Here is a 56,488-nt window from a genome sequence, read left to right on the forward strand (position 1 = left end):
ACGAGTTTCCGTGGACGTGGACCGCGGCGATGGTCGAGGAATTCTTTAGCGACCTGCGCGCGATATCGCGCCGCAGGCAGTCCACGATCCGCGGCTATCAGAACGCGCTGCGGATGTTCTGCTCGTATGTCAGTCATCCCGACTATGGCTGGGATCGAGTGTGCGAGCAGAGATTCGGCACCCACCCCGCCCAGGTCTTCTTCGAGTGGAACACCGCCGCACACGTGCAGGACAACGAACAGTCCCCAGCCAAGCGAGCGTTCACCAAGAACGAGCTGCAAGACTTCTTCGACCACGCCGACGACCAGGTCGCGGTGATTGCCGCATCCGGACGCAAGGGCTGGCTGCCGGCCTATCGCGATACCGTGATGTTCAAGCTGGCCTACTCCTATGGGTTGCGGTTCAACGAACTTCGCCATCTGCAAACCGTCGACTTCGCCCGTAACCCGCACGGTCGTGAGTTCGGACGCTACGGGGTCGTTCACGTCCGGTACGGCAAGGCGAAACGAGGGTCGCCGCACAAACGCCGCAGTGTGCTGACCGTCTTCGATTGGACTCCGGAGATAATCGCCGACTGGTTAGCGCACGGACAGCGTTACATGGATGACGGCATCGACCTATTCCCCAGCGAGCGTGCAACGCTGGTGTCTGAAGACACCCTGCTGCGCCGGTTCCGCCGCTATTGCAACCACCTCGGGCTGTCGGCCGGGCTGGACCTGCATTCGCTGCGCCGCTCCTACGCCACCCACCTCATCGAAGATGGTTGGGACGCCAAATTCGTCCAAGACCAGTTGGGCCACGAACACGCGAGTACCACAGCGCTGTACACCTGCGTATCCAGCGATTTCCGCATCCGCACGTTGCGCCGGGTGCTGGACTCCACCATTGACGACGCACTGTCGTCCAGCGACCAGGAGGACACGTGAAACGGCAAGTCGACTATGCGTGGCGGCTGGCCGAAATCATGGCCGCCCACGGCATGCACAACACCACCGACCTGATGCCGCGGCTCGCCGAACGCGGTATCGAGCTGTCCCGACCCCAGGTGTATCGCATCGTCCACCAACGGCCCGAACGGATGTCACTGCAACTGCTGGCTGCTCTGTGCGACATCTTCAGCTGCGGCCTCGAGGACCTTCTCACCGTCACCGCGACCAACGTTCGCCGCAAGAAGGCCGCCTCGTCGACAACGCCTGCGCCCCCGAACGTGGTCGCACTGAACAAGTCGGTGCGGCCGCGCCGGGCGCGGGTGATCCGCAATGACGACTGATCCCCACCGGCGACCAGCGCGCCGAGGACGCCCCCCAACTCGCAACGGCGACCTGCGCTGCACCAGATGCCACCGCATGGCCAACCAACTGCGTGTGAACTGGCCCGCTGATCGGCTGTGCCACAGCTGCTTCTACACCGCGATGCGCACCCACGGCATCTGCCCCAGCTGTGGGCACGACGGCGTGCTACCCGGTCGCACCCAGGAAACCGATCCCCGACCCGTATGCCTGTCATGCGCCGGAATCTCCGGCAATTACCAATGCGCAACCTGCAAGACCGAAGGTCAGCTGTATCGGGGCGGGCAATGCGCTCGCTGCGCGCTTCACGACGACCTCACCGCATTGATAGTCGACGGCGCCGCCGACCCGGAGACCATGGGCACCATCGTGACCATCCTCTGCGGCGTTGAACGGCCCGAGAGCATCCTCTCGTGGAAACGCTCCCCCACCGTTCGGGCACTTTTGTCCGGCTTGGCCGGCGGGCACATTCCGCTCAGCCACGACGGTCTCGATGCCGCCGGGCACAGCGGACAAGTCTCACATCTGCGCAGCCTCCTCGAGCACAACGGTCTACTCCCGCCGCGGGATGAGCCTCTCGCGCGTTTTCAGACGTGGCTGGACTACAAACTCGACGCCACCTCGGAACCAGCCGTTCGAACCCCCGTCGAGCAGTTCGCCACCTGGCATCACCTAAACCGGCTCCGCCGAAAGTCGAAATCGGGCCAAACCTCCCACGGACCAACACATTCGGCCCGACAAGAGATCAACGAGACACTCAAGTTCCTCAGCTGGCTGCATGAAACCCATCACCGCACAGCGGCGACTTGCCGACAGCAAGACATTGACGAGTGGCTAGCCACCGGGCCGACAACCCGCACCAAGATCCGCACCTTCGTCGTGTGGGCCAACAAGAGCAAGATCAACACCGGCCTGCACCTCGATGCCTCCCAGGCCAAGGGCACCCGCCTGCTCACCCAAGACCAGCGGCTGGCATGGATCAAGGAACTCCTCAACGGCGACGCGGAATCACTGCACTATCGCGTCGCCGGCACACTACTGCTGCTCTACGCCCAACCCCTTGTGAAAATCGTCGCACTGCCGACAGCGGCGGTCGTCGTCGACGCAGATCAGACACTCATATCGCTTGGCGCTGAACCTATCCCAGTGCCCGAGCCCTTCGCCGATCTGCTCAAAGGCCACCTGCACAACCGCCCCAACCTTCGAACCGGCGCAGGCACGAACGCAAACCCGTGGCTATTCCCCGGCCGCCGTGCCGGCAAGCACCTCGAACACCACACCATGATGCTGAAGCTGCGCACGCTGGGAATCGACTTGCTCGGAGCACGCAACTCCGCACTGCAGAACCTCGTCACCGAGATACCCCCTCCCGTAGTAGCCCACCTGTTGGGCTACAGCCACAACTGCACCCAGCGACACGCCCGATCGGCCGCTCAACCATGGTCGCGTTACGTCACATAGCGAGAGCATCGCCTCACGCGGCCCGAAGTGTCGTGACTTCGTTCTGCGGCAGCCCTCCGAGACGCGCCGCTCACTCCCTCATCGCCCCACCGGCGCGGTATACGACGGCCTGGAACACGCAGGCTTACCGGTAAATACCTGGCGCTTCTTCCGCCGGATGCGCACTAATGTCGCTCGGTATTTTCGTGCGGGAATCCACGGCATTAAATCACTGCACGTTCGGACGCAACCTGGGGGCGCGAGACGTTGCGAGAAGCCGGCGGCCGTTCTCAGGACCTGTGGACGCGGCTTCGTCCAGCGCCTGTCCTGATTGCGGTTGGGTTTGTGAGTATCGCTCCACTTTTGATGCATACTGCGCCTAGGGGGGCGCCCTGCGATGGATCGATCTCACCGTCGGGTCGGAGCCAGGCTCGGTATTCCCTGCCGGTCGACGTGCGGCTGACGATGAGAAGGTTGGTGTCGATGCCCGCGTTGTTGGCGTCGGTCCGGAGCTTGCGGGCATTGGCGGCGCATTTTGAGACGCGGCGCTGCCGGCTGTAGAAGCCTTCGAGGGCGGCCTGCGCGATGAATCGGCCGCCGAGCTCCACGTGGTCCACAGTTCGTCCTGCTTCTCGCGCGGCCCACCAGCGGTGTGTGGACTGCTCGACCGCGAGCGTGAAGGGCACTTCGACGTCGATAATCGTCAGTCGCTCGTAGTCGTCGGAGGCAAAGTCGGTGACATAGCTGTCTATGAGCGGCGTCCAGGAGAGGGTTCCCTCCATGACGAAGTTCTCCCCCCGGTGCAGTGACACTGCACGGACACGGTTGGCGGCTTCGGTAGAGGCATCATGGACCCATGTCGCCAGTTCGCTGGGATGGACAGGTTTGCCATCTGCGAGAACGTGGTTGTGCCGGATGTCGAGTAGGCCGGCCTGGTCCAGTCGCATCAGGATGAGGTCTTTGATGCCGTCTGGGTCAATGCGACGGTGGTCGGTGGCCAAAATGTCAATCGCGACCGATTTGCCGGCACCAGGCACGCCGGCGGTGATGATTGCGGCGCGACCATGCGCCGGCGCGTTGGGACTTTGACTTCGATACTCGTCGGCGATCTCGTCGATCAGCTGATCACTTAGATAACGCACCACTGAGCGTGGAACAGCGAACTCCCCCTCTTGGTGGAGGGCGGTCAGCTGAGAATGGACCCTATTGCGCAGTCGGCGGTTGGACTGCGGAGCTGACACTCTCGTATTCCTCGTCGCTGAGTAGTCCGAGTTGATGCGCGGTGCTCACCTGGGTCCAGGTCCCAGGTACGGATCCCTCATGGGGGTAGGGCGCGAACTGGGCGAAAGTGTAGTCCAGGCCTTGAAGCTGTTTCACCAGCGCGTCTCGGGGGGCCCCGTCGACTGTAGCGCGCAGGATGATTTCCTCAGGGCTCGGTGCATCTCCGAGCGCGCTGGCTCCGCGCAGCAGCCGACCTACTCGCGGCTGCGTGGTAGACAAGACGTCAGCGATTTCTCGTTGGTTCATACCTGACCGCTTAAGCTGGCACGCAGCACGCATGTCATCGAGGCGCAGCAAGCGTTCGTGTGCCCGGCGAACCTGCGCTTCGCAGGCGATCGCTTCAACTTTGCGTTCGATCGTTGTAGGCATGATTCCTCCGTCTGATACGGAGTGTATCAGCGTTTGAAACGGTGCGTATCAAGGACTTCAAAGGGACGCTGACCAAGATTGGGCGCGGCGTGGTCAGAAACTGGCCGCCAAGGTCAAAGAACGTGTGAATACAGACGTGTCGAGCACCCACGAGCGTTACGACGTGCGCCGGCTGCCCGTGGCGTCGACGAGTTCATCACGATTGAACGTCCTGGATTCTGCGATTCACAACCACGACTCCATACCCCTGCGGGGTATTAATAACGCTGCCGACTATGCTGGCCATCGTGATGAACGTGCGTGGTGTGGCAGCGTTGCCCACCGTCGCGCGACTCCTCCTCTTGGTGGCCCTGATGGGTGGAATCGTCACCATGCACGCCGTGACGTTCACGCTCGGCCACGACCACGGCGCGCAACCCGCGATGGCAGCGACGAGCCAGCACCACACCACAGGTGGGCATGCCGCCCCCGCCTCCCCGCCCTGCGATGGCGACGACTGCGGCCAGCAGCACACCGGGCTGCATGGATGCGTCTTCGTCATGACTGCCGTGGCGATCGTCGCCGGTCTGGCGATGCTGTGCTGGATCGGAACCCGAAACGCGGTGCTCGTCGCGCCGAAGACCCGGCGCGGCCATCGCCGCCGTCAGCGTGCACCGCCCTGGACCGTGCTCACCCTTCACCAACTGTCGATTCTGCGGGTCTGACAGGCAGTCCCGCGTGGCCGCTCACGACGAGCAGGTCACCCATCGACGCCTGTCTTCGTTCACCCCAATCATCGACAATTCGTAAAGGAAACAACCATGTTCAGTTCCACCATCGCCGTCAAGTCCACCGTCCTCGCGACCGCCGTTGCGGCAACCTTGGCGGTCGCCGGCTGCAGCGGCACCACCACCGACACTTCGACACCCCCAACCGTCTCGAGCTCGACCGGGATGAGCGGATCGATGCCCGGCATGGATCACGGCGGCTCGTCTGCGTCAGCAGCGCCGAGTGCTACCCGCACCGACTTCAACGACGCCGACGTGATGTTCCTGCAGATGATGTACCCCCACCACTCGCAGGCCGTCGACATGGCCAAGCTCGTGCCGAGCCGATCCCAGAACCAGCAGGTCATCACGCTGGCCCAGAACATCGAGAAGGCTCAGGGACCCGAGATGACTCAGATGACCGGCCTGCTCACGAGTTTCGGCAAGCCCGCGCCGTCAGCAGAGATGTCCGGCCATGACATGCCCGGGATGGGTGCCATGCCGGGCATGATGTCCGCCGAGCAGATGACCAACCTCACCGGGTTGTCGGGCAAGGCGTTCGACCAGGTGTGGCTGCAGATGATGATCGACCATCACAGCGGCGCCATCGACATGTCCAACACGGAGCTTCGCGACGGCACCAACCAGGATGCGAAGAAGCTGGCCCAAGCCATCATCGCCAACCAGCAGGCCGAAATCACCCAGATGCGGGGCATGCTCGGCCAGGGCTAAGCCTCGGCCGACGACGAGGGTGCTCGGCGGGCGACCGTCCGTCGAGCACCTTGCGGCCAGCGGTCTTGCCCGGCTCTCATAGTGCGTAGGTGGCCATTCATCGATCGGCCACCCGAGGAGACGACAACGCGTCCGGCTCGACTCAGCGAATCTCGCCCTACCGGTTCAGCGCACTGGAGACCGACCCGCGTTCGTGAGCTGTCCCGGCGCGTTCGCGAGCACCGATCGCCGCCCGTAGCAAGCGGATGGTCGACATACTTGACTTCTCGATACCCCCAGGGGGTATAGTGGTGACGTACCCCCTGGGGGTACACGACGAGAACGGACCACCGCATGGAACACGCCGCACCCGGTTATCTCCAGTCCAAGGACGCCCACCTCAAACGCCTCAGCCGCATCGAGGGGCAGGTGCGCGGTTTGGCGCGGATGGTGGAGAACGACAGCTACTGCATCGACGTACTCACCCAGATCTCTGCCGCCACCAAGGCCCTGGAGTCCGTCGCACTCGCGCTGCTCGACGAGCACCTCACCCACTGCGTCAGCGCCGCCATCCAGCAAGGCGGCGACATCGCCGACCAGAAGATCAGCGAAGCATCGGCGGCTATCGCCCGCCTCGTCCGCTCCTGATCGAAGATGCTGTCCCGCAAGAGATTTCACCCACTGAAAGGCATCACATGAACACCCTCGACCTACGCACATCGCTGCCGTTGCTACAAACCCCCGACAGCGGTTGCGCATGCTGCGGGCCACGCACCACGTCCGAACCGACCGCGCCAACCCGAGCCACGGAGAACGAGATCAGCACCGCCAACGCGTTTCCCGTCACCGGAATGACCTGCGGCCACTGCGTGGCCGCCGTCACCGAGGAAGTCTCCGCGATCCCCGGCGTCACCGACGTGACCGTCGACCTCAAACCGGGCGCCACATCGACGCTGCGCGTCACCAGCGAGCATGGCGTCACCCGCGATCAGATCGCCGCCGCCCTCGACGAAGCCGGCGACTACCACCTCACCACCGACTGACTACTCCAGCCGGCACCCGCGTCTCACAGGAAGGGACAAGACATGATCACCACCGATCACATTGCGGCTCCGTCTCATCCGCGCAGCATCGAGCTGTCGATCGGCGGCATGACCTGCGCCTCGTGTGCACGCCGAGCGTCCGTTCGACGTGGCGGGCCAGGTCCACCCATCCGGTCCATCCGGAAACGCGGCCCGGATCGAGAAGAAACTCAACAAGCTCGACGGCGTCAGCGCCAGCGTCAACTACGCCACCGAGAAGGCCAAGATCAGCTACCCGGACGCGGTGGAGACCGCCGAATTGATCGCGACCGTCGAGGCCACCGGGTACACGGCCACGGCGCCCACGACGACTGCCCCCGACGACACCGACGCCGCCCAAGCCGCACCCGACGAGGCCACCGCGTGGCGGACCCGTCTACTCGTCTCGCTGGTACTGACCGTCCCCGTCGTCGTTCTGTCGATGATCCCGGCATGGCAATTCACCAACTGGCAATGGCTAGCCCTGACGCTCGCCTCACCCGTAGTCGTGTGGGGAGCGCTGCCGTTCCACCGCGCCGCCTGGGCCAACGCCCGCCACGGCGCCGCCACCATGGACACCCTGATCTCCCTGGGCGTCGGCGCCGCCTACCTGTGGTCACTGTGGGCGCTGTTCTTCGGACACGCCGGCATGCCCGGCATGCGCATGTCATTCAGCCTGCTGCCCGACGCGGCGTCCGGCGCCGAACACATCTACCTCGAAGTCGCTGCCGCCGTCACCGTCTTCATCCTGACGGGCCGCTACTTCGAATCGCGCGCCAAATCGCAGTCCGGCGCCGCCCTGCGCGCGCTACTCGACATGGGCGCCAAGGACGTCGCGGTGCTGCGCGACGGCAGCGAAACCCGAATTCCCACAACGCAACTGGCAGTTGGTGACCTGTTCGTCGTGCGACCCGGCGAGAAGATCGCCACCGACGGGGTCATCACCGACGGCGCCTCCGCCGTCGACGCCTCCATGCTCACCGGTGAGCCGGTGCCCGTCGAAGTTCGCCCCGGCGACCACGTCACCGGAGCCACCGTCAACGCGGGCGGTCGACTCGTCGTGCAGGCCACCCGCATCGGCTCCGATACCCAACTGGCCCAGATGGCACGCCTCGTCGAGGACGCCCAGAACGGAAAGGCCTCCGTCCAACGCCTCGCCGACCGGGTCTCGGCCATCTTCGTCCCCATCGTCATCGCCCTCTCGATGCTGACGCTGACCGTCTGGCTGAGCACCGGCCATCCCGCGACCGCGGCATTCACCGCCGCAGTCGCGGTCCTGATCATCGCCTGCCCCTGCGCCCTGGGCCTGGCCACACCGACCGCCCTGCTCGTCGGCACCGGCCGCGGCGCCCAACTCGGCATCCTGATCAAGGGACCGCAGATCCTGGAATCCACCCGCCGCGTCGACACCGTCGTGCTCGACAAGACCGGCACCGTCACCACCGGGCAGATGAGCCTGATCGGCGTGCACCCCGCCGACGGAGAAACCGACACACACGCCCTCACACTGGCCGGAGCTCTCGAGGACGCTTCCCAGCACCCCATCGCCCACGCGATCGCCGCGGCTGCCGCACCCACCGACGGGACGCCGCTTCCCCCGGTCGAAAGCTTCACCGCTCACGACGGCTACGGCGTCAGCGGTGTTGTGGACGGGCACGCCGTCCTCGTCGGACGGCGCAGCTGGCTGACCGAGGACTGGTCGCTGGCCACCCCCCGACGCCCTGCTCGACTACGCCGAGACCGCCGAAGCCTTGGGCCACACCCCGGTGTGGGTGGCCTGGGACGGAGCGATGCGCGCGGTGATCGTCGTCGCGGACACCGTGAAAGACACCTCCGCCGAGGCGATCTCACAATTCCGCCAGCTCGGTCTGCGACCCGTCCTGTTGACCGGAGACAACCGGCGTGCCGCAGGAGCGGTCGCCGCGCAGGTCGGTATAGACCCCGACGACGTCATCGCCGAGGTCCTTCCGGCTGACAAGGTCAACGCCGTCAAGGAATTGCCGGCCGGGGGACGCGTGGTGGCCATGGTCGGCGACGGCGTCAACGACGCCGCAGCACTGGTCCAAGCCGATCTGGGACTGGCCATGGGTACCGGTACCGACGTCGCCATCGAGTCGTCGGACATCACGCTCGTCCGCGGTGATCTGCGCGCTGCCGCCGATGCCATCCGCCTGTCCCGGGCCACGCTGAAAACCATCAAGGGCAACCTCTTCTGGGCGTTCGCCTACAACGTCGCCGCACTGCCGCTGGCAGCGCTGGGACTGCTCAACCCACTCATCGCCGGCGCCGCCATGGCGTTCAGTTCAGTCTTCGTGGTCACCAACAGCCTCCGACTTCGAAGCTTCGCCACCACCGCCACCCCAACCGACACCGGCAGCCGCGGACCCGTCCCGCCGTAGCTCCACGAAATTGGGGCGGCCGCTGACCGGGTGCAGGTGTACACGCATTACACGTGTCGGGCTCGACCAAAGCCAAAAACATACTTAGTGGATAGTACGTTTCGTCTAAGTAGGAGGTGGGTGGAGAAGCCAACCATCAGGAGTTTTTGCCGATCAGGTCGGCGCGGCTATTCGGTCGCGTTTGTCAAGGTTTGAGCGCAACCGGCATTTTTTCAAGGGGGCACGGGACCGCTCGTCCGGAATGTGGCACGAGGTTTTCGCGGAGGGAGCGTGAATGTACATCGGTGCAGTGTCGATGTTGTTGACTGCGCTCGCGGGCCTCCTCGGCCTGTACGGTTTGCATCGATTGACCGCCGTGATCGCAACCCCATTGGTCTCGCTGCCGTTTCAATCCGGTTGGCTGCCGGAGGAGCATGCCATGTCGCGCTTTCACGTCCGGTGGTACCCGGCCACCGTGTTGTTTCTGGCGTTCGACGTCGAAATGCTCTTCATGTATCCGTGGGCGATCGTGGTTGCCGACGTGGGAGTCTCTGCAATCGTCGAGATGTTCGCGTTCCTGCTCGCGCTGTTGGTCGCCGTGGTGTGGGCGTGGCGCGAGGGGGCGTTGCGATGGGTCTGACGACAGCGCTGGCCCGCTTCGCCGCACGCCACCCGCACGTCCTCGTCGTGGAGGCACCCGGCGCCTGGGAGCAGCGCGCGACCCTCGAACACCAGGCATTGCGGCGCGGTTGGCGCCTAGCCGACAGCCCGGCCGACGCCGACGTGCTGGCCATCTGCGGGCCTCCCGGGCCCGAGCTGACCGAGGCGATCGACCGGGTCTGGGAGCAATTGCCCGGGCCGCGGGTACGCCTCGATCTGGGCCGAGACGAGATCGACGTCGACGAGGCCCTAGACCGGGCGAGCGCCGAGCTCACCGACACCGGACGGCATCGCACCGACGCCCGACAACGAACGGCCGAGCCCGAGGTCGACACGGGCGACGACATGGACATGGGCGAGATGGACCACGACGACATGGACATGCACATGTCTCCGTCGGGAATTGCGCTCGCCGAGGGCGGCGACGACCGCGACGGACTCGAGATGGACGTGCTGCACGTACATCTGGGACCAGTACTGCGGCATTGGCCTGCAGGTCTAGTGGTGCGCTGCTCACTGCAGGGCGACCTGATCGTCGACGCCGAAGCATGGGCGGTCGACGCCGAGCAATCACCCTCCCCTACACCACCGTTCGATGCCCGGATCGAGGCGGCCCGGGAATGCGATCGGCTGGTGTCGCTGATCGCGTTGGCCGGCTGGCCGCATGGCGCCACGCAGGCCCGACGGGTTCGGGATCTGCTGCTCGTCGGTGACGCGCCGGCAGACGCTCAGTTGCACGCACTGCGCCGCACGGTGACGCGTTCACGCACCCTTCAATGGTCGTTGCGCGGGGTGACGGACGGTCACCTCCGGATGCTGGACCGCGCCCAAGCCCTACTTGCCGATTCCGTGCCGCCCGGCACCATCGCAACCACCGCGCTTTCCGATGTGCCGCAACGGATCATCGGACGCGAACTGGCCACGGCCCGGCTGGTCATCGCTGGTCTGGAGACTCTCGAGCCGTCCAGCACGACTGCGCGCCGGGGCGGTACGCATGGCTGACGGCGTGCTCACCACCGTCTCGGGAGGCTGGGCCATCGGTGCCGCAGCCCTGCTGGCTCTGCTGATGGTGTTCGCGGCGACGGTCAACGGGGTCCTGGCCGCACGCGCGGAGGGACAACTCGGTGGCGGTTTCATTCGGCCGCTGGCGGAGACGGCGCGGCTGATGCGGCAGCGCCGTCGCACCACGCTGGAGGCCGACCGCCCGCTGTGGCGGGTCGGCGGCGCGGGCCTGGTGGTGGCGGCGCTGATGATGACCGCGGTGGTGCCACTCGGGACGTGGACGCTGCTCGATTTGGACGTCGGCGTCGTGTGGTTCAACGCGATGGACGTGCTGGTCTGGTCGTTCGTGTGGCTCGTCGGGTGGGGTCCGAACTCGGTGCATTCGATGGTCGGCGGATACCGCTTCCTCGCCCACGGTCTCGCCTACGAACTCCCGCTGATGTTCGCATTGGTGGCACCCGCGATCGCGGCCGGCAGTTTGCGCGTCGGGGACATCGGCGCCGCGCAGCACGGCCTGTGGTTCGCCGTGTGGATGCCGGTCGCGTTCGCCGGGTACTGCCTGGGCGTAATCGCATTCTCGGTGTGGGGTCCGTTCTCGCCGGCGCTGGGACCCGACATCGCGGGTGGTGTCGCCGCCGAACTGTCCGGAGTGGACCGGTTGGTGTTCGAGGCCGGACGCTACGGTCTGCTGGCCGCGGGCGCGGCGTTCGCGGTGCCGATGTTCCTCGGCGGCGGCAGCGGGCCGCTACTGCCCGATTGGTGTTGGGTGCTCGTCAAGACGATGGCGCTACTGGCGGCCTTCGTGTGGCTGCGGCGCCGCCTGCCCGCTCTGCGTCCGGACAAGTTCATGGAGGTGGGCTGGCTGGTGCTGCTGCCCGCGGTCGTGCTCCAGGACTTCGTCGTCGCCGTCATCGCGGTCTGGAGTAACTGACAGCATGGTTGTCGACATCGCGTTCTGGACCGTCGCCGTCGTCGCGGTCCTGTCCGGCGCGGCAGTCTTCTGGGTCGATTCGATGGCCCGCGCCACCTACGCGCTGGCGCTTTCCTTCATCGCCGTCGGCGTGAACGTGCTTCTGCTGCATCAGAACTACGTCGGCGTCATCACCATCCTGATGATGGTCATGGAGATGGCCGTCATGGTGGTCTACATGATCATGTTCATGGGGATGAACCCCGCGTTGATGCCGATGAGCATGGTGCACGACAACCGGCGTGCGGTCGGCGCCGCCGTGGTGACCTTCGCCCTGCTGGCTGCGGGCATCCTCCTCGTCGACTGGCCCGCCCGGCGCGGCGTTCCGTCCGGTGACGTCACCCGCGCACTCGGCGAGGCGCTGATGGGTTCGAAGATGCTGGTGATGACGGTGATGAGCCCGGTGATGGTGGCCACGATCGTGGCCGGCATCGTCTTGGCCGTCCGCCGCACCCGCTACGACCGCTTCGGTGACGACCTGCAGCGTCGAACTCCCGACGATCCCCAGCCGGGCGGAGTGGGCCGATGACGCTTCAGACCGTGCTTCTGGTCGCGGCCGCGCTCTTCAGCGTCGGCCTCTACGGCGCGTTGTCCCAGCAGGTCGTGGTGATGGTGATGATGGGCCTGGAGCTGATGATCAACGGCGTGATCCTGGCCGCGGCCGCGTTCTGGTGGTTCTTGGCGCCCAACCCGACCGGTCAGGTGCTGTTGATGGTCGTCATCGCGGCGATGACCGTCGAAATGGCCATGGGTTTCGCGGTCGCCACGCTGCTGCACCGCGATCACATGACCGACATGACCGACATGGCCGAGGACCTCTCCGGATGATTCTCGTGGGGCTGGATGCGGGTCAGGCGGCGCTGGTCGCGACGGTGCTGATGCCGGCGCTGGTGGGCACCGCGTTGACGCTGGGTGCGCGCGCCGACCGCCTCGCCGGACCGATCTCGGTGGCGGCGGCCGCGGTGACGTGCGCGCTGTCGGTGGTCGCAGCCGTCAGCCGGCCCACCGTGGGGACACCGTTCATGGCGGGTAGCGAACTCGCGCTGGGCGTCGACGAGCTGTCGGGCCTGGTGCTGCCCACCGTCACCGCGGTCACCCTGTTGGTCCTGGTGTTCGCGGCGGGCGACATCACCGAATCACGACGTCGCTTCCACGGACTGATGCTGTTGTTCGCGGCAGCAGTGAACATCACCGTGACCGCCGCGACCCTGCCCGCGTTGCTGCTCGGTTGGGAGGTGATGGGAGCTACGTCATACGCGCTCATCGGATTTCGATGGCGGGAGCCGAAGCGGGTGGACGGCGGGCTTACCGCCTTTCTGACCACCCGGTCGGCCGACCTCGGGCTCTACCTCGCTGCTGCGACGGCGCTGGCGGGCGGCGCCGGATTGGCCATCGCCGATCTGCCCGCGGCGTCGCCGGGCTGGCGACACGTAATCGCCGCAGGCATTCTGGTGGCCGCCCTCGGCAAGGCCGCGCAGTTGCCGTTCTCGTTCTGGCTGTCCCGTGCGATGGAAGGCCCCAGCCCGGTCAGCGCGCTGTTGCACTCCGCGGCGATGGTGGCCATGGGCGGATATCTGCTGCTGCGCAACGCCCCGCTGCTGGCATCCACCGGGTGGGCTGACTCCGCGGCGGCGTGGATCGGCGCGTTGACGGCCGTCGCGCTGGGCGTGATCGCGGTCGCCCAACGGGATCTCAAGCAACTGTTAGCAGCGTCCACGGCCTCGCAGTTGGGATTCGTGGTGATGGCAGCCGGGCTCGGCGCGGTCAGCGGTGGTGCGGCGCAACTGGTGGCGCACGCGGCGACCAAGGCACTGCTGTTCCTCACCGCCGGTGCCTGGTTGAGCGCGCTGGGCACCAAGCACCTCGACGGTCTCCGTGGTGTCGCAAGACGATGGCCGACGGTGGGATGGACGGCGACGGTCGGCGCACTCTCCCTGGCCGGTATCGCACCGCTGTCGCTATGGCTCACCAAGGACGCCGTCCTGGCCGCAGCGCTCGAGACGTCGCCGTGGCTCTACGCGGTCGGGCTGCTGGGCGCTGCCGTCTCGGCTGCCTACGCGGGCAAGATCGTCGTCGTCATCTGGCGGCGCCCCGACCGCGAACTCGCCGCGCGACATCTCGACGAGGAGGAGCCGGGCACCCGCACGGTCGGACTGCTGGAGGCGACGCCGCTGGTGGTGTTGGCGGCCGGAGCCGCGGTGCTCGGCGTGCTGGCACCCGCCGCTCCGGCCACCGAGCTCACCGTGTCTGCGGTCATCGCGATCGTGATACTCCTCGCCGTCACCTATCTGGTCCCGCGCGGCCGACTCCCCGAATTGCCATGGGCGCTGCCCTGGTTCGGGATGGAGAGCGCGATGCGTGCAGTGATCGTGGTGCCCACGGTGCGCCTGGCCCACGCCCTGGCGGTGTTCGACGATCGCGTCGTCGATCGTGGCGTGCACGAGCTCGCCGCACGCACGATTCAGCTGGCGCGGGGGGCGGCCCATGCCGATGACCATGCGGTCGACGGGGTCGTGCGGAAGCTGGCTGCCGGCACCACGACGGTCGCGCAGCGCGCGGCACGCGTCGACGACCACGACGTGGACGGCGTCGTGAACGCCGTCGCGGCCGCGACCCGAAAACTCGGACGCCTGGCCCGCAAACCGCAGACCGGCATGGTGCATGACTACTACTTCCAGGCCGCCGCGATGCTCGCGATCGGTATCGCCCTTCTCTACGTCGTATCGAGGTGAATGTGCTCAGCCTGATCGTGTTCCTGCCACTGGCGGCCGCGCTGGTCCTGGTTGCGGTCCCGCGCATCGGGGACGCGGCGGCCCGCTGGATCTGGGTCGCCGCGGCCACCGTCGAACTGGTTCTGGTGCTGCTGTGCTGGGCCCGCTATCGAACGCCGGGGCCGGGTGCCTTCGCGTTCGAGGAACGGGCCCCGTGGATCCCCGGCGTCAACAGCAGCTACCACCTCGGCGTGGACGGCTTGTCGCTGCCGCTGGTGGCGATGACCGCGGTGATCTTCCTCGCGTGCGCCGTCTACGGGCTTCGGGAGGACAAGCGTCCACGGTTGCAGGCCGCGCTGATGCTGTTCCTGCAGAGCGTGGGCCTCGGGGTGTTCGTGTCACTCGATCTGATCCTGTTCTTCGTGTTCTTCGACCTGTCGATCGTCGCCATGTACTTCGCGATCGCAGGATGGGGGCACGGCCAGGAAGCAGCCCGGTCTGCACTGAAGTTCTTCCTGTACACGTTCTTCGGTTCGTTGGCGCTGCTGATCGGGTTCATCGGGCTCTACGTCGCCGCCGATCCGCACACCTTCGACATGCCGGAACTGATCGATGCCATGCCACTGTCCGGCCGACCGGTGGCGGGCGGGTTGGTGCTCGCGGCGATTCTGCTGGGGCTGGCCGTGAAGACTCCGACCGTCCCGTTCCACACCTGGTTGCCGCCCGCGCACACCGACGCCTCGGCGATCGGGTCGGCGGTGCTGGCCGCGGTGCTGCTCAAACTGGGGACGTACGGCTTCGTGCGGATCGCGATGCCGATGCTCCCCCAGGCGTGGCAGTCGTGGGCCTGGGTGATCGTCGCCGTCGGCGTGGTGTCGGTGCTCTACGGGGCGTTGGTGGCGCTGGCCCAGACCAACGTCAAGCGCATGATTGCCTACACGTCGGTCAACCACATGGGCTACGTCGTCCTGGCCGTCGGCGTCGCGGGTCTGCTGGCGCCGAATTCCGACGCGGCGCGCAGCATCGCGGTGACCGGTGCGGTCACTCAGATGGTCAGCCACGGCCTGATCACCGGTGCGCTGTTCCTGCTGGCCGGTGTGCTGGCCAACCGCACCGGTACCTACGAGATGGATTCCTTCGGCGGCCTCGCCGGTCCGGCGCCCAAGTTCGCGACGCTGTTCGCGGTCGGCGCGTTCGCCTCGCTGGGACTGCCCGCCTTCTCCGGCTTCATCGCCGAGTTCCAAATCTTCACCGGCAGCATCGCCGTCGCTCCGGTCACCGCCGTCGCCCTGGTCGGCATTCTGATCACATCGGCGCTGTTCCTGCGCGCGCTGCAGCGGGTGTTCACCGGCGAAACCCGGGGGCAGTCAACGGGATTCCTCGACCTGCGGCCCAGCGAGATGTGGGCGGTCGCCCCGCTGCTGGTGCTTTCGCTGGCCATCGGGGTCTTCCCGCGGCCGCTGCTCGCCCTCATCGAACCGGCGGCGCGGACACTGGTAGAGCTGGTCGGACGGTAGCCCGGCGTGAACCCGCTGCTGCTGCTCCCGGAGATGCTGCTGTTCGGCGGCGGGCTCGGCGTGCTGATCGGCGGGTCCTTCCTGCCGCGCCGACGGTTGTGGATCACCCGCGCGGCGGCTGCGACGGCGTTGGTGGCCGCGATCGCCGTCGCCGCGGTGGCGCTGGCCGGTCCGGGCGGTGAGGCGTTCGAGGGCACGTTCCGCGTCGATACGAGCACCGGCGTCGCCCGCATCGTCGCCGCGTTCGCGGTGCTGCTGGTGCTGGCGCTGGCCTCCGACGAGATCGCCGGATCACCGCGCGAGAGCGAGACCTACGCCCTGGCCCTGTTCGCCACGACGGGCACGCTTCTGCTGGCCGGCGCCAACGATCTGCTGGTCGTGGCTCCGGCATTCCTGCTGGCCAGCATTCCGATCTACGGGCTGATCGGTCTGGCGCGCACCTCGACGGGCGCGGAGGCCACCATGAAGGCCTACCTGTTGGGCGCGCTGTTCGGCATCGTTCTGTTGCTGGGCATCACGCTGGTCTATGGCGTGGCGGGCAGCACCCGCTACGCCGATCTCGCCACCCGGCTGGCGGAGGTGGCGCCCGGCGCGGTCGCCGCGGGCGTGTTCGCGATCCTGTGCGGTCTGATGTTCGAGGCCGGTGGCATCCCCGCGCATTTCTGGGTGCCCGACGCCGCCCAGGGTGCGAGCGGGACCGTCGCGGCATTCCTGACGACCGTTCCCAAGATCGGCGCGCTGTTGGCGGTCTACCGGTTGGTGCTAGCCCTCCCCGGGACCCTGAACTGGCCACTGCTGATCGCCGTCCTGGCTGCGGCCAGCATGACATTGGGCAATCTCGCCGCCTACTGGCAGACGGATCCGCGCCGGCTGCTGGGCTGGTCGACGGTGGCGCAGGTCGGATTTCTGCTGGTGCCCCTGGTCGCCGCGGGCCGCTCCGATCTGGCATCCCCGTCGCTGCTGTTCTATCTGGCCGGCTACACGGTGACGAATCTCGCGGCCTTCGCCGTCACCACCGCGCTCCCAACCTTGCGAGACCTTTCGTCCTATCGCGGGCTCGGATGGCGCCATCCCTGGCTGGGAGTCGCCCTCGTTGTGGCACTCCTGGGCCTGGTCGGCACCCCGCCGACGGCTGTGTTCGTCGGCAAGCTCACCACCGCATCCGCCGCGTGGGACGGCGGCTACGCCTGGCTGGCGGTTCTGGTCGTCCTCAACTCACTCATCAGCCTCTTCTACTACCTGCGCTGGATCGTTCCCACCATGTCGCGCCCGCAGGCAGATACCGTCGACGTCGTGCCGACCCGCTGGGCCGCCGTGACCGCGATCTCGGCTGCTGCGCTCAGCGTCGCACTGGGGGTTGGCGCGGGCGCCGTGTGGGCGGCGATCGGCGGAGGGTAAGGGCCTCACCGCACCCGATTCATCGCCTACCAAGCGCAACGCGCGCGCCCGAATGGCCATTGGCACAACGAATTACATTGCTGTTGTTTGTGACCACTGTTACCAACGGTGCCAAAGTGATGTAACTTACGAATACACAGTGCGTCTACGTACTGCGTTAGTACGTAGATATCCGGACGCACTCCGACCCGACTACCCGCGGCAACAATGCCATGACCGCGCCAGAAGGAGTTACGAGACGTGACGGTTCCTTTTTCTGGCACCAACCGCGGTGGACGAAACCTGTCTTCGTCTCCGAAGGCCGCGGACGCGGACCGACACCCCCCGTGGAGCAGGCGGTCAGTTCTGTTCGGCTTCGCGCTCACGGTGACAGTGCTCGTCGCCCCAGCGCCGGACGCCTACGCGGAGCCCAACAACGGCCAGTGGGACCCGACTCTGCCCGGCGTGCTCAGCGCTGGCGCTCCTGGTGACCCGCTAGCAATCGCCAACGCCTCACTACAAGCTAGCGCCAACGCGGCCCAAACCACCATGGACCTGGGACGCAAATTCCTTGGAAGTCTGGGCATTGGAAACCCCGCAGGCAGTCCCACTTCTAGCCTCAGCGGCAACCGCGTCTACGGAAAACAGGCCATCGAATACGTGATCAGGCGAGCCGGAACACAAATCGGCGTTCCCTACTCATGGGGCGGCGGCAGCCTCACCGGACCGAGCCGTGGAATCGACTCTGGCGCAGGCACTGTCGGCTTCGACTGCTCGGGCCTGACCCGCTATGCCTTCGCTGGTGTCGGGGTGCAGCTCCCTCGATTCTCCGGAGCTCAATACGATGCTGGCCGAAAAATACCACCGTCACAAGCCAAACGGGGTGACCTGTTGTTCTGGGGGCCGGGAGGGGGTCAACACGAAGCCCTCTACCTCGGCGGCGGACAAATGCTCGAAGCGCAACAAACCGGTGTGCCCGTGAAGGTCTCACCCGTACGCACCGGCGGCATGACACCTTATGTAACCCGCATCATAGAGAGTTAGCAGGCCGCACGACGCTGTGCGTTTCGTCAAGTGATTTGGCCCCACCGTCGGCACGGATTTTGGCCCCACATGGTCTAGGTGGATCGTTTGGCGCGGATGGTGGTCTTGCTGGTGCGGAGTCGGTAGGACTTGGTGCCGGTCTCGATGATGTGGGCGTTGAAGGTGACGCGGTCGACGATGGCGGCGACCAGGCGGGGGTCGGGGAAGACGGTGCCCCATTCACTGAACGGCAGATTGGTGGCGATTGCGACTGAGGCCCGTTCTTCACGTTCGGTGATGATCTGGAACAGCAATTCCGCTCCGCGAGGGTCGATTTGGACGTATCCGAGTTCATCGAGGCAGAGCAGGTCCAGGCGCCCGTAGCGGGCCACGACGCGAGACAGAACACGTTCGTCGGCGGCTTCGACGAGTTCGTTGACCAGTTGCGCGGTGGTGACATAGCGGACCCGGCGGCCCTGTTCACACGCCGCCAACCCCAACCCGATGAGCAGATGGGACTTGCCTGTGCCGGAGTCACCGAGCAGCACGACCGGTTCGCCGGCGTCCATGTAATGTCCTGCAGCGAGGTGACCCAGGGTCGCGGGCGCGATGCCGGGAACGGCGTCGATGTTGAACTCCGCCAACCGTTTCAGCCGTGGGAACTTCGCATCGTTGATGCGTCGAGCACGGCGGCGTTCGGTGCGGTCGTCGACCTCGGCGGCCAACACTTCGGCGAGGTAGCGCAGGTGGGTGTGGCGTTCCCGGTCGGCGATCTCAGCGAGGCGGGTCGCTTCGGTGCGCACTGTCGGCAGGTGCAACTCGCGGGCCGCGGCGCCGATCGAGGCCTGGGCAGCAGCATCGACGGTCGCCACCTTGCTGGCTGTGGTGGTCACGAGTCGCTTCCGGTGAGCAGATCGTCGTAATCTGCCAGCGAGGGTGGTGGGCGGTCGTAGCGGGCCAGTGCACCGATCGCGGCGACCGGTGCCATCGGGACCATGTCGCGGCGGGCATCGATCAGCACGGTCTCGGGATCCAGGCATCCCGAGGTGACGGCCCGGTCCATCGCGGTGATCAGTGCGGCGACGGGTATGCTGCGGTGCGCCAGCAGGATGGCGATCAGGTCGCGGGTGCCCTTGGCGTCACCGCGGGCGGATCGGGCTGCATCCCAATAGCTTTGGTGGGATGCGGTGAACACTCCACGGGCCTTGGCCTGTGCCAGTGCGGTCGCGCCGGGCAGTCCGCCGGGTTTGGTCTTGAGGACCTCGAGGTAGTGATCCAGGCACAGCACTTCGACGTAGCGGCCGACTGCTCGTTCATGGTCGGCGACGAGTCGGGGTCCGTCGTGGATTTCGACGGTTCTCGCGGACAGCCGCACCGGGAGGCGGCGCCCGGCGTAGCGGGCCGGCACGGAGTAGAAGCATTGCCGCACCGACACTCTGGCCCGATTGTCGACCCGCGCGTTCAGCAGTCGCGCGCAGTCGAACGGGTCGGCCGGCAATCCCATCAGCTCCGTGGCCTCGACGGCGAACGCCGCGCCGATGGTGATCGGGCGACCGGTGATCACCCGGTCATCGTCGGCCATGTCGGCGGCGGCGATCACCTCGTTGAGCTCGGCCAGGGAGGCGACCTTCGGGACTGGCACGAGGTGGCGGCGCCGGAAACGGCCGATCTCACCTTCCACACCTCCCTTCTCGTGCGCCCCGTCGAGCCGATAAGCCCTCATGACCCAGATTCACCCAGCCGTCGACGACGTCAGGCGCAGCGCACGACGCGTCTCCCGTGCTCATCGGATGACCCTGTCGATGGCGAGCCGTTGCCGCGAGCGCGGCGAAGCCGAGACGTTGTCAGTAGCGTCCGCGAGAGGGATCTAACGGCCCGACCCCATCATGCCGGGCCCCATCATGCCGGGCCCCATCATGCCTTGCATCATCGCCGGCATGCCCTCGACGACGAAGCCGGTGACTTCGCGGGCATGGGCACGGATGGCGTTGGTTAGGTCGGGATCGCTCGCGGTTTCCTCAGCGACCACGCCCTTGGCGGTGAAGGTGAGCTGGCGCTGATAGTCGGGAGCGCGGCGGAACAGCGTTGGCAGGCTTGAGCTCATACAGGTCACCTCGGCGCCCTGGTCGAGTTGGGAGTACATCGACGACACGTGCGCCTGAAGCTCGGCAACTAGGTCGGGAGAGTCGGATTCGGTGGTGGTGCGCACGCCTCCGGGAATGTCTTCGACGCTGCGCCTAAGTTCACCGTGTCGAATGAACATGTTCATGTACTTGCTCATGTCCATGCCGTTCACACCACCGAAGCCCGGTCCCGCGTGACTCATGGGTACCTCGACGATGCTGCGCAGGACATATCCCAGCCCAAGCAGGCCGGCCCCGCCGGCCAGCACGGACAGCGCCGCCCTCCTGGTCAATGTGGCCACACCCAATCATCTCCCGTCATTGGTTGGGCTGATTCGCTACGGCCGGGGCGTGCTCGGGACCGCCGGCATCGTTGTCGGGCCACCGGGACCCATCTGGCCGGGACCCATCATTCCGCCGGGACCCATTTGACCGCGCTGCCCCGATTGCCACTGATCCATCATTCCGCCGGGGCCCATGCGGTAATCACCATCTCTCATGTGGCCGCCGGAGGACGCGCCGACGAAGAACCCGGCGAAGAAGATCACCGCGACGACAAATACGACACCGGCGACGATGGCTACCCCGGCCGCAATCTGGTTGACCCTGCTGTGCCGCTCCCACCGCGCCGGCGGCTCCGCCGCTTGGCCCACCGCGGCCGCAGCCGTGGGTTCATTCCGAGATTCTGGAGTTTCGGTCATTTCCCTATGATGCCGTACACCGCTCTCCTCACGAACCTGCCACATGGCACCGGCTAGGAGGGCCAAAGGCCCCCGCACATTGCCAGGCCCAGCCTCCTATCGGCTCCGTGCACCGATGAGGCCGCGCGTTGCGTGAAGCTCGCTCAGCAACGAATCAAGAACAAGCGAGGCTCGGGACCGCCTGGCGTCGTTGTGGGGGCCGCCCGGGCCGACCGTTCCCCTGGACCCAGTGTTCCGCCCGGGTTCATTTGACTGCCCCGGACGTCCGCAGTAGGTCGCGCGAACGTTCCTTACATGACTAAACAACTCTGGCGCCGACAGAACGACAGGGAGGCTCAGGTCACGCGGCAGATGTGCAACCATTCCGAGTTCGGTAGGGGTAGATAACCGTGGCGCCGATCTGCAACGGCAGCACCAGGTTGGCGAAGCCGAACACGATCTGGGTGGCATAGAACAACAACATGATCGTGCCGTGCATGGTGAACAGCTGGTTGTACTGCTCGTTGGACAGGAACTGCAACCCCGGCAACGCGAGTTCGGCGCGCATGAGCAGCGCCATCAACCCGCCGGCGAAGAAGAACCCGAAACAGGCCACCACGTACATCATCCCGATCAGCTTGTGATCGGTGGTCGTCACCAGCTTGTAGACCAGGTTGCCCTTGGGACCCATCCGGGCAGGGAACGGGCGCCGTGCCTCGAGTTCACCGATCGGGGTGCGTCTGGGGTCATGAAGTCCTCTCCGCGTCCACCTGGGGACTTGCGGGCGGACGGGTCGCGGTGCAACTGCGGTATTGGCCAATCATTGAAATACTACACACTGTCGTAGTGTTGGCCGTCGATGACTTCGCGTAGGGCCGGTCAGGCGCGGGCGCTGCCTTGGAGCCATTGGTCCCAGGGCATGCTCCAGTCGCCGTTTTGCCACAGTTGCAGGGGTTCTCCGCCGGTGTTGCGGACTTCGACGACGTCGCCGGGTTGGGAGAAGCCGTAGAACCATTGCGCGTTGTCGGCGTTGAGGTTCAGACATCCGTGCGAGACGTTGGTGTTGCCTTGGGCCCACACCGTGCTCTCGAGTTGGTGCAGGTAGATGCCGTCGGTGCTGATGCGGGTGGCGTAGTTGATCGTTTCGCGGTAGCCCAGGCGGGAGTTGATCGGCAGCCCGTAGGTGGAGGAGTCCATGATGACCGGGTTGGACTTGTCCATCACGGTGTAGACGCCGGGCTGGGTCCAGAAGGTGAAGGTCTGCCCGCCGATCGTTTCGGTGCCGCCCATCCCCATCGAGGTGGGCATGGTGCGGACCAGGACGCCGTTGTCGTAGACGCTGACCTGTTTGGTGGCGTCGTCGGCGATCGAGACGTGCGCGTCGCCGATGGTGAAACCGACCCGGGTGTCCTCCTGGCCGTAGAGGTCCTCGCCCAGGGCGACGCCGTAGACGTTCGCCGCCACGGCGACTCTGGTTCCGGGGGCGAAGTAGCTCGGTGGTCGCCAGTGTGCGTTCTGATCATCGACCCAGTACCACGACCCCGTCACCGCGGGCGTGGTGGTGACGGTGAGCCGGCGCTGCGCTGCGGCGCGGTCGGTGATCGGCTCGTCGAAGTGGGCCACGACGACGGTGCCGACGCCGTAGCTGGCGCCTTCGCGCAGGGCTGCCCCCGAGGTGGTGGTCAGCGAGACCTTCGTCTGATTGCCGGGGGTCAGGGTGGAGAACGTGGACGTCTGGGTCGAGGGGGCACCGTCGCTACCGGCGGCGGTGATGGTCAGTGCGTAGTCCCGTGAGTAGCCGAGCGGGACGCCGGGCTTCCACACCAGGTTGTCCGGTGTCATCACCCCGGCGATGCGGGTGCCCTGCTCGTTGGTCATTGCCACGTCGCGCAGGGTGCCTGCCGTCGCCGTCACCGACACTGCGCCCAGCGGATCGACGTCGCGGGCACCAGCGCCCGGGGCGACGCTGACCGCGGCGGGCACCGGCGCTGCGACGGGGGCCGAAATGGATGCGGTGGCGGCGGTCGGTGCGCATTCGGCGCCGCAGCGCGCCAACGAGACGCGCACGGCAGCACCCGACAGCGCGGTGATCACCAGGACGGGGGCCAGTACCGTCACGCGGGCTCGGCGATCGAAGGTCACGGTTCATCTCCACTCTCGGTTGGGCGATCGTCATGTTCTCCACGGGGCCGCCGGCCGGGCCCTGGCGCTCGCCGGCCAACGTAGCCGAACCGCGCCGTGGACTCGGCTGGTCCGCAGGCTCCGCCCGCCCGGCGGATCAGCCGAAATGTCCTGCGCCGCAGATCGAATCACCATCGTAATGGTCATCCCGCGCGGGGCGGGTAGATGTCACCTTCTGTTCATTCCTCCTCACGGAACACCACCGTGGCCCGTGGCCATGATGCCCGGTGCCGGCGATCAGGGCGCACGGTGCGTCGGTCCGTGGGGTTCGACGCAATGGTCATCGCCGCGCTGGGGACCGGCGTGGTCGACTTGCAGTGTGGTGTGGTCGAGGTCGTAGTCGTCGTGCAGCGCCGCTTCGATCCGGTCTCGCACGGCGTGGCAGTCGATGCCCGGTGCTACCAGGACGTGCGCGGACAACGAGGACTGACCGGAGGTGATCTGCCAGACGTGCAGATCATGGATCTCGACCACGTCGGGGATGGTGGCCAACCGGGGTCCGATTACGGTGGGGTCCGCGTCGGCGGGGGCGGCTTCGAGGAAGATGCGTCCCGATTCGCGCACCAGACCCCAGCCGGCCCGCGCCATCAGCGCCGCCACGACCATGGCCGCGATCGCATCAGCGCGGGCGAAGCCGGTCAGCCAGATCACGGCGCCGGCGATCGCGGTGCCGATGAACGCATACAGGTCGTTGAGGATGTGCTGAAAGGCGCCCTCGACGTTGAGGCTGGTCCGGTTGGCGCGGCTGATACTCCATGTCGCGGCGATGTTGACCACGATCCCGACCAGGGCGGTGAACAGCACCAGCGGCCCAGACACCTGCGGGGGGTCGATCAGACGCCGGATCGATTCGTAGAGGAACCACACCGCCAGCAGCAGCAGGGTGATCCCGTTGGCTTGGGCCGAGAGGATCTCCACCCGTTTGAATCCGTAGGTGTAGGGGCCGCGGGCGGGCCGGGCGGCGAACCGGATCGCCACCAGCGCCATCAGGATCGACGCGGCGTCGGTCAGCATGTGACCGGCATCGGTGATCAACGCCAGCGACTGCGCCAGCACACCGACGACGACCTCGACGACCATGAAGCCGACGATCAGCCCCAGCGCGATCGTCAACCATCGCCGGTCCGCGCCCGGAGACACCCCATGGCCGTGCCCGTGGTCGCGGCCCGCGCCGTCACCCCCCTCGGGTGTCGGCCCGTCTTGGGGCACGGTCCTCGGTGCCCCACGCGCGCTGGCTGACTGGCGTCCCTCGTCCACTGCGCACCTCCGTTCGGAACTCTCGGTCCGTGCCTCTCAGGCAATCATGCGTATCTATGCATGTCAAAACCGCTGGAGTGATCTCTCCGAACCGGTGGCCCGCCCGCTCGGGCAGAGCGGCGACGCCCGAACCATTGATACATGCACATGTACGCATGTATGGTCGGGCTGAGACGACGAGGGAGGCGAGTGTTCGTGAAGGCCCACAGGCGACCGGACGAAGGCACTGGCGGTGACGACGAGGAGGTGGCGGTGACCTTCGTCGACATGTCGGGATTCACCGCTCTCACCGACGCTCGTGGCGATTATCTGGCCGCCGAGCCGGCCGAGGCGTTCGTGGCGCTGACCCGCGCCGCGCTCGGTGCCCGCGATCGCCTTCTCAAGACCATCGGTGATGCCGCGCTGTTCACCTCGCCCACACCGCACGACGCGCTCGCGGCATTGGGCCGGATCATCGCCGGCGCACACAGCGCAGGCTCGTTCCCGATCGTGCGTGCTGGCGTCGACGTCGGCCCGGTCGTGCCCATCGGTGAGGAGATCTACGGGTCCACCGTCAACGTGGCCGCGTGTCTCGCCGCGGCGGCCGGCCCCATCAGATCCTGGGTACCCGGCCCAGCCACCGACCGGGAAACCCCAGGCGCTGCGCAACATCCAGGAACCCGTCGCGCTATTCGCCATCGTGGACCCCCGCATGTCCTCGCGCTCAGATCGATCCGTCTGCCGCATGCGACTCGACGATCCCGCCGTCATCACCACCCAGGGCCACCGCGGCGTCGAGTACCGCTTCTGTTCCACGATCTGCGCCCGGCGCTTCAGGACGCGTCCCCAGGCAATTCGCTGCGGCCGCCCACTGCGCGCACCCGGTGCTGCCCTACCCAACCCAAGACACCCCGTGAGGAGATCGACAACGTGCCTCCACCAAGTGCCCCAGTGCTGATCAGCTCATCAACGAAGGAGAGGAAGAAATGTTTGAGTTCACCGAAGAGATCCTGATCGAGGCGCCGCCGACGACGGTGTGGGATGTCATGTACGACCTGGAGGGGTGGTGGCCAGCGTCCAATCCCGAGCATCTCAGCGTGGAACGCCTCGATGAGGGTGGCGAGATCGCGGTGGGCACACGACTGCGGATCCGGGAGAAGATCGCCGGAATCCCCGGCGAAGCGGTGGGCACGATCACCCGCCTCGAGCCCGGTGTGGCGGTGACCTGGGAGGCGCCCCAGGCCCGCTACCGCTGGTTGGGCGTGACCGTCACGATGGGCGAAGGGGTTACCTGGCGCCTGACACCCGGGTCCGCTGACACCACCCGCCTCAGTGCCCACGTTTGGGCGTACTTCCCGCCCCACCTGGGTGGGCGCCTGCTCGAATTCGCCTTCACCCGGGTGCTCGACGGCATCGCCAAGGACCGCGAGCACGCCCGCACCGAGCTGCGCTACCTCAAACGCACCATCGAGGTCGCCCAGGATTCGTCCACGACGTGACCGGCGAATCGGGCTGTGCCGTAACGGTTCCGGGCTGATCTGCCGGTCATCGGCGGGTACCGGTGGCGGTGCGGGACGTGGCCAACAGGTCCAGTGCGGCCAGGATCTCCTCGGCAGTGGGTGCGGTCGCTGGATCTAGTAGCCATTGAATCGCCAGCCCGTCGAACAGGGCGATCATCAGCGAGGCGAACACGCGCGAATCACGGCCGGAAGTCTGAGGAGACCCGGCCGGTCGCGGCGGGCCGTGGGATGCGACGACGTCCCGGAATTCACCGTAGGCCGCGGCCAGCGCCCGCCGGATGTCCTCGTCACGTTCGGCTGCCGCGAAACCCTCCACCGCCGCGACGACGTAGCCGCGATCATTCGCCAGAGTCGCGACGAACCGGCGCACACTATGATCCACCCGTTCGTTCAGCGACGACTCCGGCGCGGTGTCGATCACCGACATCGTGGTCTGACCCCATCGGCGCAGCGTCTCGGCCAACGCTGCGCGGACCAGCGCGTCCTTGGATCCGTAGTAGTAGTTGACCGACGGCAGATGGGTACCCGCCTCGGCCACGATGGCCCGCGTGGTGATCCGGCCAAGACCCTCACGGGTCAACAACGCGATCGTCGCGTTCAGCAACCGGTCCCGGGTATCCATCACCCAATCCTAACAAACGTTAGTAACGATTGTTAGAATGCGTCCGTGTCCACTCACCAATCCAGGAACGCCGTGGTCGTCGGTGCGGGCCCCGCCGGGCTGGCCGCCGCCGCGATGCTCGCGCACACCGGGATTTCCACCGTCGTGCTGGAACGCGGCGACGCGGTCACCGAGAGCTGGCGACATCGCTACGACGGGCTGCGACTCAACACCGTGCGGTGGATGTCGTCGCTGCCGGGTTTTCGGATGGCCCGTGACCTCGGCGCCTGGCCCGACCGCGACTCGTGGGTGACCTACCTGGAGCGCTACGCATCAGCCCACCACCGCATCGACACCGACGCCGACGGATGGCTGCTTCGATCGCCGGGTGGTGACCGCCGGGCCTCCACGGTCGTCGTCGCCACCGGTCATGACCACACACCCGTCATCCCCAACTGGCCGGGTCGCGCCGGCTTCACCGGCGAGTTGCTGCACTCGGCCCAGTTCTGCAGTGCCGGGGAGTTCCGCGGCCGCGACGTCCTGGTCGTCGGCTCGGGCAACTCCGCCACCGAGATCGCACACTTCCTGGTTTCGGGCGGCGCGGGCCGCGTCCAGCTCTCGGTCCGCACACCCCCGCTGGTCCTGCAGCGGAAGTGCATCGGGCTCCCGCTCACCGCATTCGCCCTACCAGGACGGCTACTGCCCGACCGGGTCATCGACGCCGCGGGCCGGGCGTTGGCGCGCATCATGCACGGCGACCTACGGCCGTTCGGGTTGCCGCCCTCCCCACGCGGTTTGTCCCGGATGCGGCACACCTACTGGTCGCCCCCAATGGACAGCGGCTTCGTCGCCGACCTCAAGAACCGGGCGATCGAGGTGGTCCCCGCCGTCGAGCGCCTCGACGACACCTACGTCCATCTCGCAGATGGACGACGGGTCCGACCGGACGCGCTCATCGCGGCGACCGGCTACCACAGCGGACTCGAACCCCTGGTGGGCCATCTAGACGTTCTCGACGACGCCGGTCAACCCACCGCGCGAAACCCGCGGCCCCACTTGCACTTCGCCGGGTTCCGATTCGGCCTCGCCGCGTTGCTGCCCTACATCGGCAAAGACGCCCGCGCCATCGCTCACACAGAGCGGTGATGGTGCGTCCGCGCCTGTTGACCACAATCCCGAGCACCCGGTGACTGACGTTGCGACTCTGACCTCACAGCGTCTCGCAGCGCGGTGCCCGGGATGACTGCACATCGAACCTCGTCCGCAATCGATATGTGCGGCAACCCCGGAATTCCGCGCCGCACCGGCACTGTCGAGCCCATGCGATGGCGGGTTCAGACACACTCAAGGCGAGATGCAGCAGATCGACGACTGGCTCGCAGCGCTTGGCCCGGGCGGTTGAGCATTCGCGCTTCGACGCTCCTAACACCAACCCTTGCGTTGGCACGCTCGAACGGTAGCCACGGCTCGTGCGCCGGCGTCGGTGAGTTGCATGGGGCGTCCACGGTCGGCGCGGATCAGCAGTTGAGCGCCGAGTTCATGTTCGATGCGATTGATCTGGTTTACCAGCGTGAACTGGTGCACGCCGTCAGCTATGCGGCAGAAGGTGATGATTTATTTCCTCGTCGACGTTTCCCGGGACCCGCTCAATCCGGGCGAATTCGTCACGCGTCGCGGCTCTGGACCACACGGCGGCTACGTCGCCGATCGCCTTCACTCGGACACGGAACCCGGCTCCGACGTGAGAGGTGGCGCCGCGCCGCGCGACCTCCCCGTCGCGCGGCACGACACCGGGCCAAATGGCATGCCCCGGGCCTAGTTTAAGCCGCCAAACTCGAACGGGACGGGGATGACGGCCAGCGTTCATCTCGCCGCGGTAAACACGCTTGCAGGACACATTTCCACCAACGGGGCAGACAACAATGACTGAACGGGGCCTGCGGGCAGATCCAGCGTCGCGGCGCGTGATCGACCTGGCGATCGGGATTCTGATGGGACTGCGCGGATGCTCCGAACAGGACGCATTCAACGACCTCGTCGGCGCAGTGCACGACACCGGCATCGGTCCGGGAGCGCTGGCTGGTGCGTTGGTGGGCCAGGTCGGGGGTTCCGAGGCTCCGTTCCCGCATCGCACGGAGATGATGCACCGGTGGGGCCACCTGATGGCCGACCGGGTCAGCGCCAGGAACGACACGGCCGACTGCACGGGGTGAGGACGCATCCGGTGCGGATCGCGACAGTTTAACCGGACTGGCGATGCCCGTCCTGCGCTGTGGGCGACGCCAATCCGAACCGTTCGTCGAAGGCCGACATCCGTTGCGGGGAGCCGTGTTCGACCTCGCAGAGAAGTTGGCGCAAACGTGGTTCGGCGTCCTGGCCGCGGTAGCAGTCCAACCAGCTGGCGACGGTGGCGATCAGGTCGTGGCCGAGCGGGATTCGGTGCTGGACGATCGCGGTGAGCAGGGCGTCGATCGCTTCGAACACCTCGCCGATCCCGATCCCGATGTAGATGCGATCGGCGTCGGATCTGCTCAGATAGGTGCGCGCCGCGGCGGCGAGTTCCCAGGCCACGCCATCGTCGTGGGGTGCTCGTCGCTCCAGTGCTTTGCGGGGTGTGGACACCGTGGCCTCATTTTGGTCGGCGGTCATGGTCTGCCTCATACGGTAGGGCGTGTGGTCGGCCCGCGCGCGACGTTGTCGGCTCCGGGCGGCTGCCCGACCTGGCACAGCCGTCCGCAGCCCAAGTGTTGGCTCGCCGTTGGCCGTCTGGCTGTCATTCGTTCATCCCGGTTGTGCGATCGCACCGGGTTGGCCAAGATGTAGGGATGGTCGTCAGCGTCGAAGAGGATCGTTTGATCGGGCAAGTCGTCGATCGGCTGTTGGCGGGATTTCCACAGGTTTCCGCGGACACCGTGCACGACATCGCGGGGTCGGTTCACCATCGGTTCGACGAGGCGAAGATCCGAGATTTCGTTCCTCTGTTCGTCGAACGGAAAACCAAGGAGAAGCTTGCGAATCTCGCCGACACTGCCGCACATCCCGTCTAATCAGCCTCCCACCGAAGCCGATTTCGCGCAGGCGGCCGCCATGGCCGACGTCTTGGCCCTTCTGATCGCCGACCGTGATGCCCAACTGGTCGCTCTGGACGCCGACGCCGCCCAAGCAGCCAAGGACGGGGCACTGCGAGCGGCCCGGGCGATCCACGCCAAGTCGCTGGAACTGCGGCGCGAGCTCGACCACATTCACGCGATGGAACACCGACTCATCCGACGGTTCTTCCACGCCCGCGGACCATTGGCGGCCGTCCCGGCTACCTGACGGGCCGCATCGTCGCCCACGCCGGGTCCCCAACGCAGTTCCCCAGGGGCGCTACAGCTGAAGTCGCGGTGCGCTGGTGTCGGCTGCGACGCAGTGGCGGCACCGTGACGCCATGGGCATTGTCAAACACACTTCGGTCGAGGTGGGGAACCCGTCGCGGTATGCGCAACGACTCGAGGCTGCACAGCGGCACGCTGACAGCGAAGTCGGCCAGGACCAGCGGGCGGTCGACGTCGACGTCGCACGCACTGGCGCCACTCCCGGCGGGGATGACACGTTGTGGTGGCCCGTCACCTACGAGGTCGTGCTTCGGCCGGTCGAGTAGTCGACATCAGCCAACCCCCGATCACCCTGCACTGGGTGGCCAAGATTGCAGGGCGCCGCTACTCGACACGAAGTGATTCGGGGGCACACCAAGTAGTGTTGTGCAACAAGTGATTTCACCGATCAACTGCCAGAATCCCGTTGGCGTTGCCTGACGAGCTGCCGCGTCCTGGTAGCAGTCATCGAGTTCGCGTTCGAAGATCTCACGCGCAAACCCAACCGGGGTCGCGGCGGGCCGCTGTTGCGCCAGCGGCCCCCCGCGTCGGCATACACGAATGGGCCCGGCGCCGCGAGACTACAACGGTAGCGGAGCAAGCCTTGCTCGACGCTGCAGTAACGGACCGTTGCAGGCCCGCAATTGTTGCACATATTGCAATGTCTGCATATATTGACGGCGGAGGTGGCGTCAATGGTCGCGGTGGGTGCGCTGGTCCTGTATTCGGTATTCGTTGCGCTCGGGTTCGGATGGCGCAGCTGGCGCCAGTATCGACGAACCGGATCGACGGGATTTCACGGGATTAGCGGCCGACCCGGGACACAGGAATGGCTTGCCGGCGTTGGCTTCGTCGTGGCCATGGTTCTGGGCCTGTTCGCGCCGACACTGCAAATGCTCGACGTCGTCTCCCCCATCGCGCTCTTGGAGACGCCGTGGGTTCAGGCGTTCGGCACGGTGCTCGCACTGGCGGGCATGTCCGCAACGGTCTACGCGCAGAACTCCATGGGCGACTCGTGGCGGATCGGCGTCGACCCGCATGCGACCACGACTCTCATACGACAAGGCGTCTTCGCGGTCATCCGAAACCCCATCTTCACGGCGATGCTGGTGTTCGCTGCCGGCGTCGCGTTGATGGTTCCGAACGTGCCGGCGATCGCAGCATTAGTGCTACTGGTGGTGACGATCGAGATGCAGGTCCGCGTGGTGGAGGAGCCCCATCTGCTGCGCGTCCACGGCGACGCCTACCGCACCTACGGTCGAGCCGTCGGCAGGTTCGTCCCAATGCTGGGACGAACATGACTCTCCGGCGGAAGGACACTACCCCGGCGCCAGCAGAATCTGCGCCAGCCGTGTCGTGGTCTCCACGCCGTCGTCGTAGCCGCCCCCACCGTTCAGCGAGTTCATGACCGCCAGGGTGTAGCGCTGTTGGGGACCGGCGAATCCGACGCTGTTGACGACCCAGCCGCCCTGTTCCTGTGACCATCCGTTCTTGTTACCGGGGGCCATGGCCGCGCCCGCGCCCCAGACTCCCCACTGTTGATTGGAGTCGAGGTGCTGCATCTCCGCCACGATGGCCGCGGTCTGGGCCGGCGGCAGTTTGGTGAGGGTGTAGTTCATCAGTCGGTCGAGGTCGTCACTGGTCGATTTCTGGAATCCCCAGTAGGGGTACCTGTCGCTGAAGCCCGGTTGCGCCTTCAGACTGGTCATTCCGTACCTCGGGAAATTGCGGTTGAACGCCATGTTGTCGGGTCCGCTGAAGCGTTCCCACAACGTGTCGGCGGCGGCGCTGTCTGAGGAGTGCATCATGTCGGCCATGAGCTGGTTGTCGGCCGGCGTCAGGGTGATCTGGCCAGCACGCGCCCGCGTCAGCAGGTCGATCACCATCGCGAGCTTGATGGTGGATGCGGTCCACATCATGGTTCCGGCCGCATCGTTTCGGTGAGCTTGTCCAGTCGTCCGGTCCCGGAGCACGTACCCGACGGTGCCGGGACGGGAGGCGAGGTATTCATTCGCCTGCGCGACACGCTGTCCCATGTCGGCGTTGGCGGCGGGCGTTGGCCCGCAGAGCAGAACCGTCACTGCGACGAGTCCCGTGACGAACGCCTTCACGGAAGCAGCTTGCCCTCTCCCCCGCCACAAGGCCGACGGCGCGCCGGGGAACCTACTATTTTCCTACGTAGGCGGCGTCCGAGAGGACGTGGACGTGCCGATGACCTTACCTCGCGTCGTTCCACATGGCTTCCGCTACGACGCATCAACAGACGTTAGTATATTGGAATGGCCGAACCGCCGATCGAACACTGCGACTTGCTGTGCCTGGACTTACCGCACGCCGAGCGGATCCGCGGCCTGCTGCCGTCGTCGGCCGAGGCCGAACTCTTGGCGGTCGCGGCGAGGGCTCTGAGTGACCCGACTCGGCTGATTATCGCCTCTGCGCTTCTTCGGGGCGACGAACTGTGCGTGTGTGACATGGCCTGGGTGGTCGGCCATTCGCAGAACCTCGTGTCCCATCACCTGCGTCAACTGAAGATCGCCGGTTTGGTGACTTCTCGCCGTCAAGCTCGGATGGTGATGTATCAGCTCACTGACCGCGGCCGGTCCTTGACCGAGGCCGTCTTCGGAACTGTGGGCCGCCGGCCACACCGAGAGGCTCCCCATGTCTGATGCGTGCTGCGGTCCTGTGGACAAGGACCTCGACGCCAAGATTGGATCGGGGCCGGACAAGCTGTGGCACGTTCGCGAACTGCAATTGGCTGCCCTGGCTGCCGTTTTGCTACTCACCGGCTGGGCGCTTCACCGGAGTGGACGTGAAACCGTAGGCCTGGGAGCCGAATTGGCGGCAGTCGCCGCCGGGGCCGCAACGTTCGCGCCCGGTGCCGTTCGCAGCCTCCGGCACGGCCGCCTCGGGGTGGGCACGTTGATGACGATCGCCGCGATCGGGGCCGTGGCCCTGGGCCAGGTCGCCGAAGCCGCGCTGCTGTCGATCCTGTTCTCGATCGCCGAGGGACTCGAGCACTACGCGGTGACACGCACCCACCGAAGTCTGCGCGCCGTCCTGTCTCTGGTACCCCCTACGGTCACCGTGGTCCGCGACGGCCGCCAAACCCGCGTGACGCCAGACGAATTGGTCATCGACGACGTGATGGTGCTGCGACCGGGTGACCGCGCCGCCACCGACGGCGTCATCGTCTCGGGTCGCACCAGCCTGGACCTCTCGGCGATCACCGGAGAATCCGTTCCCGTCGAAGCCGAACCGGGTACCGCCGTGCACGCCGGCGCAGTCAACGGCGGCGGGGCCATCGACGTCACCGTTACCGCAGCCGCAGCCGACAGCTCCCTGGCACGCATCGTCCACATCGTGGAGCAGGCCCAGGAACGCAAGGGTGCGGGCCAGCGCCTCGCCGATCGGATCGCCCGCCCACTCGTCCCGGCGATCCTCGCTCTCGCTGCGGCCGTCGCCGCAATCGGCGCGATTCTGGGCGATCCGGTGTTGTGGCTCGAACGCGCGCTGGTGGTCCTTGTCGCGGCCTCTCCATGCGCACTGGCCATCGCGGTGCCGCTGACCGTGGTGGCCGCCATCGGCGCCGCCAGCCGACAGGGCGCTGTTGTGAAGGGTGGCGCCGCGATCGAGGAACTTGGGCGCATCGCCGTGATCGCCCTCGACAAGACCGGCACGCTCACCCGAAACAGCCCGCAGGTGATCGAGGTGATCACCGCAGACGGCGTCACCGAAGCCGAAGCCCTGCAGATGGCGTCCGCGGTCGAAGCCCGCAGCGAGCACCCCCTGGCCCAAGCCATCATCGATGCTGCCGGCTATGGCGTCGTGGTGGCCGACGACGTCACCGCCCTCGCCGGCCACGGCATCAGCGGCCGCATCGGCAACTCCTCGATTCGTTTGGGCAAGCCGGGCTGGCTCGCGGCCGCGGGGTTCACCGACGACGTCACCCGCCTTCAATCGGCTGGGGCGACAGTGGTCCTCCTCGAACGCGACACCGTCGTCGTCGCCGCGATCGCAGTCCGCGACGAGCTGAGGCCCGAAGCGCCCGAAGTGGTCCGACAACTACGCGGGCTGGGCATCGACATCGCGATGCTGACCGGTGACAACGCCCTCACGGCCAAGGCCGTGGCCGAAGCCGCCGGCATCACCGCCGTACACGCCGACCTTCTGCCCGAAGACAAGGCAAGACTGCTGGCCGAACTATCCGGCGGCCAGCCGATCGCGATGGTCGGCGACGGGGTCAACGATGCACCCGCACTAGCCACCGCCGACATCGGCATTGCGATGGGCGCGATGGGTACCGATGTCGCCATCGAGACCGCCGACGTCGCGCTGATGGGCGAAGACCTGCGCCACCTCCCCCAAGTCCTCGCCCACGCCCGTGGGGCGCGTCGAATCATGCTGCAGAACATCGGCCTATCACTGGCGATCATCACAATTCTGATTCCCCTGGCCGCCTTCGGGGTTCTCGGACTGGCCACCGTGGTGCTGATCCACGAGACGGCCGAAGTGCTCGTCATCCTCAACGCGATTCGCGCCGCACGCACGCAGCAACTACCCGGCGTCGCACCGCTGCAGACGGCCGCGGCAGGGGTACATCACGTCACCCTCCCGGCGCCCCCGCCGCCCGTCGACGCCTGCTGCGCTCCGATGGCATCCCCCGCACCGGTAGTCATGGATCAGGGAGACACCTGCGGCGAGGACTGCCCCTGCTGCCGCCCCGTCGAACCCGAGAAGTCACGCGATGCATCGACACACCTCCCGAGGTGAACACCACGACGTATAGAGTCGCGCGGTTCGTCGCCGACCACGAAAATGTCTGCTGCTCATCGTATTCGGACGCTGAGGAGCGACGCACACACAGTCGACGCCCGCCGCGACCGGTCGCGTCGTGACCCGCCTCGATGTCGCAGCCCGCGACGCGTACCGACGGGAAATGGTCGCCGCACGACGCGCACCGTCGGCCGGCCAGCGGTGGCGGCACCTGGAGCGGGCGCACGTCGTTTCCCAACCCGACCCGTGGCTGCACAGCAGCAATCACGCGGCGATGCTGATACTCGCACTGCGCCAACGGGACCGTCACGAAGCTCTCGGCCAGGTCGTCCGACGGGTGTTGCCGCGCCAGGATCGGTGTGGGGGCACCAACACTGTCCGGGTCGACGTGGGCCTGAAGACCCCATGGCCCTACCCGTCGATGTCGCCCCGCTCTTCCGTCCGGATTCCTGCGTCCACGGTCGCGACCGAACCTACGGTCTTTCTACGTATATAGTCGGTTGCGCGAGGCGAACCCACCAGCCCGTCTTGGCGCACCGCTGCGGAGACTCGTCTGATCCCGTGAGGAACAGACGAGCGCTGATTTCACGAAGGACTTCTCAGATGGCACCTGTCACACGCATTTTGCTGACCGTCTTCGCGGTCATCACCATGATCATCGGGGTTGGCGTCTATCTCTCGGCCCAGAACAAGGACTCCCCCGCCGTTGCGCAGGCCCAGGGAGGCGAGGTGGGTCAGTTGGTCCGGGACACCAGCCGCCGCCTCAACACGGCACCGAACAGCGATGTCACCCTCGTCGAGTTCCTCGACTTCGAATGCGAGGCGTGCCGCGCTGCGTTCCCGATGGTCGAGCAGCTGCGCTCCGAGTACGGAGACCGCGTCAACTTCGTCGTCCGCTACTTCCCCATTCCGTCTCATTTCAACGCCGAGCGGGCAGCACGTGCGGTCGAGGCGGCTGCCCAGCAGGGCAAGTTCGAGCCCATGTACAAGAAGATGTACGAGACCCAGAGTCAGTGGGGCGAACAGCGGATTCCGGCCGACTCAACGTTCCGCGGATTCGCATCCGGACTCGGCCTCGACATGGGCGCGTTCGACGCCGCCTACGACGATCCGGCCACCCTCGACCGGGTCAACGTCGACGTCGCCGACGGCAAGGCCCTTGGCGTTCAGGGCACGCCGACGTTCTTCCTCAACGGCAATGAAGTGGATTTCATGAGTTACCAGGAACTTTCGGCGGCGGTCGAACGGGCGTTGAAGGAGTAGCGGCAGGGTGCAGTTCGCGCACGACGGTTTGCCGTGACGTGTGCAAGCCGTCGTTGCCGACATCTTCGTCGCAACGCCCCACCGCCAGCGTTGCATCGTTGGGAGTCCTACACACGCGGTGACGCTTTCGGCGTGGGCCTGGCCACCCAGACGTGGGCGCGAAAGCTGCGGCCCGGAGCCCGCCACCCACCGTAGTGACGCCGGCTGGGCACAGCCTGTCGTCCGGATGTTGGTTCTGTCGGGTTCCGTGCTCACACGCCGCGGGGCGCATACATGATGACGGCAACCCCGAGAATGCAGACGATTGCGCCGGTCACATCCCAACGGTCGGGCCGGAACCCGTCGAAGGCCGTTCCCCAGAGTAGGGAGCCGGCGACGAACACCCCGCCGTAGGCCGCGAGAATGCGTCCGAACTGAGCGTCGGGCTGCAGGGTCGCCACGAACCCGTACGCGCCAAGCGCGATCACGCCCAGGCCGACCCAAATCCAGCCGCGATGTTCCCGCACCCCCTGCCACACCAGCCACGCACCGCCGATCTCGAAGACGGCGGCCACGACGAACAGGGCGACGGATTTGGCGATCATCGTGGGCCACGCTCCTGCGCGGGCAAGCCTGCGAGATCAGCGATTACAGGTTGGGCGTCTGCGAGGCCGGCGACACTCACCTGGACATCGACACCGGTGAACGTGACGGTGAATTGCAGAAACGAACAGCACGACTGCTCGGTGACGATCAGACCCGTCAACGCGGAAGCGTGCTCCATCGCGAGGCACGCGACGAATCCGTTCGCCGTCGGGGTCACCCGCGCCTCGGCCAACAGGTCGTGCCAGGCCGCGATACGGTCGCGGTAGCCCTGATCGTCGAGGGAACACCTCGGTGGCGACGGCTGATCGGCAAGTGACAACGGGGTAACCCGATCGTGAGGATTTAGGAGGAATGCGCAATTCGGGTCGCAGCGGTGGTCGCGATCGGGCAGCGCGTCCAGGCGGGTTCTGGCGCCGAACAACTGATCTCGCAGTAGCTGCAAGTCAGCGATTGCGCTTGTAGTTTCCGCTAGCCGTTTGTCTAGCCGGAGCCGCAACTGGTCTTTCACGGCACGGCACGCATCGGACTGCCACACCACGAGCAGTTCAGCGATGGCTGGGAGCGACAGCTGAAGCCGCTTGGCCGCTTCGATGAACATCAGGCGCTGACGGGCCCGCTCATCGTAGAGGCGGTAGCCGGCCGCGGTGTTGACGACGGTTGAAATCTAGGCCAGTCGCGACGGTGAAAAGTAGGCCACCCATACAGATTGGATGGGTGATCTCCTTGGAAGATTGGGCCTTGATTCGGCATCTTCACCGCAGCGAGGGTCTGTCGCAGCGGGCTATCGCACGGCAGATGGGTATTGCGCGCGACACTGTGGCTGGGGCGTTGGCCAGCGACGTCCCACCGAAATATGAGCGGCGGGCGGTGACGCCGGCGATCGATACCGTGGAGCCACGGATTCGGGCTTTGTTGTCGGCCTATCCCGGGATGCCGGCGACGGTGATCGCGGAGCGGATTGGGTGGACGGGTTCGATCTCGTGGTTTCGGGAGCGGGTCCGGGCGGTTCGCCCGGAGTACCTGCCCGCTGATCCGGTGGATCGCCTCGAGCATCCGCCCGGTCGGGTGGCGCAGTGCGATCTGTGGTTCCCGGCGCCCAAGATCGCGGTGGGGTTCGGTCAGGAGGCGATGCTGCCGGTCTTGGTGATGGTGGCGGCGTTCTCAAGGTTCATCGCCGCGGTGATGCTGCCGTCGCGCCAAACGATGGATCTGGTGGCCGGGATGTGGCAGCTGCTGGCGAGCAGCTTCGCCGCGGTGCCGCACGAGTTGTGGTGGGACAACGAAGCCGGGATCGGACGTCGGGGCCGGTTGGCCGATCCGGTGACTGCGTTGATGGGCACGCTGGGATCGCGGATGGTGCAACTCAAACCCTATGACCCCGAATCGAAGGGAATGGTGGAACGAGCCAACCGCTACCTGGAGACCTCGTTCCTGCCCGGACGCAGCTTCGACTCCCCGCACGACTTCAATAGTCAACTGGGGCAATGGCTTCCGACCGCCAACAGTCGTCATGTGCGTGTCCTCGACGGGCGTCCCGTTGATTTCCTGGATCGTGATCGAGCTCAGATGCTGGTCCTGCCACCCGTGCCTCCGGTGATCGACACCGTGGCGCACCAACGGCTGGGACGGGACTACTACGTCCGGGTGGCCGGCAATGACTACTCGGTGGATCCGACGGCGATCGGTCAACTCGTCGACGTTCGCACCACCCTGGCCCAGGTGACGGTGAGCCGATCCGGGCATCTGCTGGCGGCTCATGACCGCTGCTGGGCGGCACGTCAAACCCTGACCGACCCGGCCCACGTCGCGACCGCCGCGGCGATGCGCCGCCAATTCCAGACGGGCCCGGCTCCACTGGCAGGCGAGCATCTGGCGCGGGACTTGGCCGAGTACGACCGTGCCTTCGGTGTCGACTTCACCAGCAGTGCAACCGGATTCGACGGGGAGGTGGCCTGAGATGGCGGAGGATCCGATCAAGGACATCTTGCACTACGCGCAAGCGCTGAAGGCGCCACGAATCAGGGATGCGGCAGCCCGGTTGGCCGAGCAAGCCCGTGAAGCCAGCTGGAGTCATGAGGAGTATCTCGCTGCGGTGCTGTCCCGTGAAGTCGCCGCCCGCGAAGCCTCCGGTGCAGCGACCCGTATCCGCTCAGCAGGGTTCCCGACGCGTAAGTCACTGGAGGACTTCAACTTCGATCACCAACCTGCTCTCAACCGTGACATGATCGCCCACCTCGGTACCGGTGTCTTTCTGGCCAAGGCCCGCAACGTAGTGCTCCTCGGCCCGCCGGGCACCGGCAAGACTCACCTCGCGACCGGCCTGGCCATCAAAGCCGCCCAGACCGGGCACCGGATCGCGTTCGCCACCGCAGTGGACTGGGTCGCCCGCCTCAAAGCCGCCCACAACGCGGGTCGCTTGCCCGCCGAGTTGGCCAAGCTGCGGCGCATCGGACTGCTCGTCGTCGACGAAGTCGGCTACATCCCATTCGAGCAGGACGCCGCGAACCTGTTCTTCCAGCTGGTCTCCAGCCGCTACGAACATGCCTCGCTGATCTTGACCTCGAACCTGCCGTTCGCCCGCTGGGGTGATGTGTTCGGCGACCAGGTCGTCGCCGCGGCAATGATCGACCGCATCGTCCACCACGCCGACGTCCTCACACTGAAGGGATCCAGCTACCGCCTCAAAGACACCGGAATAGACACCTTGCCCTCCGCCCGAGCCGACAACACGGCACAATAAACCACGACCACGTGGCCTACTTTTCACCGTCGCTCCTGGCCTACGTTTAGACCGTCGTTAACACGCGGTTCGGTCAGCTGGAAGTAGACCGATCTGCCCGTAGTACCGCAGCGTCGATGCGGGCACTCCGCTGCGGCGGGATAGCTCCGAGATCTGCATTGCAGTCATGCCCTGACGGTAAGCGTTGAAGCTGACTAGAAGGTCAAGTCGGAATCGTAGGGTCGGCGCCGATCTGTTCTGAGAACACGGTGACGGCGTCGGAGAGCATGCCCAGTTCGTCATCGCCGGGACGTCGACGTCCTCTAAGGGACCTCATCCACGGTGTACCGATCCGCTTCGGCTTCGGCCAGTTCGGCGACGTGACCGCATCACATCGCCGCAGGCAATCGGGTCGCCAACGTCAACACGACGGCGCCTCGGTGACAACGATGTCGGGGGTCGCCATCGAGCGCATCACGTCGATCTCCCGTTGCTGAGATGACATGATGCCTCGCGCGAAGTCCGTCGCGAAGGGGCTAGCTCCAGCATCGGCCTCCATGCGCGCCATCGCGATCGCCCCCGCATGGTGGGCGATCATCAGCTCGAGATACAGCCGGTCGGCTGCGGCATCCTCAGCGCCATTCAACGCCGCGAGATCCGCGGACGAGACCATGCCGCATTGAGCCATGCGATGCGGCTGCACCGCCGCCGCGCCTACGCCCCACGTCGTCAACCAGCCGCGCATCATGGCGATCTCCGATGCCTGCCGGATTCTGATGGACCGGGCCTGAGCGACGACCTGCGGGTCCGCTCCCGGCGTCGCCACGAGGACATCGGACATCTCGATGGCTTGGGCGTGGTGCGGGATCATCTGCTCGAGGAACGCGACGTCGGCATCATTGTGGATGTGGGCGCCGCTCGTCGATGATCCCAGACGATCCTGCGGCGCACGATTCGCGTCGCTGCAGGCGCTCAGCCCCATGACGAGCGCCACGCAGGCCACGATGACGACTGTGGCCCGCCTCATGATGACTCGATGCTAGGCGCCATGGTCATTGGCCGATCGGCCCCGTCATATCGGCATCGTGGTGCTGCTGACGAACGCATCACGCACCCACGACACGAACTCGGCCCACAGCCCGGTCAACAAGGCGATACCAACTGCGACGAGGAGAACGCCGCCGAAGACCTGAATACGCCGCGTGTTTCCTCGCAACCAGCTCAGTGCCCCCACCGCACGACCCGACCCCACCGCCAAGAGTATGAACGGGACGCCCAGTCCCAAACAGTAGGCAACGACGAGTACCCCACCGCGCAGGACGTTCGTTCCCTCGGTGGCAGAGGCCACCGCGATGACACCGGTGAGTGTCGGGCCCAAGCACGGGGTCCAGCCCAAACCGAACACCACGCCCAGAAGCGGTGCGCCACCCAGCGTCGACAAAGACCGGGGCGTGAAGCGGGCTTCCCGTTGCAGCGCGGGAACGAAACCCATGAAGACCAAACCCATCGCGATCGTCACGACACCGCCGATCCGTTGCAACAGGACGCCGTTGGTGATGATGGTCGTCGTCACACCCAGGATCGCGACGGTTCCCATGAGGAACACCGCCGTGAAGCCGGCGACGAACAGTCCCGCGGCCCCCGCGAGACGCAGACGTGCACGCCTCGCGGGCGCGGCATGTGACCGCTCATCGACTCCCACGATGGCGGCCAAGTACGACAGATAACCCGGTACTAGGGGAACCACGCAGGGCGACGCGAACGACACCAGTCCTGCCAACGCCGAGACGAGAATCGCCAGCAACACGTGCCCGGAGGTGGCGATCGCAGTGAAACCGTTCACGAGGTTTCGACGTTCATCCAAGTCACCCATCTGACACGTTGCGGAACTACTACGTATGTTAGTAGTTGATCTCGGTGAGCGTTCCGCGGATAACCTACTATGCAAGTACGTAGTTAGCAGGTGGCGTCTGTAGCCGCCGTCAATGCGCCACAGTCACCGAATTGGGTCAGGAGACACCGATGATGCGTCCGCCGCGCAAGTCCGTCATTGCCATGATGGCGGCCGGTCTAGCAGGTGCACTGCTGCTCACGGAAACATCCGCCTCGGCCGAGCCGCCAGTACCCGCGCCTCCCGTACCGGGCGATTCTGTCGCGATGTCGCCGAATCCCCCCGCAGCACCATCAGCGGACCTACTCTCACAGGCTGCGGTGCCCGTACCCGTGGACACGCCAGCCGGCCAGAATCCACTGCCCTACCTCGGCCCGTCCGTCTTCGCGCCGCCCACGTTCAACCCCGTGAACGGCTCGATGGTCGGCGTGGCCAAACCCATCGTCGTCAACTTCCAACGGCCGATCGCCGACCGCGAGTTGGCCGAGCAAGCCGTCCACATCTCTTCCGACCCTCCGGTTCCCGGGAAGTTCTACTGGATGAGTAACACCCAACTCCGATGGCGTCCAGTCGATTTCTGGCCCGCCAGCACCATCGTCGCCATCGACGCCGGCGGAACGACGTCGAGCTTTCGCATCGGTGACGCGCTGGTGGCGACGATCGACAATGCCACCTTGCAGATGGAGGTGATGCGCAACGGCACGCCCGAGAAGACGATCCCGGTGTCTCTAGGCAAGCCGGGCTATGAAACTCCCAACGGCACGTACTACGTGCTCGAGAAGTTCGCCGACATGGTGATGGACTCCTCGACCTACGGCGTGCCGGTCAACTCGGCCGAGGGTTACAAGCTCAAAGTCCAAGACGCGGTGCGCATCAACAACGCCGGCATCTTCGTTCACGGCGCACCGTGGTCAGTGGGCGATCAGGGCAAACGCAACGTCAGCCACGGCTGCCCCAATCTGAGTCCGGCCAACGCGCAATGGTTCTACGACAACTTCGGCAGCGGAGACCCGGTCGTGGTCAAGAACTCCGTCGGCGTCTACGACGAGAACGACGGAGCCCAGGACTGGCAGATCTGACTGACGCGCAGGGGTTCCCGCGCCTCATCGACCCATCCGCGGTACCACCGCATCACGGCGAGGCGGGGCGGTTTAACTGGCGGTGCGCTGCGCGAATTGCTGCATGCACGCCGTCGAGCAGAACCTGTACGACGTGCCCAGCCGTGTGACGGTCAACTGGTCGGCGTCGGTCGGGGCGTGCATTCGACAGACCGGATCCACGTGCCGTTGGTGGCGGGTCCCGATGTCCAGGACGAACGCATCGACGGGTGAGCCGACGTTGCGTAGGGCAAGGGGGCCCAACCCGGCCATCGCGGCCAGATCGTCTACTGAGAGCCCTGATGCCGCATCGCCGTTGATGACGATCTGGCGGGGCTGCGCGATGGCGACGAGTCTCGCTGCGGTGTTGACCGTCGAACCGAAGACGTCTCCGCGCCGCTTCACCACGGGACCCGCAGCGACACCGGCGCGCAACAACGGGAAGCCGGGCATGCGACCGGTCTCGTCGGTGAGCCGTCGAAGGAATGACACCGCCATCATGGGGTTCTCACACACCACGAGTACCGCATCGCCGATGGTCTTGATCATCTCGTCGGCCGGCCCGAGCGCCGTGATGACCGCGGCGGCAAACGATTCAGCCAATTGGGCAGCGCGATGATCGCCGTGGGCTTCGGTGAACGCGGTGAACCCGGACATGTCGACGAACACGACGGCTGCGTCGACGTCGGCGTGTTCGAACTCGGTGGCGGCATCCACAGGGGCCGTGGGCCTCACGGATTCGCCGCCGGGCCCGGCATCGGTTCCACCGGCTGCATCGGCAGCCCGAGCAGTCGAAGGGCGTTGGCGACGACGAGGAGTGTCGAGCCTTCGTGGATGAGGACGGCAGGACCGATGCCCAGGCCGAGGATCGTGGCCGGGATGAGTATCGCGACGATCCCGAGACTCGCCCACAGATTCTGCTTGATGACCCGTGAGGAACGGCGGCTCAGTTTGACCGCGAACGGCAGCGCCCGGAGGTCGTCGGCCATCAGCGCGACGTCGGCGGTCTCCAACGCCACGTCCGACCCGGCCGCACCCATCGCTATTCCGACGTTCGCGCCCGCCATGGCGGGCGCGTCGTTGACGCCGTCACCGACCATGCCCACTCGACCGTAACGCGTTCGCAGCGCGGCGATCTCGGCCACCTTGTCCTCGGGCATCAAATCGCCGCGGGCGTAGGCGACACCGACCTCGGCGGCCACCGCATCGGCGACCCGCTGATTGTCACCCGAGAGCATGACGGTGTTGCCCACCCCGAGTTCGGCGAGACGCCTGATGACCGTCGACGCCTCCGGCCGGGGGACGTCCATCAAACCGATCACGCCCAGCCAGCGATCGCCAGCGCGGACGAGCATCGTCGTGCGGCCCGCCTGCTCTAGTCGGTCGACGTCGGCGGCCACCTCGGCAGGTGGACGCTCGGCGGCGTCGATGAACATCTCGCTCTTGCCGATGCGCACCTCGATCCCCTCGACGGACGCGACGATGCCACGACCGATCAGCGCACGGACGTCGGTTGCGCGGGGTACCACCGCGCCGGCCAGTCGCTCGCGGCCGTCGCGGACGATGGCCCGAGCGAGGGGGTGATCGCTCTGCTCCTCGACGGCGACCGCGATCGTCAGAAGTTCCGTCTCGTCGGTGCCAGCAGTGGCGACCACGTCGGCGATGCGCGGCCGCCCCTGGGTGAGGGTTCCGGTCTTGTCGAAGGCCAAGACCTCGACGCGCCCCAGTTCCTCCAGCGCGGCGCCACCCTTGACCAAGATTCCGGCCCTCGCCGCACGCGCCACCGCCGACAGCACCGCACTAGGGGTGGCGATCGCCAGGGCGCACGGGCTGGCGGCCACCAGTACGGCCAGTGCGCGATACACCGTGGCGGTGAAGGGTTCGGCCACCACGAACCCGGCGAACAGCAACAACACGACACCGACCAGGACGACCGGGACGAAGATGCGTTGGAACCGGTCGGTGAAGCGCTGGGTCGAGGTGGTCTTGGTTTGCGCCTCGGCGACCAGGCGGACCACCCGGGCGAGGGTGGAGTCACCGGCGAGCCGGGTCACCTGAACCTCGATGGCGCCGGCGCCGTTGATGGTCCCCGCGAACACCCGCGCGGCCGCGTCGATTAGGTCGGGTGATGCAGCGGCTGCGGCCACATCCGGAACCGGCCGTTTGTCGACGGGAACGCTTTCACCGGTCACCGGAGCCTGGTCGATGCTGCTACTACCGGCGACGACGAAGCCGTCAGCGGCGAGTCGCATGTTGGGTCGCACCACGACGATATCGCCGACACGTAGGCCGGCCACCGGTACCTCGACGGTGTCCCCCGTGCCGCCGCGTCGTACCAGTGCCGTCTTGGGAGCGAGTTCGGCGAGCGCTTCGATCGCGCGCCGGGCGCGGCCCATGGCGTACCCCTCCAGCGCGTGACCGACGCTGAAGAGGAACAGCAGCAGGGCACCTTCTGCGACTTCACCGAGCGCCGCCGCCCCTGCTGCCGACACCAGCATCAGGAAGTCGATCTCGAACCGGCGCTGCCGCACGCTGGCGAATGCTTCCTGCACGGTGAAGAACGCACCGAAGAAGAAGGCCAGGGAGTAGACCACCATCTCCGCCACGCGGGGGGTGTCGGCGAAGGTCGCCAGTGACCAACCCGCCAGGAGCAGTGCCCCGGACAGGCCGGCGAAGACGAGTTCGCTGCGCTCGCCGAAGACCCCGCCGTGACTGTGATCGTGGCCCGCGCCGTCTCCTTCCGCGGCGTCGTGGTCGTCGGCGTGGTCGCCGATGGCGTCGGACACGGGTGTGGTGGCCGGCCCCAGCTCAGCGGCGATGGCGTCCACGAGTTCCTGAGCGGTGACCGTTGCGCGTTCGAATTCGACGTCGACCGTCGTGGTCGTCGATGCTGCCGCGACGACGCCGGGCACTGCTGACAACCGGTCGACCACGGCCCGTCGCGTCGTCTCGTCCTCAGGTGTATCGGTCAACGACCAGCGCAGGTGGCCGTAGTGCGCACTGATGGCGTTGGCAGCCAACCACGCGCGTCGTTGCACGTCGGCTGCCGTCGCCTGGGCGGCGTCGTAGTGCACGCACAGTCGCGGCGTTAACGTCCCGCCGCCGATGACGTGCGCGTCGTCGATGACCGGGCTGGCAGTCAAGTCCACGGTCAGGCGGTCAGCGCATCGTTCGTCACTGCCCGGAAGCAGGTGGGCGAGATCCAGGGCCAACGTCTCCCCCGGCGGCGATTTCCGATCAGCGCCATCCAACCCGCAACTTCCACGTTCACTCATACATGCAATTGTATGCATATGTTGATATGGCAGGTCAACCCCCAGTGCGGGCCACCGGCGGCGGTGGGCCCGCGCCACACATCGCCCTGACGGCGTGACGGCCACCGAGGTTCGGCACCGGGCGGGTGCGCCAATACGCGAGCCGCGGTCACCTCCCACCCTGACTGTCGGATGGCGGCGGTGATTGCCCTGCCGCCAGCAGATAGTCGAATCCGTTGACCCGCAGATCCACCCGCAGTGAAGGACTCGCCCGATTCTCGACGACGTCGGCCTTTCGTTGATGCCACGTTCCATCAGGTCCCACATCAGGTGCGGACATGTTCACCATCGATGCGGGTAACGTCCCCGTCGTCGGGGCCGTGCGCCTTTCCGACATGCGCTTCGGCGCGCATCCGCTCGACCATGTGGGGGTAGTGCAGCTCGAAAGCGGGTCTCTCCGAACGGATCCGGGGCAGCTCGGTGAAGTTGTGCCGAGGAGGCGGGCAACTGGTGGCCCACTCCAGCGAGTTGCCGTAACCCCAGGGGTCGTCGACCACGACCGGCTCGCCGTACCGCCAGCTCTTGAACACGTTCCACACGAACGGCAGCGTCGAGATGCCCAGGATGAACGCGCCGATCGTCGAGATCACGTTGAGTGTGGTGAAGCCGTCACTGGGCAGGTAGTCCGCGTAGCGACGCGGCATGCCCTCGTTGCCCAACCAATGCTGCACCAGGAACGTGCAGTGGAAGCCGATGAACGTCAGCCAGAAATGCAGCTTGCCCAGGCGCTCGTCGAGCAGTCGGCCCGTCATCTTCGGGAACCAGAAGTAGATGCCGGCATAGGTGGCGAACACGATCGTGCCGAAGAGCACGTAGTGGAAGTGCGCGATGACGAAGTAGGAGTCGGTGACCTGAAAGTCGATCGGCGGGCTGGCCAGCAGCACCCCGGAGAGGCCACCGAGGAGGAAGGTGACGAGGAAGCCCACCGAGAACAGCATCGGCGTTTCGAAGGTCAACTGCCCCTTCCACATCGTGCCGATCCAATTGAAGAACTTGATGCCCGTGGGCACGGCGATCAGGAACGTCATGAAGGAGAAGAACGGCAGCAGCACCGCGCCGGTGGCGTACATGTGGTGCGCCCACACCGCGACCGACAACGCGGCGATGGCCATGGTGGCGTAGATCAGTGTGGTGTACCCGAAGATCGGCTTACGGCTGAACACCGGGAAGATCTCGCTGACGATGCCGAAGAACGGCAGCGCGATGATGTACACCTCGGGATGGCCGAAGAACCAGAACAGGTGCTGCCACAACAACACTCCACCGTTGGCCGGATCGTAGACGTGCGCACCGAGGTGCCGGTCGGCGGCCAGGGCTAGCAGGGCGGCGGTGAGTAGGGGGAAGGCGAGCAGCACCAGGATGGAGGTCACCAGGATGTTCCAGGTGAAGATCGGCATCCGGAACATCGTCATGCCTGGGGCGCGCATGCAGACCACCGTGGTGATCATGTTGACTGCACCCAAGATGGTGCCCAGACCGCCCACGATCAGCCCCATGATCCACAGATCGGCGCCGGCACCGGGGCTGCTGATGGCATTGGACAGCGGCGTGTAGGCGGTCCAACCGAAGTCGGCGGCGCCGCCGGGGGTGATGAAGCCGCCCAGGGCGATGAGCGCACCGAACAGGAACAGCCAAAACGAGAATGCGTTCAACCGGGGGAACGCGACGTCCGGCGCGCCGATTTGCAACGGCAGCACCAGGTTCGCGAACCCGAACACGATGGGCGTCGCGTAGAACAGCAGCATCACCGTGCCATGCATGGTGAACAGCTGGTTGTACTGCTCGTTGCTCAGGAATTGCAGACCCGGCAGCGAAAGTTCAGCCCGCATGAACAGCGCCATCAGGCCGCCGACGAAGAAGAACACGAAACACGTGACGACGTACATCATGCCGATCAGTTTGTGATCGGTGGTCGTCACCAGCTTGTAGATCAGGTTGCCCTTGGGTCCCATCCGCGGCGGGAAGGGACGGCGTGCCTGCAGCTCACCTACGTGCGGCGCTTCGGCTACCAAGGGATCCTCCTTCTGCACGCCCGGAACGCGCAACGCGCGACTACCAACTAGTGGTGTGTCCTGCGATTAACTGATGGTTAATTGGTTATGATTTTCTCCATGAGACGACCCGTGCCTGCGTTGGAAGTGTCGGATGGCCAACGGGAGGTGCTGGAGTCGTTGGCTCGGTCGCAGTCGGGTGCGCATCGGGAGGTGGTGCGAGCCAAGGCCCTGTTGATGGCCGCTGACGGTATGGCCAACACGGCGATCGCTGCCTCATTGTCGGTGTCGCCGGCATCGGTGAAGAGTTGGCGTGAGCAGTTCGCCGTGCAGGGTTTGGTGAAGTTCGCTCAGGTGCGTAAGGGGCGTGGCCCCAAACCGTCGATCCCGCAATCGAAGATCGAGGAGATCGTCGATCTGACCTTGAACTACCGACCGGCGGGTGAGACCCATTGGAGCTGTCGAACGATGGCGGCAGCGACCGGGGTGTCGAAGTCGACGGTGCAGCTGGTGTGGCACGCGCGCGGGCTCAAGCCGCATCGGGTCGAGACGTTCAAGCTGTCCAACGATCCGCGCTTCGAGGAGAAACTGGTCGATGTCGTCGGGCTGTACATGAACCCGCCGGAGAAGGCGATCGTGTTGTGCGCCGACGAGAAGTCCTCGGTGCAGGCATTGGACCGCACTCAGGCGTCGCTGCCGATGGTCAAGGGGCGCGGTGAGACGATGACCCACGACTACAAGCGTCACGGCACCACAACCTTGTTCGCGGCACTGGACGTGTTGACCGGCAAGGTGATCGGGCAATGCCTGCCGCGGCACCGCCACCAGGAGTGGTTGACGTTCCTCAAGACCATCGACCGCGAGGTGCCCCAGGACCTGGCGGTCCACTTGATCGTGGACAACTACGCCACCCACAAACATCAAGACGTCATCAAGTGGCTGGACAACCATCCTCGGTTCCACCTGCATTTCACCCCGACGTCCTCATCGTGGTTGAACCTGGTGGAACGCTGGTTTCGTGAACTGACCGACAAAGCGTTGCGGCGCGGGGTATTCCATTCCGTCCCTGACCTCGTTGCCTCGATCCAGGAATACCTCGACTCACACAATGACGCCCCCCGACCCTACGTGTGGACAGCGACCGCAGAATCCATCCTCGCCAAGGTCGCCCGCGGGCGCATCGCCCTCGAAAAGGTCAGCTAAATCCAGGACACACCACTAGGTACGTAGAGTAACCTACTGAGTATCTCAGTACTAGGTCGCGTAGTTGATCGCGCTGAGCGCTGACGAGCCGCACCACCTGTGAGAACACGGGTGTCCCGCTGGGGCGGGTGCCGAGCACTCGCACCCGCTCCGGCCCCGCCGTCACCATCGTCGATCGAGGTGCAGCCGCCCCCATCCGAGCGCGCCAGACTTGCCCCGTCCCCGTCCCCGTCCCACCGCTGACGGGTGCCACCGCACTCGGTGGGACGACGCGGCGACCTTCGCGGAATACTGACCGACTCCGTACGTGTACGGGCCGCCCGACCCCACCGATGGGGGCGAAACCGCTGCTCTACGCCCGACACGCCCCCCAGTCCTGCCCCCGACGTCGGGCCGAACTGCGCGATGAGCCGGCATCGGTGGCTTGCCGAACCGGCATCGGTGAGTTAGCGTCTCGCAACACATCACGAACCGGTAACGGCAAGGAACGTCTCGACTTGGTCTCTCATCACCGGATCACACGACCAGACGCACCGATTCACCCCCGCTGGGACACTTCGGTCACGGAGATTCAGGCCGACGACCAGTTCGGTGGGTCGACGGGATCGGCGTATGGCCGCAGCCATCCCTTCGCCACCGACGTCCAGGTTCTCACGGCACCCGAACTCGACGACCTCAACGACCTCGACGAGGAGTCGCCATGGCTGCTCATCGCACCGGGTTCCGCACCCCGTGCAGCGCGGCCCACCACGCGGTACTCCGTCGACCGAGCGGTCGTGAACGCCCGAGGCAGCGTGACCGGGCGGCCAGCGACGTCGGGCACGCACCGCGCACCTCGTCCGATCCGCCCAGGCACCTCCGACGCCGCTGGCGCGGTACACTGCAGGCTCCTCATCGCAGCCATCGCGGCGGGGGCCGTCGCCGCGGGAGCCAACGCAGCGCTCGACGCATCGCAGGAGCGGGTGGATCCCGTACTCCTCGCTGATACCACCGCACCGCGGTGGTACCTCCCCCAGGAACGGTCCGGAATCCAAATCGTCTCCGTCGCAAGCATCGTCGACTCCGTCGTGCACGACGAGGAACTCGCCAACGCCACGGCCTTCGCCCAAGAGCGAGCCCAGCGAGAAGCGCGACTGCAACGGCCGCAATTCGTCTTCCCGGCGCGGGGCATCATGACCTCGGGATTTGGGACACGATGGGGCACCCTGCACGGCGGGCTCGACGTCGCCAACGCGATCGGCACACCGGTCTACGCCGCCTCCGATGGCGAGGTCGTCGCTGCCGGGCCGACGCCGGGTTACGGCATGTGGGTCAAGATCCGAGACTCGGCTGGCACGGTCACCCTCTACGGACACATCGACACGGCCACCGTCCAAACAGGCGACCGAGTCTTGGCCGGCGATCAGATCGCCACGATGGGCAATCGCGGCAATTCGACGGGTCCGCACCTGCACTTCGAAGTCCACCTCGGTGGATCGGAGAAGACCGACCCCATGCCGTGGCTACGGGAACGTGGGGTCCCCAGTAACTAACGGGCGCACTGCCATTCGCACGACGATCGACGTCGGGCCGCACTCCCTGCATCAAACACACACGATCTGCACCACGAGCGCCAGGCGCGATGTCCAGCGTGCCCGAGCCACCAACCACGGCCCTGCACTACGGGGAGGCCGGGCAATCATGGGGGTTTGACGGCCCGGCCCCGGATACCGACGGCATCGCGAATACCACCGGCAGGGAAAGGTTAGCAGCGTGCTACTGAGATAGTCAGTAGAACCGGTGAGCCGTCGTCGCCCACCGCGCCGAAGAAGGCTGGTGCCACGAGAGGCGCCCCACGCTGCTCGGCACCGTAAGCTACCTACTGACTAGTTCAGGAGGTTTCGACATGGCGCGGGTGCGTGGCTTTGGAGAACTCGAGGCGGCAATCATGGACCGTCTGTGGAATCGCGAACCCGATGCCGACACCACGGTGCGGGACATCTTCGACGAGTTGGGTGCGGAACGCCCCATCGCCTACACCACGGTCATGTCGACCATGGACAACTTGCACGGCAAGGGCTGGCTGTCGCGCGAACGCGACGGCAAGGCCTACCGCTACCGGCCCACCCTGACCCGTGAGGAACACAGCGCCCGGCTGATGCTCGAGGCGCTCAGTGGCGGCGGCCGCTCCGAGGCGGTGCTCAGTCACTTCGTGGCGCAGATCGACGCCGACGAATCCGCCGACCTGCGTGCGGCATTACGACGCCTAGCCCGCAAGTCGGGCCGGCGATGACCGTCGCCGCGGCACTCTTGCTGTACGTCGTGGCGGTCCTGGCGGTCGGGCCGAGACTATTGCTGCGCATCACCGCCGATGGTGGAGCGCCACGGCTAGCCATCACCGCCTGGCTCACGGCCATCGTCACAGTCCTCGGATGCTCGGTCACTGCCATCGCGCTGCTGCTGATCGAAGCCGCTGGGCATTGGGACAGCCCCGACGCACTACTCGTGTCATGCCTAGAACGCCTGCAAGCAATCCTGGTCGGCCACGCTGGGTGGCCGGCGCAGCTCGTCGCGAGCGTGGCGGTGGCCATTGCCGTCGGCAGTGTGATCGTCATCTGCGTTCGAGTCGGACGCGCCCTGAGCCGCATGCGCACACACACCTTCGAGCACGCCGACGCCATCCGCATGGTGGGCAGGTCAGGCGGCAACGACGTCGTCATCATCGACGCCACCGAGGCCGCGGCGTACTGCGTGGCGGGCCGCCCACCCGCGATCGTCGTGACCACGGCCGCCCTGGGCGCACTCGATGACACCCAACTCGCGGCCGTGATCGCCCACGAACGGGCCCATCTCGACGGCCGCCACGCCTACGTAGTCGCCGCAGTGCGCGGCCTGGCGACCGCGTTACCCAGGGTCGAGCTGTTCACCAGTGCCGCTGCGCAAGTCAGCTCCCTGCTGGAAATGTGTGCCGATGACACCGCGGCTCGTCGACACGGTCATCGAACTCTGCTCGCTGGACTGCTGGCGTTGTCCGGTGTCGTCGCGCCGGCCCACGGTCTGGCCGCAGCCAGTGTTGCGGTGCTCGTCCGCGCCGAGCGGCTCACCGATCCTCAAAACGGTCTCGCCCGAATGCGCACCCGCGTCACGCTGAGCGGAGCAGTGGCAGCAATGGCCGCCACACCGTCGCTCATCGTCGCCCTATCGATGTCGGGTGCGTTGATCTGCTTCGCCTGAGGATCGCGGAGACGTCACCTCGCGCCCGCCCAGGACCTAGTCACCACCGATCCACGCTCATGAAATGGGCATGCACCACGTCAGTGGTTGCACCCCTAGATGCGTTCGACGTCAAAGGATCCCGCAGATTGACTAGCAGCGGGTTCCGCCCGCCCATGACGCCGCTCCCGCCAGAGCCAAGGACGACAGCAGCGCCGCCGCGATCCGCCGGCCAGCCCTATGCGGCTTCCGCGGGGCGCACCCTGGTCGGTCCCAGATCGACCGAGCCCCATGACAGGACACGGCTTGTGCGCTCTTCGTGGAACCCAATCTACTATGTCGCTACGTACGTGGCCAGACTCGTTAGCTGCACCCCGGCACGGAAGTGGACCAAGATTGTTCGCGGCGATGGGGAAGCGTTGATGCGCAGCGGCCCGCCGGGCGAGGGTTTCACCGCTTCATCGGCGCGCGGTCAGGCGGCGAGTTCACCGAGGACGTAGATGCACAGGAAACCCGCGAAGAGCATCGCGCTGAGGAAGGTCGTCTCGGTTTGATCGTGCGCTTCGACGATCAGCTCCTCCACGGCAAGGTAGAGAAGGGCTGCCGCGCCGAACGCCAGTACGAACGCCAAGACGGCCGTGCCCACGCCGGCCAGCAAGGCCGCAGCACCCACCGCCCCAACGGCGGTGACGAGACCGAGCCCGGTGCACACCGCGGTGGCGCGCATCGCGCTCAGGCCGGAATCACTGAGTTCCGCGACCAATGACAACGAGAGGAACAGGATCTCCAACGTGAGCGCGACGGTCAGAATCAGTGCTTGCGTCGAGCCCAACCGCACCCCCAGGCCAACGAGGAGCCCATCGATCAACAGATCGATGGCCACCGCCGCGAGCAGCCCGAGTGGAAGGCTGCGCGCGGATGTACCGGAACTGCGGTCGCGGCTGTCGATGCGTCGTCCGTACGCTGCCAATGACAGCACCAATGTCACCCCGCACACGAACCCCGTTGCGGCCCAGCCAAGATTTCCCTCGTTTCGCAGATCAGGCAGTACCTCACCGGCCAAGGCTGCGATCACGACCCCTGCCGCAAAGTGCTGTATCGCGCTGACCACCCGAGGTCCAGGTGGTCGAAGGACGGCAATTCCGGCCCCGATGCCTGACGCCGCGACGGGGAAGCTGACCAGGAACGCCGCTTGACCGACGAGGCTCATCGGGCACGCTCGACGTGCGCGGCCGGCATCACAGCGCCGAACGGGGCGGGGCGGCTCACCGCGCACACCGGTCGGCCAGTGGGGCGTGCGGATTCATGGGTCGAATCCAGGTCACGTCGATCCTCGCTGGACTCGGACACCGCCGCCAGCCAGCCACGCCCATGCCACCGTCTCCCCCGTCGAACTTCTACGTGATGTGCGCCTCGCCCTTGGTATCTAACTCCACGGAGTCGTTGCCCGAACGTCAAATTCCGAGGATCGCCGACACGCCGAGTCATGCGACGTGCTCACGGGTGCCTCCGCGCCCAGACGGCCGACACCGCCATAGGCGAAACTACTGACTTAGTCCGCAGATGTGGATATGGTGCGCTCGTGTGCTCCCCCGCAGCGACCAGGAGGTCGGCTGATCGCACGTCGATGCCAGGCCCTTCGTCGTCGACATATCAAGCGACGGTCACTCGCGGACGGACCACGATCATCCCTCGTGGATCGATGGCCAACCGCTGGGCCCCCGACATCCCCGGTGCCGCAACGGCATACGGGGACCGATAATTGATGCCTGTGCCGACGGTCGGCGCCGCGGCAACCACGCCCGCTGCCTCATCAAACCGACGCCCACGCAGCACGTTTCCCTTCGCCACCGGCCGGCGCTCCCGGTGCTTGGTGGCCGTCGTCGGGATGCTGCTCTCGTACTCCGTCGTGGGATGCGGTGAATCGGCGCGGGTGTCGTCCCAGACGCCACCAAGCGCCGCGGCTGCCGAAGAACCGCACAACCACGCTGACGTCCTATTTGCGCGCGACGCCATCGCACACGACAACCAAGCCGTCGCGTTGAGCAACCTGATGATCGGCAGAGACGACGTCGATCCCCGGATAGCCGGTGTCGCACGCCAAATCGCCGCCAGCAGCACCAGCCGAACGAACGCCTTGCAGGCGCTTCTGCTGGACTGGGGTTTCGCCCCGGTGACCGCCAGTGCGTTCCCTCCAGCGGCCACGCCGTACGCGCCGGTTCAGCCGGGTGAGCACCCCTTGGCCTCCGACGGCGACTTCGGCCTCCTGCGCGATGCGGTCGGGCCACTCGCTACGGATGTGTTCGTCGACCTGATGATCAGGCAGCACCGGTTCGCGATCGCTGCTACGCGTGATCAACTGCAATCCGGTGTGCATCGTGGTGCGATGGCCATGGCGCGGTCAATCATCGAAAGCCTGCAGACCGAGACCTCGGCCATGGAGGCCCTAAACCGTTGAGACGCCGGGGCAATGAGCGTTTCGTGGCCATGACGTGTCCGGCGGCTGTGCTGGCAGGACGCGTCAGCGGTCGTCGCTGGCGGCGCTGTCCACTGATCGTTGCGGCGACTCGTGTAGCCCGCGCAGGAACGCGTTGTACGCCGCCAGCTCAGCGGCGTCGCGTTCCACGTCGGCTTCCCGCTTGGTGGTCTGCGATTCCTCTTCGCGACGCCATCGGATGGCGAAGATCAGCGTCGTCAACACCGCGATGGGCTCGCCGTAGGACCACGCCAGGGCGCCGGCGACCGCCTGATCGGCGACCGGGTCGACGTTCCAGTTCGCCGGGGGGTGCGCGAAGGTGTCGGTCAGTGCTCGCGGCGCCATCATGAGGATGACGCCGATGAAGACGTGCAGCGGCATCTCCACGAAGATGTCGAAGAACCGGCCCAGGTTGCTCTGTCGGACGGGCAGCGGACCGGTCGACAGGATTGGCAGGATGAACAAGAGGCCGCTGGCCAGGAAGAACACCTGCAGCGCGACGTGGCCGCCGACGCTGGCTGCCACCGCGTCGAAGAGGTCGGACAGGTACAGGCCGTAGTAGCTGAGCAGGAAGATCGGAATGGTGAAGCCAGGGTGCAACAGCATCCGGGCGAGGCGGCAGCGCAGTCCACCCAATGCGGCGATCAGCACGTAACGTCCCAAACCACGATGAGGAGTGGACCTGAGCAACAGGCGACCGGGTGCACCGAGCACCAGGAGCGGCGGGACGAGAATCGACAGCGTGAGGTGCTGAAACATGAAGGCGCTGAACAGCCGGTAGCCGTAGCCGTCGATGGCCAGACCCGTCACGGCCGCCAAGGCGAGGCATCCGGCGAGGAAGCTCGCCGTGCGCAACACGTTCCACTGGCGGCCCCGTGACCTGATGACCCCAACGGCGATGAGGTACCACACCCCTAAGCCGACTGCCAGGACGGGAAGTATTGGCACCGGTGGGGGAAGCCAGCCGAGCATCCCCAGTACCGACGGAGGCGCCGTGGGAACCACGACCTCACCAATCACGAGTGGGGCACCCATTCTGCCGGGCGCGGAGCGGCTACCGACGCCGTGACGGGGTTCGTTCCGGGGGCAACGCCGCTCATTGCCCAGGCCCGGGGTCGGTGGCGGCTTCGGCTGCGAGGCGCCGAACCACGGGTTCGAGATCCTCGGCCAACAATGCCCGCAGGAACACGGCGGCGACACGATGCCCCCGGTCCAAGACGATCGTGGACGGGATCACCGTCGTGGGATACCTGGCCCCCAGGGCGATCATCGTGCGCATCGGTGGGTCATAGATGGACGGGAAGGTGACGTTGCGGTCGACGATGAAGTCCACTGCGGCTTGGCGGTTGTTGTCGCGGACGTCGATCCCCAGGAAGGCGACTCCCTCGGCGCGCGTCGCCTCATACACTTGCTGCAACTCAGGCATCTCGGTGCGGCAGGGGCCACACCACTGGCCCCACACGTTGATCACCACGACTTGGCCGGCGAAGTCATCGAGGGACACCGTGCGATTTGGGTCCATCAGATCGGGCCCCCGTATCGTTCCGGGGCGACCTCGGTCCTGTGGCGGGTCGTAGAAGATGTCGATTTGTCCACCCGGCGCGACGAATTCGAACGTGCCGCCTTGGGCGACGGCGTCGTCGCCGCCGGCACATCCGATGACTGCAGCGCCCATCAGAACCGCGGCCATGGCAGCGGCGGCGCGCCGCCGAAGGGGCGGGCGATGTTGGACATCGCAGTGTGTGGACTTGC

At 66.2% G+C, this 56,488-nt stretch carries 59 protein-coding genes and 3 pseudogenes (2 of these 62 cut by a window edge); 37 read left to right on the forward strand and 25 right to left on the reverse strand.

Annotated elements, in window-relative coordinates:
* The 3 genes from QUE68_RS14270 to QUE68_RS14280 all read left to right on the forward strand — a co-directional run.
* A protein-coding gene (locus QUE68_RS14270; RefSeq protein WP_284234072.1) for a tyrosine-type recombinase/integrase crosses the window boundary here: on the forward strand, positions 1-926 show its 3' portion. Its footprint begins 181 nt before the window's first position; only the last 926 of its 1,107 coding nucleotides appear in the window; its start codon lies beyond the left edge, outside the window; the stop codon is at positions 924-926.
* Positions 923-1,270 (forward strand): helix-turn-helix domain-containing protein, encoded by a 348-nt coding sequence (locus QUE68_RS14275; protein ID WP_284234074.1) that lies wholly within the window; start codon positions 923-925, stop codon positions 1,268-1,270. The genes QUE68_RS14270 and QUE68_RS14275 overlap by 4 nt, the downstream gene beginning before the upstream one ends.
* Positions 1,271-1,346: 76 nt before the next feature.
* Positions 1,347-2,750 carry a recombinase XerD gene (locus QUE68_RS14280; protein WP_284234077.1) on the forward strand — a complete coding sequence of 468 codons (1,404 nt, stop codon included), beginning with the start codon at positions 1,347-1,349 and terminating at the stop codon, positions 2,748-2,750.
* Positions 2,751-3,019: 269 nt separating this feature from the next.
* Here the strand turns inward: QUE68_RS14280 and QUE68_RS14285 are convergent, their stop codons facing one another.
* Positions 3,020-3,970: a zeta toxin family protein gene (locus tag QUE68_RS14285; protein ID WP_284236007.1), complete on the reverse strand. Its 951-nt coding sequence runs from the start codon at positions 3,968-3,970 to the stop codon at positions 3,020-3,022.
* Between the two features lie 699 nt (positions 3,971-4,669).
* Here QUE68_RS14285 and QUE68_RS14290 point away from each other — a divergent pair.
* The 14 genes and pseudogenes from QUE68_RS14290 to ripB all read left to right on the forward strand — a co-directional run bounded on the left by QUE68_RS14290 (position 4,670) and on the right by ripB (position 18,556).
* Entirely contained in the window at positions 4,670-5,083 is a 414-nt protein-coding gene (locus QUE68_RS14290; RefSeq protein WP_284236237.1) for a DUF6153 family protein, read from the forward strand.
* A gap of 96 nt (positions 5,084-5,179) precedes the next feature.
* Positions 5,180-5,857, forward strand: coding sequence for a DUF305 domain-containing protein (locus QUE68_RS14295; RefSeq protein WP_284236006.1), 678 nt, complete (start codon positions 5,180-5,182; stop codon positions 5,855-5,857).
* 333 nt (positions 5,858-6,190) lie between these two features.
* The gene (locus tag QUE68_RS14300) at positions 6,191-6,484 is read left to right on the forward strand and encodes a metal-sensitive transcriptional regulator (protein ID WP_284236005.1); all 294 of its coding nucleotides are present in this window, start codon (positions 6,191-6,193) and stop codon (positions 6,482-6,484) included.
* A gap of 47 nt (positions 6,485-6,531) precedes the next feature.
* Positions 6,532-6,879 carry a heavy-metal-associated domain-containing protein gene (locus tag QUE68_RS14305; protein WP_284236004.1) on the forward strand — a complete coding sequence of 116 codons (348 nt, stop codon included), beginning with the start codon at positions 6,532-6,534 and terminating at the stop codon, positions 6,877-6,879.
* Between the two features lie 42 nt (positions 6,880-6,921).
* Positions 6,922-9,296, forward strand: a pseudogene (locus tag QUE68_RS14310) (heavy metal translocating P-type ATPase).
* Positions 9,297-9,570: 274 nt separating this feature from the next.
* The gene (locus tag QUE68_RS14315; RefSeq protein ID WP_284236003.1) at positions 9,571-9,915 is read left to right on the forward strand and encodes an NADH-quinone oxidoreductase subunit A; all 345 of its coding nucleotides are present in this window, start codon (positions 9,571-9,573) and stop codon (positions 9,913-9,915) included.
* On the forward strand, positions 9,906-10,937 hold the full coding sequence (locus QUE68_RS14320) for a hypothetical protein (RefSeq protein WP_284236002.1): 1,032 nt from the start codon (positions 9,906-9,908) through the stop codon (positions 10,935-10,937). Before QUE68_RS14315 ends, QUE68_RS14320 begins: the two co-directional genes overlap by 10 nt.
* Positions 10,930-11,868 carry a complex I subunit 1 family protein gene (locus QUE68_RS14325; protein ID WP_284236001.1) on the forward strand — a complete coding sequence of 313 codons (939 nt, stop codon included), beginning with the start codon at positions 10,930-10,932 and terminating at the stop codon, positions 11,866-11,868. The genes QUE68_RS14320 and QUE68_RS14325 overlap by 8 nt, the downstream gene beginning before the upstream one ends.
* 4 nt (positions 11,869-11,872) lie before the next feature.
* Positions 11,873-12,436: an NADH-quinone oxidoreductase subunit J gene (locus QUE68_RS14330; RefSeq protein ID WP_284236000.1), complete on the forward strand. Its 564-nt coding sequence runs from the start codon at positions 11,873-11,875 to the stop codon at positions 12,434-12,436.
* Positions 12,433-12,735, forward strand: a complete 303-nt coding sequence (locus QUE68_RS14335) for an NADH-quinone oxidoreductase subunit NuoK (protein ID WP_284235999.1) — start codon at positions 12,433-12,435, stop codon at positions 12,733-12,735. Before QUE68_RS14330 ends, QUE68_RS14335 begins: the two co-directional genes overlap by 4 nt.
* Positions 12,732-14,639 carry an NADH-quinone oxidoreductase subunit 5 family protein gene (locus tag QUE68_RS14340; protein WP_284235998.1) on the forward strand — a complete coding sequence of 636 codons (1,908 nt, stop codon included), beginning with the start codon at positions 12,732-12,734 and terminating at the stop codon, positions 14,637-14,639. The genes QUE68_RS14335 and QUE68_RS14340 overlap by 4 nt, the downstream gene beginning before the upstream one ends.
* A gap of 2 nt (positions 14,640-14,641) precedes the next feature.
* Positions 14,642-16,135 (forward strand): complex I subunit 4 family protein, encoded by a 1,494-nt coding sequence (locus QUE68_RS14345; RefSeq protein ID WP_284235997.1) that lies wholly within the window; start codon positions 14,642-14,644, stop codon positions 16,133-16,135.
* A gap of 6 nt (positions 16,136-16,141) precedes the next feature.
* The gene (locus QUE68_RS14350; RefSeq protein ID WP_284235996.1) at positions 16,142-17,533 is read left to right on the forward strand and encodes an NADH-quinone oxidoreductase subunit N; all 1,392 of its coding nucleotides are present in this window, start codon (positions 16,142-16,144) and stop codon (positions 17,531-17,533) included.
* A gap of 345 nt (positions 17,534-17,878) precedes the next feature.
* Positions 17,879-18,556, forward strand: a complete 678-nt coding sequence (gene ripB, locus QUE68_RS14355; RefSeq protein ID WP_284236236.1) for an NlpC/P60 family peptidoglycan endopeptidase RipB — start codon at positions 17,879-17,881, stop codon at positions 18,554-18,556.
* A 74-nt stretch (positions 18,557-18,630) separates the two neighbouring features.
* On the opposite strand, the gene istB (QUE68_RS14360) is transcribed toward ripB, so the two are convergent.
* The 7 genes and pseudogenes from istB (QUE68_RS14360) to QUE68_RS14390 form a co-directional block, all read right to left on the reverse strand.
* Entirely contained in the window at positions 18,631-19,428 is a 798-nt protein-coding gene (gene istB / locus QUE68_RS14360) for an IS21-like element helper ATPase IstB (RefSeq protein ID WP_284235995.1), read from the reverse strand.
* Entirely contained in the window at positions 19,425-20,258 is an 834-nt protein-coding gene (locus tag QUE68_RS14365) for a Mu transposase domain-containing protein (RefSeq protein WP_284235993.1), read from the reverse strand. Before QUE68_RS14365 ends, istB (QUE68_RS14360) begins: the two co-directional genes overlap by 4 nt.
* Before the next feature lie 144 nt (positions 20,259-20,402).
* On the reverse strand, positions 20,403-20,960 hold the full coding sequence (locus tag QUE68_RS14370) for a hypothetical protein (protein ID WP_284235992.1): 558 nt from the start codon (positions 20,958-20,960) through the stop codon (positions 20,403-20,405).
* Positions 20,961-20,996: 36 nt separating this feature from the next.
* A complete protein-coding gene (locus QUE68_RS14375) occupies positions 20,997-21,359 on the reverse strand; it encodes a hypothetical protein (RefSeq protein ID WP_284235991.1) in 363 nt (120 codons plus the stop codon).
* A gap of 391 nt (positions 21,360-21,750) precedes the next feature.
* Positions 21,751-22,029, reverse strand: a pseudogene (locus QUE68_RS14380) (cbb3-type cytochrome c oxidase subunit I); the annotation flags it as partial.
* A gap of 188 nt (positions 22,030-22,217) precedes the next feature.
* Complete coding sequence (locus tag QUE68_RS14385; protein WP_284235990.1) at positions 22,218-23,480, reverse strand: L,D-transpeptidase; 1,263 nt, start codon at positions 23,478-23,480, stop codon at positions 22,218-22,220.
* 276 nt (positions 23,481-23,756) lie between these two features.
* Positions 23,757-24,659: a cation diffusion facilitator family transporter gene (locus tag QUE68_RS14390; RefSeq protein WP_284236235.1), complete on the reverse strand. Its 903-nt coding sequence runs from the start codon at positions 24,657-24,659 to the stop codon at positions 23,757-23,759.
* Positions 24,660-24,971: 312 nt separating this feature from the next.
* Between QUE68_RS14390 and QUE68_RS14395 the strand changes: the two genes are divergently transcribed.
* Both QUE68_RS14395 and QUE68_RS14400 read left to right on the forward strand, forming a co-directional pair.
* Positions 24,972-25,769 carry a nucleotidyl cyclase domain-containing protein gene (locus tag QUE68_RS14395; protein ID WP_284235989.1) on the forward strand — a complete coding sequence of 266 codons (798 nt, stop codon included), beginning with the start codon at positions 24,972-24,974 and terminating at the stop codon, positions 25,767-25,769.
* Complete coding sequence (locus QUE68_RS14400) at positions 25,742-26,254, forward strand: SRPBCC family protein (protein WP_284235988.1); 513 nt, start codon at positions 25,742-25,744, stop codon at positions 26,252-26,254. Before QUE68_RS14395 ends, QUE68_RS14400 begins: the two co-directional genes overlap by 28 nt.
* A gap of 46 nt (positions 26,255-26,300) precedes the next feature.
* Here QUE68_RS14400 and QUE68_RS14405 read toward each other — a convergent pair whose 3' ends face one another.
* The gene (locus QUE68_RS14405) at positions 26,301-26,897 is read right to left on the reverse strand and encodes a TetR/AcrR family transcriptional regulator (protein ID WP_284235987.1); all 597 of its coding nucleotides are present in this window, start codon (positions 26,895-26,897) and stop codon (positions 26,301-26,303) included.
* 45 nt (positions 26,898-26,942) lie between these two features.
* On the opposite strand from QUE68_RS14405, the gene QUE68_RS14410 reads away from it, so the two are divergent.
* On the forward strand, positions 26,943-28,022 hold the full coding sequence (locus QUE68_RS14410) for a flavin-containing monooxygenase (RefSeq protein WP_284235985.1): 1,080 nt from the start codon (positions 26,943-26,945) through the stop codon (positions 28,020-28,022).
* Positions 28,023-28,298: 276 nt separating this feature from the next.
* Here QUE68_RS14410 and QUE68_RS29490 read toward each other — a convergent pair whose 3' ends face one another.
* Positions 28,299-28,460 carry a LysR family transcriptional regulator gene (locus QUE68_RS29490; protein WP_349816923.1) on the reverse strand — a complete coding sequence of 54 codons (162 nt, stop codon included), beginning with the start codon at positions 28,458-28,460 and terminating at the stop codon, positions 28,299-28,301.
* 338 nt (positions 28,461-28,798) lie between these two features.
* Between QUE68_RS29490 and QUE68_RS14415 the strand changes: the two genes are divergently transcribed.
* A complete protein-coding gene (locus QUE68_RS14415; RefSeq protein WP_284235984.1) occupies positions 28,799-29,089 on the forward strand; it encodes an ANTAR domain-containing protein in 291 nt (96 codons plus the stop codon).
* 28 nt (positions 29,090-29,117) lie between these two features.
* Here the strand turns inward: QUE68_RS14415 and QUE68_RS14420 are convergent, their stop codons facing one another.
* Positions 29,118-29,525 (reverse strand): hypothetical protein, encoded by a 408-nt coding sequence (locus tag QUE68_RS14420; RefSeq protein WP_284235983.1) that lies wholly within the window; start codon positions 29,523-29,525, stop codon positions 29,118-29,120.
* Positions 29,526-29,701: 176 nt separating this feature from the next.
* Between QUE68_RS14420 and QUE68_RS14425 the strand changes: the two genes are divergently transcribed.
* The 4 genes from QUE68_RS14425 to QUE68_RS14440 all read left to right on the forward strand — a co-directional run bounded on the left by QUE68_RS14425 (position 29,702) and on the right by QUE68_RS14440 (position 31,533).
* Entirely contained in the window at positions 29,702-29,923 is a 222-nt protein-coding gene (locus QUE68_RS14425; protein ID WP_284235982.1) for a three-helix bundle dimerization domain-containing protein, read from the forward strand.
* A gap of 40 nt (positions 29,924-29,963) precedes the next feature.
* A complete protein-coding gene (locus tag QUE68_RS14430; protein ID WP_284235981.1) occupies positions 29,964-30,194 on the forward strand; it encodes a hypothetical protein in 231 nt (76 codons plus the stop codon).
* Positions 30,195-30,306: 112 nt separating this feature from the next.
* The gene (locus QUE68_RS14435; RefSeq protein ID WP_284235980.1) at positions 30,307-30,519 is read left to right on the forward strand and encodes a hypothetical protein; all 213 of its coding nucleotides are present in this window, start codon (positions 30,307-30,309) and stop codon (positions 30,517-30,519) included.
* Positions 30,520-30,927: 408 nt separating this feature from the next.
* On the forward strand, positions 30,928-31,533 hold the full coding sequence (locus QUE68_RS14440) for a methyltransferase family protein (protein ID WP_284235979.1): 606 nt from the start codon (positions 30,928-30,930) through the stop codon (positions 31,531-31,533).
* 18 nt (positions 31,534-31,551) lie between these two features.
* Here the strand turns inward: QUE68_RS14440 and QUE68_RS14445 are convergent, their stop codons facing one another.
* Positions 31,552-32,313: a serine hydrolase gene (locus QUE68_RS14445; RefSeq protein ID WP_286275823.1), complete on the reverse strand. Its 762-nt coding sequence runs from the start codon at positions 32,311-32,313 to the stop codon at positions 31,552-31,554.
* Positions 32,314-32,511: 198 nt separating this feature from the next.
* Here QUE68_RS14445 and QUE68_RS14450 point away from each other — a divergent pair, with 198 nt between their 5' ends.
* From QUE68_RS14450 to QUE68_RS14465, 4 genes are all read left to right on the forward strand, one after another.
* Entirely contained in the window at positions 32,512-32,898 is a 387-nt protein-coding gene (locus QUE68_RS14450) for an ArsR/SmtB family transcription factor (RefSeq protein WP_284235978.1), read from the forward strand.
* On the forward strand, positions 32,891-35,002 hold the full coding sequence (locus tag QUE68_RS14455) for a heavy metal translocating P-type ATPase (protein WP_284235977.1): 2,112 nt from the start codon (positions 32,891-32,893) through the stop codon (positions 35,000-35,002). The genes QUE68_RS14450 and QUE68_RS14455 overlap by 8 nt, the downstream gene beginning before the upstream one ends.
* Positions 35,003-35,123: 121 nt before the next feature.
* Complete coding sequence (locus QUE68_RS14460; RefSeq protein ID WP_284235976.1) at positions 35,124-35,501, forward strand: DUF3703 domain-containing protein; 378 nt, start codon at positions 35,124-35,126, stop codon at positions 35,499-35,501.
* Positions 35,502-35,608: 107 nt separating this feature from the next.
* Positions 35,609-36,268 carry a DsbA family protein gene (locus tag QUE68_RS14465; RefSeq protein WP_284235975.1) on the forward strand — a complete coding sequence of 220 codons (660 nt, stop codon included), beginning with the start codon at positions 35,609-35,611 and terminating at the stop codon, positions 36,266-36,268.
* A 251-nt stretch (positions 36,269-36,519) separates the two neighbouring features.
* On the opposite strand, the gene QUE68_RS14470 is transcribed toward QUE68_RS14465, so the two are convergent.
* The 3 genes and pseudogenes from QUE68_RS14470 to QUE68_RS29495 all read right to left on the reverse strand — a co-directional run.
* Entirely contained in the window at positions 36,520-36,852 is a 333-nt protein-coding gene (locus tag QUE68_RS14470; RefSeq protein WP_284235974.1) for a YnfA family protein, read from the reverse strand.
* Positions 36,849-37,172 carry a hypothetical protein gene (locus tag QUE68_RS14475; RefSeq protein ID WP_286275707.1) on the reverse strand — a complete coding sequence of 108 codons (324 nt, stop codon included), beginning with the start codon at positions 37,170-37,172 and terminating at the stop codon, positions 36,849-36,851. Before QUE68_RS14475 ends, QUE68_RS14470 begins: the two co-directional genes overlap by 4 nt.
* Positions 37,173-37,331: 159 nt before the next feature.
* A pseudogene (locus QUE68_RS29495) lies at positions 37,332-37,451 on the reverse strand (MerR family DNA-binding protein); the annotation flags it as partial.
* A gap of 116 nt (positions 37,452-37,567) precedes the next feature.
* Between QUE68_RS29495 and istA the strand changes: the two are divergent.
* Positions 37,568-38,809, forward strand: coding sequence for an IS21 family transposase (gene istA, locus QUE68_RS14480; protein ID WP_284226727.1), 1,242 nt, complete (start codon positions 37,568-37,570; stop codon positions 38,807-38,809).
* A 1-nt stretch (position 38,810) separates the two neighbouring features.
* Positions 38,811-39,593, forward strand: coding sequence for an IS21-like element helper ATPase IstB (gene istB / locus QUE68_RS14485; protein ID WP_286274579.1), 783 nt, complete (start codon positions 38,811-38,813; stop codon positions 39,591-39,593).
* A 57-nt stretch (positions 39,594-39,650) separates the two neighbouring features.
* On the opposite strand, the gene QUE68_RS29635 is transcribed toward istB (QUE68_RS14485), so the two are convergent.
* From QUE68_RS29635 to QUE68_RS14500, 3 genes are all read right to left on the reverse strand, one after another.
* Positions 39,651-39,875 (reverse strand): MerR family transcriptional regulator, encoded by a 225-nt coding sequence (locus QUE68_RS29635; protein WP_455013358.1) that lies wholly within the window; start codon positions 39,873-39,875, stop codon positions 39,651-39,653.
* Positions 39,876-39,993: 118 nt separating this feature from the next.
* Positions 39,994-40,599, reverse strand: coding sequence for a DUF305 domain-containing protein (locus QUE68_RS14495; protein ID WP_284235972.1), 606 nt, complete (start codon positions 40,597-40,599; stop codon positions 39,994-39,996).
* Between the two features lie 45 nt (positions 40,600-40,644).
* A complete protein-coding gene (locus QUE68_RS14500) occupies positions 40,645-41,415 on the reverse strand; it encodes a cytochrome c biogenesis CcdA family protein (RefSeq protein ID WP_284236233.1) in 771 nt (256 codons plus the stop codon).
* Between the two features lie 179 nt (positions 41,416-41,594).
* Between QUE68_RS14500 and QUE68_RS14505 the strand changes: the two genes are divergently transcribed.
* Positions 41,595-42,542: a L,D-transpeptidase gene (locus QUE68_RS14505; RefSeq protein ID WP_284235971.1), complete on the forward strand. Its 948-nt coding sequence runs from the start codon at positions 41,595-41,597 to the stop codon at positions 42,540-42,542.
* Between the two features lie 72 nt (positions 42,543-42,614).
* Here QUE68_RS14505 and QUE68_RS14510 read toward each other — a convergent pair whose 3' ends face one another.
* The 3 genes from QUE68_RS14510 to ctaD form a co-directional block, all read right to left on the reverse strand.
* The gene (locus QUE68_RS14510) at positions 42,615-43,295 is read right to left on the reverse strand and encodes an adenylate/guanylate cyclase domain-containing protein (protein WP_284235970.1); all 681 of its coding nucleotides are present in this window, start codon (positions 43,293-43,295) and stop codon (positions 42,615-42,617) included.
* On the reverse strand, positions 43,292-45,853 hold the full coding sequence (locus QUE68_RS14515) for a heavy metal translocating P-type ATPase (protein WP_349816922.1): 2,562 nt from the start codon (positions 45,851-45,853) through the stop codon (positions 43,292-43,294). The genes QUE68_RS14510 and QUE68_RS14515 overlap by 4 nt, the downstream gene beginning before the upstream one ends.
* A gap of 287 nt (positions 45,854-46,140) precedes the next feature.
* Positions 46,141-47,886, reverse strand: coding sequence for an aa3-type cytochrome oxidase subunit I (gene ctaD / locus QUE68_RS14520; protein WP_284235968.1), 1,746 nt, complete (start codon positions 47,884-47,886; stop codon positions 46,141-46,143).
* 99 nt (positions 47,887-47,985) lie between these two features.
* Between ctaD and QUE68_RS14525 the strand changes: the two genes are divergently transcribed.
* From QUE68_RS14525 to QUE68_RS14540, 4 genes are all read left to right on the forward strand, one after another.
* Entirely contained in the window at positions 47,986-49,068 is a 1,083-nt protein-coding gene (locus QUE68_RS14525) for an IS630 family transposase (protein WP_284235576.1), read from the forward strand.
* Between the two features lie 497 nt (positions 49,069-49,565).
* On the forward strand, positions 49,566-50,600 hold the full coding sequence (locus tag QUE68_RS14530) for a M23 family metallopeptidase (protein ID WP_284235967.1): 1,035 nt from the start codon (positions 49,566-49,568) through the stop codon (positions 50,598-50,600).
* A 353-nt stretch (positions 50,601-50,953) separates the two neighbouring features.
* Entirely contained in the window at positions 50,954-51,340 is a 387-nt protein-coding gene (locus tag QUE68_RS14535) for a BlaI/MecI/CopY family transcriptional regulator (RefSeq protein ID WP_284235966.1), read from the forward strand.
* A complete protein-coding gene (locus tag QUE68_RS14540) occupies positions 51,337-52,281 on the forward strand; it encodes a M56 family metallopeptidase (protein WP_284235965.1) in 945 nt (314 codons plus the stop codon). Before QUE68_RS14535 ends, QUE68_RS14540 begins: the two co-directional genes overlap by 4 nt.
* Positions 52,282-52,732: 451 nt before the next feature.
* Here QUE68_RS14540 and QUE68_RS14545 read toward each other — a convergent pair whose 3' ends face one another.
* Entirely contained in the window at positions 52,733-53,470 is a 738-nt protein-coding gene (locus QUE68_RS14545) for a ZIP family metal transporter (RefSeq protein ID WP_284235964.1), read from the reverse strand.
* Between the two features lie 663 nt (positions 53,471-54,133).
* Between QUE68_RS14545 and QUE68_RS14550 the strand changes: the two genes are divergently transcribed.
* A complete protein-coding gene (locus QUE68_RS14550; RefSeq protein WP_286275708.1) occupies positions 54,134-54,718 on the forward strand; it encodes a DUF305 domain-containing protein in 585 nt (194 codons plus the stop codon).
* A gap of 63 nt (positions 54,719-54,781) precedes the next feature.
* Here the strand turns inward: QUE68_RS14550 and QUE68_RS14555 are convergent, their stop codons facing one another.
* From QUE68_RS14555 to lnt, 3 genes are all read right to left on the reverse strand, one after another.
* Positions 54,782-55,771, reverse strand: a complete 990-nt coding sequence (locus tag QUE68_RS14555) for a cytochrome c oxidase assembly protein (protein ID WP_284235960.1) — start codon at positions 55,769-55,771, stop codon at positions 54,782-54,784.
* A gap of 61 nt (positions 55,772-55,832) precedes the next feature.
* On the reverse strand, positions 55,833-56,426 hold the full coding sequence (locus QUE68_RS14560; protein WP_284235958.1) for a TlpA family protein disulfide reductase: 594 nt from the start codon (positions 56,424-56,426) through the stop codon (positions 55,833-55,835).
* 61 nt (positions 56,427-56,487) lie between these two features.
* Position 56,488, reverse strand: a 1-nt sliver of a protein-coding gene (gene lnt / locus QUE68_RS14565; RefSeq protein ID WP_284235957.1) for an apolipoprotein N-acyltransferase. It continues 1,616 nt past the right edge of the window; a 1-nt sliver of its 1,617-nt coding sequence is all that appears in the window; its start codon lies off the right edge, out of view; only part of the stop codon is in view: it crosses the right edge, with 1 base visible at position 56,488.

Origin of the sequence: Mycolicibacterium sp. TUM20985 (assembly GCF_030295745.1) — a bacterium.
Classification (GTDB): domain Bacteria; phylum Actinomycetota; class Actinomycetes; order Mycobacteriales; family Mycobacteriaceae; genus Mycobacterium.

Excerpts from the sequence above, each read along its gene's own strand:
- QUE68_RS14280 (WP_284234077.1), top strand. The coding sequence starts at position 1,347 with ATGGCCAACCAACTGCGTGTGAACTGGCCCGCTGATCGGCTGTGCCAC.
- QUE68_RS14290 (WP_284236237.1), top strand. The coding sequence starts at position 4,670 with ATGAACGTGCGTGGTGTGGCAGCGTTGCCCACCGTCGCGCGACTCCTC.
- QUE68_RS14295 (WP_284236006.1), top strand. The coding sequence starts at position 5,180 with ATGTTCAGTTCCACCATCGCCGTCAAGTCCACCGTCCTCGCGACCGCC.
- QUE68_RS14300 (WP_284236005.1), top strand. The coding sequence starts at position 6,191 with ATGGAACACGCCGCACCCGGTTATCTCCAGTCCAAGGACGCCCACCTC.
- QUE68_RS14305 (WP_284236004.1), top strand. The coding sequence starts at position 6,532 with ATGAACACCCTCGACCTACGCACATCGCTGCCGTTGCTACAAACCCCC.
- QUE68_RS14315 (WP_284236003.1), top strand. The coding sequence starts at position 9,571 with ATGTACATCGGTGCAGTGTCGATGTTGTTGACTGCGCTCGCGGGCCTC.
- QUE68_RS14320 (WP_284236002.1), top strand. The coding sequence starts at position 9,906 with ATGGGTCTGACGACAGCGCTGGCCCGCTTCGCCGCACGCCACCCGCAC.
- QUE68_RS14325 (WP_284236001.1), top strand. The coding sequence starts at position 10,930 with ATGGCTGACGGCGTGCTCACCACCGTCTCGGGAGGCTGGGCCATCGGT.
- QUE68_RS14330 (WP_284236000.1), top strand. The coding sequence starts at position 11,873 with ATGGTTGTCGACATCGCGTTCTGGACCGTCGCCGTCGTCGCGGTCCTG.
- QUE68_RS14335 (WP_284235999.1), top strand. The coding sequence starts at position 12,433 with ATGACGCTTCAGACCGTGCTTCTGGTCGCGGCCGCGCTCTTCAGCGTC.
- QUE68_RS14340 (WP_284235998.1), top strand. The coding sequence starts at position 12,732 with ATGATTCTCGTGGGGCTGGATGCGGGTCAGGCGGCGCTGGTCGCGACG.
- QUE68_RS14365 (WP_284235993.1), bottom strand. The coding sequence starts at position 20,258 with ATGAGGGCTTATCGGCTCGACGGGGCGCACGAGAAGGGAGGTGTGGAA.
- QUE68_RS14375 (WP_284235991.1), bottom strand. The coding sequence starts at position 21,359 with ATGACCGAAACTCCAGAATCTCGGAATGAACCCACGGCTGCGGCCGCG.
- QUE68_RS14400 (WP_284235988.1), top strand. The coding sequence starts at position 25,742 with ATGTTTGAGTTCACCGAAGAGATCCTGATCGAGGCGCCGCCGACGACG.
- QUE68_RS14405 (WP_284235987.1), bottom strand. The coding sequence starts at position 26,897 with ATGGATACCCGGGACCGGTTGCTGAACGCGACGATCGCGTTGTTGACC.
- QUE68_RS14415 (WP_284235984.1), top strand. The coding sequence starts at position 28,799 with ATGACTGAACGGGGCCTGCGGGCAGATCCAGCGTCGCGGCGCGTGATC.
- QUE68_RS14420 (WP_284235983.1), bottom strand. The coding sequence starts at position 29,525 with ATGACCGCCGACCAAAATGAGGCCACGGTGTCCACACCCCGCAAAGCA.
- QUE68_RS14425 (WP_284235982.1), top strand. The coding sequence starts at position 29,702 with ATGGTCGTCAGCGTCGAAGAGGATCGTTTGATCGGGCAAGTCGTCGAT.
- QUE68_RS14430 (WP_284235981.1), top strand. The coding sequence starts at position 29,964 with ATGGCCGACGTCTTGGCCCTTCTGATCGCCGACCGTGATGCCCAACTG.
- QUE68_RS14435 (WP_284235980.1), top strand. The coding sequence starts at position 30,307 with ATGGGCATTGTCAAACACACTTCGGTCGAGGTGGGGAACCCGTCGCGG.
- QUE68_RS14440 (WP_284235979.1), top strand. The coding sequence starts at position 30,928 with ATGGTCGCGGTGGGTGCGCTGGTCCTGTATTCGGTATTCGTTGCGCTC.
- QUE68_RS14450 (WP_284235978.1), top strand. The coding sequence starts at position 32,512 with ATGGCCGAACCGCCGATCGAACACTGCGACTTGCTGTGCCTGGACTTA.
- QUE68_RS14455 (WP_284235977.1), top strand. The coding sequence starts at position 32,891 with ATGTCTGATGCGTGCTGCGGTCCTGTGGACAAGGACCTCGACGCCAAG.
- QUE68_RS14465 (WP_284235975.1), top strand. The coding sequence starts at position 35,609 with ATGGCACCTGTCACACGCATTTTGCTGACCGTCTTCGCGGTCATCACC.
- QUE68_RS14470 (WP_284235974.1), bottom strand. The coding sequence starts at position 36,852 with ATGATCGCCAAATCCGTCGCCCTGTTCGTCGTGGCCGCCGTCTTCGAG.
- istB (WP_286274579.1), top strand. The coding sequence starts at position 38,811 with ATGGCGGAGGATCCGATCAAGGACATCTTGCACTACGCGCAAGCGCTG.
- QUE68_RS29635 (WP_455013358.1), bottom strand. The coding sequence starts at position 39,875 with ATGACGAACTGGGCATGCTCTCCGACGCCGTCACCGTGTTCTCAGAAC.
- QUE68_RS14495 (WP_284235972.1), bottom strand. The coding sequence starts at position 40,599 with ATGAGGCGGGCCACAGTCGTCATCGTGGCCTGCGTGGCGCTCGTCATG.
- QUE68_RS14505 (WP_284235971.1), top strand. The coding sequence starts at position 41,595 with ATGATGCGTCCGCCGCGCAAGTCCGTCATTGCCATGATGGCGGCCGGT.
- QUE68_RS14515 (WP_349816922.1), bottom strand. The coding sequence starts at position 45,853 with ATGCATACAATTGCATGTATGAGTGAACGTGGAAGTTGCGGGTTGGAT.
- QUE68_RS14525 (WP_284235576.1), top strand. The coding sequence starts at position 47,986 with ATGAGACGACCCGTGCCTGCGTTGGAAGTGTCGGATGGCCAACGGGAG.
- QUE68_RS14535 (WP_284235966.1), top strand. The coding sequence starts at position 50,954 with ATGGCGCGGGTGCGTGGCTTTGGAGAACTCGAGGCGGCAATCATGGAC.
- QUE68_RS14540 (WP_284235965.1), top strand. The coding sequence starts at position 51,337 with ATGACCGTCGCCGCGGCACTCTTGCTGTACGTCGTGGCGGTCCTGGCG.
- QUE68_RS14545 (WP_284235964.1), bottom strand. The coding sequence starts at position 53,470 with ATGAGCCTCGTCGGTCAAGCGGCGTTCCTGGTCAGCTTCCCCGTCGCG.
- QUE68_RS14555 (WP_284235960.1), bottom strand. The coding sequence starts at position 55,771 with ATGGGTGCCCCACTCGTGATTGGTGAGGTCGTGGTTCCCACGGCGCCT.
- QUE68_RS14560 (WP_284235958.1), bottom strand. The coding sequence starts at position 56,426 with ATGGCCGCGGTTCTGATGGGCGCTGCAGTCATCGGATGTGCCGGCGGC.